This is a genomic window from Nocardioides sp. T2.26MG-1, from assembly GCF_950101795.1.
In the GTDB taxonomy this organism is placed as follows: Bacteria; Actinomycetota; Actinomycetes; order Propionibacteriales; family Nocardioidaceae; genus Nocardioides.
In genome coordinates this window covers 276,821-330,511 of the sequence record NZ_CATNLZ010000033.1, presented here as the reverse complement: position 1 = coordinate 330,511, position 53,691 = coordinate 276,821, and the positions used below count along the sequence as shown (strand labels likewise).

At 71.8% G+C, this 53,691-nt stretch carries 63 protein-coding genes (2 of these 63 only partly in view); 37 read left to right on the top strand and 26 right to left on the bottom strand.

Going from position 1 to position 53,691, the window contains the following annotated elements; translation table 11 throughout:
• The 12 genes from secY to rplQ all read left to right on the top strand — a co-directional run.
• Positions 1-972: the 3' portion of a preprotein translocase subunit SecY gene (gene secY, locus QQZ14_RS19750; RefSeq protein WP_284536123.1), read on the top strand. It extends 342 nt beyond the left edge of the window; 972 of the gene's 1,314 nt are visible here — the last part of the coding sequence; its start codon lies off the left edge, out of view; the stop codon is at positions 970-972.
• 60 nt (positions 973-1,032) lie between these two features.
• On the top strand, positions 1,033-1,608 hold the full coding sequence (locus QQZ14_RS19745; RefSeq protein WP_284536122.1) for an adenylate kinase: 576 nt from the start codon (positions 1,033-1,035) through the stop codon (positions 1,606-1,608).
• 128 nt (positions 1,609-1,736) lie between these two features.
• Positions 1,737-2,549, top strand: a complete 813-nt coding sequence (map, locus tag QQZ14_RS19740; RefSeq protein ID WP_446740510.1) for a type I methionyl aminopeptidase — start codon at positions 1,737-1,739, stop codon at positions 2,547-2,549.
• Positions 2,550-2,775: 226 nt separating this feature from the next.
• A complete protein-coding gene (locus tag QQZ14_RS19735) occupies positions 2,776-3,831 on the top strand; it encodes a TerC family protein (protein ID WP_284536120.1) in 1,056 nt (351 codons plus the stop codon).
• A 52-nt stretch (positions 3,832-3,883) separates the two neighbouring features.
• A complete protein-coding gene (locus tag QQZ14_RS19730; RefSeq protein WP_284536119.1) occupies positions 3,884-4,930 on the top strand; it encodes an LLM class flavin-dependent oxidoreductase in 1,047 nt (348 codons plus the stop codon).
• A gap of 361 nt (positions 4,931-5,291) precedes the next feature.
• Positions 5,292-5,513, top strand: coding sequence for a translation initiation factor IF-1 (gene infA / locus QQZ14_RS19725; RefSeq protein ID WP_011757309.1), 222 nt, complete (start codon positions 5,292-5,294; stop codon positions 5,511-5,513).
• A 27-nt stretch (positions 5,514-5,540) separates the two neighbouring features.
• Positions 5,541-5,654, top strand: coding sequence for a 50S ribosomal protein L36 (gene rpmJ, locus QQZ14_RS19720; RefSeq protein ID WP_011757308.1), 114 nt, complete (start codon positions 5,541-5,543; stop codon positions 5,652-5,654).
• A gap of 268 nt (positions 5,655-5,922) precedes the next feature.
• Positions 5,923-6,297 (top strand): 30S ribosomal protein S13, encoded by a 375-nt coding sequence (rpsM, locus tag QQZ14_RS19715; RefSeq protein ID WP_284536118.1) that lies wholly within the window; start codon positions 5,923-5,925, stop codon positions 6,295-6,297.
• Positions 6,298-6,384: 87 nt separating this feature from the next.
• The gene (gene rpsK, locus QQZ14_RS19710) at positions 6,385-6,792 is read left to right on the top strand and encodes a 30S ribosomal protein S11 (protein ID WP_028644819.1); all 408 of its coding nucleotides are present in this window, start codon (positions 6,385-6,387) and stop codon (positions 6,790-6,792) included.
• A gap of 28 nt (positions 6,793-6,820) precedes the next feature.
• Entirely contained in the window at positions 6,821-7,429 is a 609-nt protein-coding gene (rpsD, locus tag QQZ14_RS19705) for a 30S ribosomal protein S4 (RefSeq protein ID WP_284536117.1), read from the top strand.
• 154 nt (positions 7,430-7,583) lie between these two features.
• Positions 7,584-8,600 carry a DNA-directed RNA polymerase subunit alpha gene (locus QQZ14_RS19700; RefSeq protein ID WP_284536116.1) on the top strand — a complete coding sequence of 339 codons (1,017 nt, stop codon included), beginning with the start codon at positions 7,584-7,586 and terminating at the stop codon, positions 8,598-8,600.
• A 92-nt stretch (positions 8,601-8,692) separates the two neighbouring features.
• A complete protein-coding gene (rplQ, locus tag QQZ14_RS19695) occupies positions 8,693-9,283 on the top strand; it encodes a 50S ribosomal protein L17 (protein WP_284536115.1) in 591 nt (196 codons plus the stop codon).
• Between the two features lie 101 nt (positions 9,284-9,384).
• Here the strand turns inward: rplQ and QQZ14_RS19690 are convergent, their stop codons facing one another.
• Positions 9,385-9,750, bottom strand: a complete 366-nt coding sequence (locus tag QQZ14_RS19690; RefSeq protein WP_284536114.1) for a GntR family transcriptional regulator — start codon at positions 9,748-9,750, stop codon at positions 9,385-9,387.
• Positions 9,751-9,772: 22 nt separating this feature from the next.
• On the opposite strand from QQZ14_RS19690, the gene QQZ14_RS19685 reads away from it, so the two are divergent.
• Both QQZ14_RS19685 and QQZ14_RS19680 read left to right on the top strand, forming a co-directional pair.
• Positions 9,773-10,678, top strand: coding sequence for a PfkB family carbohydrate kinase (locus QQZ14_RS19685; protein WP_284536113.1), 906 nt, complete (start codon positions 9,773-9,775; stop codon positions 10,676-10,678).
• 67 nt (positions 10,679-10,745) lie between these two features.
• Entirely contained in the window at positions 10,746-11,825 is a 1,080-nt protein-coding gene (locus QQZ14_RS19680; RefSeq protein ID WP_284536112.1) for a M36 family metallopeptidase, read from the top strand.
• On the opposite strand, the gene QQZ14_RS19675 is transcribed toward QQZ14_RS19680, so the two are convergent.
• Positions 11,822-13,486, bottom strand: a complete 1,665-nt coding sequence (locus QQZ14_RS19675; RefSeq protein WP_284536111.1) for an FAD-dependent oxidoreductase — start codon at positions 13,484-13,486, stop codon at positions 11,822-11,824. The genes QQZ14_RS19680 and QQZ14_RS19675 overlap by 4 nt on opposite strands.
• Positions 13,487-13,526: 40 nt before the next feature.
• Here QQZ14_RS19675 and truA point away from each other — a divergent pair, with 40 nt between their 5' ends.
• The 4 genes from truA to QQZ14_RS19655 are packed head-to-tail and all read left to right on the top strand — an operon-like array spanning position 13,527 to position 16,050.
• Complete coding sequence (gene truA, locus QQZ14_RS19670; RefSeq protein ID WP_284536110.1) at positions 13,527-14,336, top strand: tRNA pseudouridine(38-40) synthase TruA; 810 nt, start codon at positions 13,527-13,529, stop codon at positions 14,334-14,336.
• On the top strand, positions 14,336-14,938 hold the full coding sequence (locus QQZ14_RS19665) for a class I SAM-dependent methyltransferase (RefSeq protein ID WP_284536109.1): 603 nt from the start codon (positions 14,336-14,338) through the stop codon (positions 14,936-14,938). Before truA ends, QQZ14_RS19665 begins: the two co-directional genes overlap by 1 nt.
• Positions 14,939-14,957: 19 nt before the next feature.
• Complete coding sequence (locus QQZ14_RS19660; RefSeq protein WP_342395248.1) at positions 14,958-15,530, top strand: lecithin retinol acyltransferase family protein; 573 nt, start codon at positions 14,958-14,960, stop codon at positions 15,528-15,530.
• 25 nt (positions 15,531-15,555) lie between these two features.
• Positions 15,556-16,050 carry a GtrA family protein gene (locus tag QQZ14_RS19655; protein WP_284536107.1) on the top strand — a complete coding sequence of 165 codons (495 nt, stop codon included), beginning with the start codon at positions 15,556-15,558 and terminating at the stop codon, positions 16,048-16,050.
• Here the strand turns inward: QQZ14_RS19655 and QQZ14_RS19650 are convergent.
• Both QQZ14_RS19650 and QQZ14_RS19645 read right to left on the bottom strand, forming a co-directional pair.
• The gene (locus tag QQZ14_RS19650; RefSeq protein ID WP_284536106.1) at positions 16,010-17,149 is read right to left on the bottom strand and encodes an RNA polymerase sigma factor; all 1,140 of its coding nucleotides are present in this window, start codon (positions 17,147-17,149) and stop codon (positions 16,010-16,012) included. The two genes, QQZ14_RS19655 and QQZ14_RS19650, sit on opposite strands and share 41 nt — an antisense overlap.
• A gap of 17 nt (positions 17,150-17,166) precedes the next feature.
• The gene (locus tag QQZ14_RS19645) at positions 17,167-17,571 is read right to left on the bottom strand and encodes a YciI family protein (protein WP_284536105.1); all 405 of its coding nucleotides are present in this window, start codon (positions 17,569-17,571) and stop codon (positions 17,167-17,169) included.
• 164 nt (positions 17,572-17,735) lie between these two features.
• Here QQZ14_RS19645 and QQZ14_RS19640 point away from each other — a divergent pair, with 164 nt between their 5' ends.
• The 3 genes from QQZ14_RS19640 to QQZ14_RS19630 are packed head-to-tail and all read left to right on the top strand — an operon-like array spanning position 17,736 to position 19,983.
• Complete coding sequence (locus tag QQZ14_RS19640) at positions 17,736-18,029, top strand: hypothetical protein (RefSeq protein WP_284536104.1); 294 nt, start codon at positions 17,736-17,738, stop codon at positions 18,027-18,029.
• Positions 18,029-19,201: a hypothetical protein gene (locus QQZ14_RS19635; protein WP_284536103.1), complete on the top strand. Its 1,173-nt coding sequence runs from the start codon at positions 18,029-18,031 to the stop codon at positions 19,199-19,201. The genes QQZ14_RS19640 and QQZ14_RS19635 overlap by 1 nt, the downstream gene beginning before the upstream one ends.
• On the top strand, positions 19,198-19,983 hold the full coding sequence (locus QQZ14_RS19630; RefSeq protein WP_284536102.1) for a hypothetical protein: 786 nt from the start codon (positions 19,198-19,200) through the stop codon (positions 19,981-19,983). The genes QQZ14_RS19635 and QQZ14_RS19630 overlap by 4 nt, the downstream gene beginning before the upstream one ends.
• Before the next feature lie 52 nt (positions 19,984-20,035).
• On the opposite strand, the gene QQZ14_RS19625 is transcribed toward QQZ14_RS19630, so the two are convergent.
• The 6 genes from QQZ14_RS19625 to QQZ14_RS19600 are packed head-to-tail and all read right to left on the bottom strand — an operon-like array spanning position 20,036 to position 25,963.
• Complete coding sequence (locus QQZ14_RS19625; protein ID WP_284536101.1) at positions 20,036-20,968, bottom strand: alpha/beta hydrolase; 933 nt, start codon at positions 20,966-20,968, stop codon at positions 20,036-20,038.
• Between the two features lie 25 nt (positions 20,969-20,993).
• The gene (locus QQZ14_RS19620) at positions 20,994-22,145 is read right to left on the bottom strand and encodes an acyl-CoA dehydrogenase family protein (RefSeq protein ID WP_284536100.1); all 1,152 of its coding nucleotides are present in this window, start codon (positions 22,143-22,145) and stop codon (positions 20,994-20,996) included.
• 3 nt (positions 22,146-22,148) lie between these two features.
• A complete protein-coding gene (locus tag QQZ14_RS19615) occupies positions 22,149-23,372 on the bottom strand; it encodes an acyl-CoA dehydrogenase family protein (RefSeq protein ID WP_284536099.1) in 1,224 nt (407 codons plus the stop codon).
• Between the two features lies 1 nt (position 23,373).
• Complete coding sequence (locus QQZ14_RS19610; protein WP_284536098.1) at positions 23,374-24,414, bottom strand: phosphotransferase family protein; 1,041 nt, start codon at positions 24,412-24,414, stop codon at positions 23,374-23,376.
• Positions 24,411-25,211 carry an SDR family NAD(P)-dependent oxidoreductase gene (locus QQZ14_RS19605; RefSeq protein ID WP_284536097.1) on the bottom strand — a complete coding sequence of 267 codons (801 nt, stop codon included), beginning with the start codon at positions 25,209-25,211 and terminating at the stop codon, positions 24,411-24,413. The genes QQZ14_RS19610 and QQZ14_RS19605 overlap by 4 nt, the downstream gene beginning before the upstream one ends.
• Positions 25,211-25,963 (bottom strand): SDR family oxidoreductase, encoded by a 753-nt coding sequence (locus QQZ14_RS19600; protein ID WP_284536096.1) that lies wholly within the window; start codon positions 25,961-25,963, stop codon positions 25,211-25,213. Before QQZ14_RS19600 ends, QQZ14_RS19605 begins: the two co-directional genes overlap by 1 nt.
• A 59-nt stretch (positions 25,964-26,022) precedes the next feature.
• Between QQZ14_RS19600 and QQZ14_RS19595 the strand changes: the two genes are divergently transcribed.
• The gene (locus tag QQZ14_RS19595; RefSeq protein ID WP_446740505.1) at positions 26,023-26,619 is read left to right on the top strand and encodes a TetR/AcrR family transcriptional regulator; all 597 of its coding nucleotides are present in this window, start codon (positions 26,023-26,025) and stop codon (positions 26,617-26,619) included.
• A 293-nt stretch (positions 26,620-26,912) separates the two neighbouring features.
• On the opposite strand, the gene QQZ14_RS19590 is transcribed toward QQZ14_RS19595, so the two are convergent.
• On the bottom strand, positions 26,913-28,532 hold the full coding sequence (locus QQZ14_RS19590; RefSeq protein WP_284536094.1) for a dolichyl-phosphate-mannose--protein mannosyltransferase: 1,620 nt from the start codon (positions 28,530-28,532) through the stop codon (positions 26,913-26,915).
• A gap of 52 nt (positions 28,533-28,584) precedes the next feature.
• Between QQZ14_RS19590 and rsmI the strand changes: the two genes are divergently transcribed.
• The 7 genes from rsmI to QQZ14_RS19555 all read left to right on the top strand — a co-directional run bounded on the left by rsmI (position 28,585) and on the right by QQZ14_RS19555 (position 36,170).
• Positions 28,585-29,433, top strand: coding sequence for a 16S rRNA (cytidine(1402)-2'-O)-methyltransferase (gene rsmI / locus QQZ14_RS19585; RefSeq protein ID WP_446740509.1), 849 nt, complete (start codon positions 28,585-28,587; stop codon positions 29,431-29,433).
• On the top strand, positions 29,430-30,281 hold the full coding sequence (locus tag QQZ14_RS19580) for an alpha/beta fold hydrolase (protein ID WP_284536092.1): 852 nt from the start codon (positions 29,430-29,432) through the stop codon (positions 30,279-30,281). Before rsmI ends, QQZ14_RS19580 begins: the two co-directional genes overlap by 4 nt.
• Positions 30,278-31,102: a TatD family hydrolase gene (locus QQZ14_RS19575; RefSeq protein WP_284536091.1), complete on the top strand. Its 825-nt coding sequence runs from the start codon at positions 30,278-30,280 to the stop codon at positions 31,100-31,102. The genes QQZ14_RS19580 and QQZ14_RS19575 overlap by 4 nt, the downstream gene beginning before the upstream one ends.
• Positions 31,103-31,449: 347 nt before the next feature.
• Positions 31,450-32,541: a resuscitation-promoting factor gene (locus QQZ14_RS19570; RefSeq protein WP_284536090.1), complete on the top strand. Its 1,092-nt coding sequence runs from the start codon at positions 31,450-31,452 to the stop codon at positions 32,539-32,541.
• 35 nt (positions 32,542-32,576) lie between these two features.
• Positions 32,577-33,440, top strand: coding sequence for a 16S rRNA (adenine(1518)-N(6)/adenine(1519)-N(6))-dimethyltransferase RsmA (gene rsmA, locus QQZ14_RS19565; RefSeq protein ID WP_284536089.1), 864 nt, complete (start codon positions 32,577-32,579; stop codon positions 33,438-33,440).
• A gap of 2 nt (positions 33,441-33,442) precedes the next feature.
• Positions 33,443-34,336 carry a 4-(cytidine 5'-diphospho)-2-C-methyl-D-erythritol kinase gene (locus tag QQZ14_RS19560; RefSeq protein ID WP_284536088.1) on the top strand — a complete coding sequence of 298 codons (894 nt, stop codon included), beginning with the start codon at positions 33,443-33,445 and terminating at the stop codon, positions 34,334-34,336.
• Positions 34,329-36,170 (top strand): ABC-F family ATP-binding cassette domain-containing protein, encoded by a 1,842-nt coding sequence (locus QQZ14_RS19555; protein WP_284536087.1) that lies wholly within the window; start codon positions 34,329-34,331, stop codon positions 36,168-36,170. Before QQZ14_RS19560 ends, QQZ14_RS19555 begins: the two co-directional genes overlap by 8 nt.
• Positions 36,171-36,191: 21 nt before the next feature.
• On the opposite strand, the gene QQZ14_RS19550 is transcribed toward QQZ14_RS19555, so the two are convergent.
• Positions 36,192-36,680, bottom strand: a complete 489-nt coding sequence (locus QQZ14_RS19550) for a MarR family winged helix-turn-helix transcriptional regulator (protein WP_284536086.1) — start codon at positions 36,678-36,680, stop codon at positions 36,192-36,194.
• 91 nt (positions 36,681-36,771) lie between these two features.
• Between QQZ14_RS19550 and QQZ14_RS19545 the strand changes: the two genes are divergently transcribed.
• From QQZ14_RS19545 to QQZ14_RS19535, 3 genes are all read left to right on the top strand, one after another.
• Positions 36,772-37,554, top strand: a complete 783-nt coding sequence (locus QQZ14_RS19545) for a trans-aconitate 2-methyltransferase (protein ID WP_284536085.1) — start codon at positions 36,772-36,774, stop codon at positions 37,552-37,554.
• Positions 37,551-37,904, top strand: a complete 354-nt coding sequence (locus QQZ14_RS19540; protein ID WP_284536084.1) for a VOC family protein — start codon at positions 37,551-37,553, stop codon at positions 37,902-37,904. The genes QQZ14_RS19545 and QQZ14_RS19540 overlap by 4 nt, the downstream gene beginning before the upstream one ends.
• Positions 37,905-37,968: 64 nt before the next feature.
• On the top strand, positions 37,969-38,802 hold the full coding sequence (locus QQZ14_RS19535) for a PASTA domain-containing protein (RefSeq protein ID WP_284536083.1): 834 nt from the start codon (positions 37,969-37,971) through the stop codon (positions 38,800-38,802).
• A 39-nt stretch (positions 38,803-38,841) separates the two neighbouring features.
• Here the strand turns inward: QQZ14_RS19535 and QQZ14_RS19530 are convergent, their stop codons facing one another.
• From QQZ14_RS19530 to QQZ14_RS19520, 3 genes are read right to left on the bottom strand one after another with little or no spacing between them, the layout of a single operon-like run.
• Positions 38,842-39,708, bottom strand: a complete 867-nt coding sequence (locus tag QQZ14_RS19530; protein WP_284536082.1) for a patatin-like phospholipase family protein — start codon at positions 39,706-39,708, stop codon at positions 38,842-38,844.
• 9 nt (positions 39,709-39,717) lie between these two features.
• Positions 39,718-40,737 carry a phosphotransferase family protein gene (locus QQZ14_RS19525; protein WP_284536081.1) on the bottom strand — a complete coding sequence of 340 codons (1,020 nt, stop codon included), beginning with the start codon at positions 40,735-40,737 and terminating at the stop codon, positions 39,718-39,720.
• The gene (locus QQZ14_RS19520; RefSeq protein WP_284536080.1) at positions 40,734-41,828 is read right to left on the bottom strand and encodes a TIGR03857 family LLM class F420-dependent oxidoreductase; all 1,095 of its coding nucleotides are present in this window, start codon (positions 41,826-41,828) and stop codon (positions 40,734-40,736) included. The genes QQZ14_RS19525 and QQZ14_RS19520 overlap by 4 nt, the downstream gene beginning before the upstream one ends.
• Positions 41,829-42,074: 246 nt before the next feature.
• Between QQZ14_RS19520 and QQZ14_RS19515 the strand changes: the two genes are divergently transcribed.
• Positions 42,075-42,539 (top strand): hotdog fold domain-containing protein, encoded by a 465-nt coding sequence (locus tag QQZ14_RS19515; RefSeq protein WP_284536079.1) that lies wholly within the window; start codon positions 42,075-42,077, stop codon positions 42,537-42,539.
• On the opposite strand, the gene QQZ14_RS19510 is transcribed toward QQZ14_RS19515, so the two are convergent.
• Entirely contained in the window at positions 42,523-44,007 is a 1,485-nt protein-coding gene (locus tag QQZ14_RS19510) for a CehA/McbA family metallohydrolase (protein WP_284536078.1), read from the bottom strand. The genes QQZ14_RS19515 and QQZ14_RS19510 overlap by 17 nt on opposite strands.
• 17 nt (positions 44,008-44,024) lie before the next feature.
• A complete protein-coding gene (locus tag QQZ14_RS19505; protein ID WP_284536077.1) occupies positions 44,025-44,372 on the bottom strand; it encodes a hypothetical protein in 348 nt (115 codons plus the stop codon).
• Between the two features lie 126 nt (positions 44,373-44,498).
• On the opposite strand from QQZ14_RS19505, the gene QQZ14_RS19500 reads away from it, so the two are divergent.
• Positions 44,499-46,073, top strand: a complete 1,575-nt coding sequence (locus tag QQZ14_RS19500) for an alkaline phosphatase PhoX (RefSeq protein ID WP_284536076.1) — start codon at positions 44,499-44,501, stop codon at positions 46,071-46,073.
• Positions 46,074-46,144: 71 nt separating this feature from the next.
• Here QQZ14_RS19500 and QQZ14_RS19495 read toward each other — a convergent pair whose 3' ends face one another.
• The 4 genes from QQZ14_RS19495 to QQZ14_RS19480 are packed head-to-tail and all read right to left on the bottom strand — an operon-like array spanning position 46,145 to position 49,447.
• On the bottom strand, positions 46,145-46,999 hold the full coding sequence (locus QQZ14_RS19495; protein ID WP_284536075.1) for an amino acid ABC transporter permease: 855 nt from the start codon (positions 46,997-46,999) through the stop codon (positions 46,145-46,147).
• On the bottom strand, positions 46,996-47,682 hold the full coding sequence (locus QQZ14_RS19490) for an amino acid ABC transporter permease (RefSeq protein WP_284536074.1): 687 nt from the start codon (positions 47,680-47,682) through the stop codon (positions 46,996-46,998). Before QQZ14_RS19490 ends, QQZ14_RS19495 begins: the two co-directional genes overlap by 4 nt.
• Positions 47,683-47,728: 46 nt before the next feature.
• A complete protein-coding gene (locus QQZ14_RS19485) occupies positions 47,729-48,631 on the bottom strand; it encodes a glutamate ABC transporter substrate-binding protein (protein ID WP_284536073.1) in 903 nt (300 codons plus the stop codon).
• 42 nt (positions 48,632-48,673) lie between these two features.
• The gene (locus tag QQZ14_RS19480) at positions 48,674-49,447 is read right to left on the bottom strand and encodes an amino acid ABC transporter ATP-binding protein (RefSeq protein WP_284536072.1); all 774 of its coding nucleotides are present in this window, start codon (positions 49,445-49,447) and stop codon (positions 48,674-48,676) included.
• A gap of 113 nt (positions 49,448-49,560) precedes the next feature.
• Here QQZ14_RS19480 and miaB point away from each other — a divergent pair, with 113 nt between their 5' ends.
• On the top strand, positions 49,561-51,030 hold the full coding sequence (gene miaB / locus QQZ14_RS19475) for a tRNA (N6-isopentenyl adenosine(37)-C2)-methylthiotransferase MiaB (protein WP_284536071.1): 1,470 nt from the start codon (positions 49,561-49,563) through the stop codon (positions 51,028-51,030).
• Between the two features lie 111 nt (positions 51,031-51,141).
• Here the strand turns inward: miaB and QQZ14_RS19470 are convergent, their stop codons facing one another.
• Genes QQZ14_RS19470 through QQZ14_RS19450 form a run of 5 tightly spaced genes read right to left on the bottom strand, consistent with a single transcriptional unit; the run spans position 51,142 to position 52,502 of the window.
• A complete protein-coding gene (locus tag QQZ14_RS19470; protein ID WP_284536069.1) occupies positions 51,142-51,420 on the bottom strand; it encodes a hypothetical protein in 279 nt (92 codons plus the stop codon).
• Positions 51,417-51,680, bottom strand: coding sequence for a hypothetical protein (locus QQZ14_RS19465; RefSeq protein WP_284536068.1), 264 nt, complete (start codon positions 51,678-51,680; stop codon positions 51,417-51,419). Before QQZ14_RS19465 ends, QQZ14_RS19470 begins: the two co-directional genes overlap by 4 nt.
• A gap of 18 nt (positions 51,681-51,698) precedes the next feature.
• On the bottom strand, positions 51,699-52,169 hold the full coding sequence (locus QQZ14_RS19460; protein WP_284536067.1) for an NUDIX hydrolase: 471 nt from the start codon (positions 52,167-52,169) through the stop codon (positions 51,699-51,701).
• Positions 52,166-52,345 (bottom strand): hypothetical protein, encoded by a 180-nt coding sequence (locus tag QQZ14_RS19455; protein WP_284536066.1) that lies wholly within the window; start codon positions 52,343-52,345, stop codon positions 52,166-52,168. Before QQZ14_RS19455 ends, QQZ14_RS19460 begins: the two co-directional genes overlap by 4 nt.
• Before the next feature lies 1 nt (position 52,346).
• Positions 52,347-52,502 (bottom strand): hypothetical protein, encoded by a 156-nt coding sequence (locus QQZ14_RS19450; RefSeq protein ID WP_284536065.1) that lies wholly within the window; start codon positions 52,500-52,502, stop codon positions 52,347-52,349.
• Between the two features lie 18 nt (positions 52,503-52,520).
• Here QQZ14_RS19450 and miaA point away from each other — a divergent pair, with 18 nt between their 5' ends.
• Positions 52,521-53,480: a tRNA (adenosine(37)-N6)-dimethylallyltransferase MiaA gene (gene miaA / locus QQZ14_RS19445; protein WP_284536064.1), complete on the top strand. Its 960-nt coding sequence runs from the start codon at positions 52,521-52,523 to the stop codon at positions 53,478-53,480.
• 80 nt (positions 53,481-53,560) lie between these two features.
• Positions 53,561-53,691, top strand: the 5' portion of a protein-coding gene (locus QQZ14_RS19440) for a helix-turn-helix domain-containing protein (protein ID WP_284536063.1). The gene runs 775 nt beyond the window's last position; 131 of the gene's 906 nt are visible here — the first part of the coding sequence; the start codon lies at positions 53,561-53,563; the stop codon falls past the right edge of the window.

The window sequence follows — 53,691 nt, the reverse complement described above, 5'->3', positions numbered from 1 at the left end:
ATCACGCAGTACACCCGCTACCTGACGCTGGGCCTCGCGGTCCTCCAGGCCACGGGCATCGTGGCGCTCGCCCGGTCGGGCAACCTGCTGCAGGGCTGCGACCCCGACACCTACCCGCTGCTGCACGACAACGGCACCGGGACGTTCCTGGTCATGGTCGTGACGATGACCGCCGGCACCGCCGTGATCATGTGGCTCGGCGAGCTGATCACCGAGCACGGCATCGGCAACGGCATGTCGCTGCTGATCTTCACCCAGGTCGTGTCGGGCTTCCCGTCATCCCTGTGGGGAGTGCAGCAGTCCAAGGGCTGGTGGACCTTCGGCATCGTGGTGATCATCGGGTTCGTGGTGATCGCGGCGGTCATCTTCGTCGAGCAGGCCCAGCGCCGGATCCCGGTGCAGTACGCCCGCCGGATGGTCGGCCGCAAGATGTTCGGCGGCAGCTCGACCTACATCCCGTTGAAGGTCAACCAGGCCGGCGTCATCCCGGTCATCTTCGCCTCCTCGCTGCTCTACCTGCCGGCCATGCTGGTGTCCTTCAACCCGAACGCGGACTCCGCGTGGGCGCAGTTCATCAACGACTACCTCGTCCGGGGCAACCACCCGCTCTACATGATCTCGTTCTTCCTCCTGATCGTGTTCTTCACCTACTTCTACGTCTCGATCACCTTCAACCCCCAAGAGGTGGCCGACAACATGAAGAAGTACGGCGGCTTCATCCCCGGGATCCGGGCGGGCAAGCCGACCGAGGACTACCTGTCCTACGTCCTGTCCCGCATCACGCTGCCGGGTGCTCTCTACCTGGGGCTGATCGCCCTGATCCCGCTGATCGCCTTCGCCGTCATCGGTGCCAACCAGAACTTCCCGTTCGGCGGCACCAGCATCCTGATCATGGTCGGCGTCGCGCTGGACACGGTGAAGCAGATCGAGAGCCAGCTCCAGCAGCGCAACTACGAAGGATTCCTGCGCTGATATGCGATTGATCACTAACGAGGGCGGCGCCTCGACGCGCTCTGCGACAATGCCGCTGACATGCGCCTGATCATCATGGGCCCCCCCGGGGCCGGCAAGGGAACCCAAGCGAAGTTCATCGCCGAGCACTTCAAGATCCCCGCGATCTCGACCGGCGACATCTTCCGTGCGAACGTCTCCGAGGGCACCCCACTCGGCATCGAGGCGAAGCGCTACATGGACGCAGGCGACTACGTCCCCGACGAGGTCACGAACCGGATGGTCCGCAACCGGATCGACGAGCCGGACGCCGCCAACGGCTTCCTGCTCGACGGCTACCCGCGGACCGTCTCGCAGGTCGAGGAGCTCGACGGGATGATCCGGTTCACCGGCCACCGGCTCGACGCCGTCGTCTGCCTCACCGTCGACCAGGACGAGATCGTGGGCCGGCTGCTCCAGCGGGCCCAGGTCGAGGGCCGTGCCGACGACACCGAGGACGTGATCCGGCGCCGGCAGGAGGTCTACCTCGAGCAGACCGAGCCGCTGATCGCGATCTACCAGGAGCGCGGGATCGTGCACGAGATCGACGGCAGCGGCGAGGTCGACGAGGTCACGGCTCGCATCTTTGACGCCCTCGACGTCATCCCCGAATCCTGAGCGGCACCCATGACGCACGTCGGCTGCGTTGTCGTCGGTCGACGACCGCTGCGCTTTGAAGGTCGCCTTCCCTCCTCCGCCTTGCCGACGCACGCCCTGGGCACCGCTCAGCGAGGCTCGTGATGGGGTTGCTCGACCGCGGCATCGAGATCAAGACGCCTGCCCAGATCGACGGCATGCGCAAGGCCGGCCTCGTCGTCGGACGCACCCTGGAGCTGCTCCGCGGCAGCGTGCGAGCGGGGATCTCGACCGGCGAGCTGGACGCGATCGCGGAGGACAGCATCCGCTCCTCGGGTGCGGTGCCGTCCTTCAAGGGCTACCACGGCTTCCCGGCGAGCATCTGCGCCTCGGTCAACGACGAGGTCGTGCACGGCATCCCCGGTGGCCGGGTGATCGTCGAGGGTGACGTCGTCTCGATCGACTGCGGGGCCATCGTCGACGGCTGGCACGGTGATGCCGCGATCACCGTCGCCGTCGGCGCCGTGCCCGACGAGGTGACCCGGTTGATGCGGGTCACCGAGGAGGCGATGTGGCGAGGGATCGCGGCCGCGCGCCTCGGCGGGCGGGTCACGGACATCTCCCATGCCGTCGAGACCCACGTCCGGAGCCAGGGCGGCTACGGCATCCTCGAGGACTACACCGGCCACGGCATCGGCTCCCAGATGCACCAGCCGCCGAACGTTCCCAACTACGGCCGACCCGGCAAGGGCCCCCGCCTGGTGGAGGGGCTCGCGCTGGCGGTCGAGCCGATGATCACGCTCGGCACCAAGGAGACCTCGCTGCTCGAGGACGACTGGACCGTGGTCACCGACGACGGCAGCTGGGCGGCCCACTTCGAGCACACCTTCACGATCACCCCGCAGGGCACCTGGGTCCTCACGGCCCTGGACGGCGGCGAGGCGGAGCTCACCGCGCTCGGCGTCCCGTTCGGCGGCCGCTGACCCTCGCGCCGGCCCCGTTTCGCGCGTCCCGGGCGGCGCGTGACAGGATGCTCCTGCCAGGAGGGGAGTATTCCCGTCACGGTGGCGTCGTCAGTACGGCCCGGGCCCGCGCCCGGACCCGGTGCCATCGGCTCGTGACCCGAGCGGAAGAGACCTCCGGAGACACGACCATGCCCGCGTGCGACGTACGTTGGCACCCTGGGCCACTCCGGAGGAGAACCACTCGATGACCGCTTTCACCGGCGACTCCGTCGCCTCACCGCTCGTCTGGGTGATCACCATCGCCGTCACGGTCGGCGTCCTGTTCGTGGACCTCGTGGTGATCGCGCGGCGGCCGCACGAGCCGACGATGCCCGAGGTGAGCCGCCACCTGGTCTTCTTCATCGGGCTCGCCGTGCTCTTCGGCCTGGCCCTCTGGTTCTTCGCCGAGCCGCACGAGCTCTCCCCGCACCCCGGACCCGAGTTCTTCGCCGGCTGGCTGACCGAGTACTCGCTCTCGATCGACAACCTGTTCATCTTCATCATCATCATGGCGAACTTCTCGGTGCCTCGGCAGTACCAGCAGACCGCGCTGATGATCGGCATCGTGCTCGCGCTGGTGATGCGCGCGATCTTCATCGTGGTGGGTGCCGCGGCGATCAACGAGTTCAGCTGGGTGTTCTACGTCTTCGGTGCCTTCCTGCTCTGGACCGCGGTCAAGCTCGCGAAGCAGGGCTCCACCGACGACGACCAGGAGGAGTTCGAGGAGAACCGCCTGGTCCGGTTCGCGGAGAACCACCTGCCGGCCACCAGCGAGTGGAACGGCACCAAGCTCTTCACCAAGGAGAACGGCAAGCGGCTGATCACCCCGATGTTCCTCGTGGTGCTCACCCTCGGCACGACCGACCTGCTCTTCGCCCTGGACTCGATCCCCGCGATCTACGGTCTCACCCGCGACCCCTACCTGGTCTTCACTGCGAACGTCTTCGCGCTGATGGGCCTGCGGCAGCTGTACTTCCTCATCGGTGGGCTGCTGCAGCGGCTCATCTACCTGTCCTACGGGCTGGCGGTCCTGCTCGGCTTCATCGGCGTCAAGCTCGTGCTGCACGCGATGCACGAGAACGAGCTGCCGTTCATCAATGGCGGCGAGCACGTCGAGTGGGCACCCGACATCCCGATCTGGCTCTCGCTCGTGGTGATCGTCGGGACCCTCGCGGTCACCGCGGTCGTCAGCCTGGCGGTCTCGTCCCGGATGACCAAGGCCGAGATCGAGGCGCGGACGATCTCGCTCGGCGACGACTGACCGCGCCGGGTCCGGGCGGAATGGATCCGACGCCGGCCCGGTTGGCACTGGGGTGAGCGAACGTCGTACCGCCCTGTCCGTCCTCGACCTCGTGCCGGTGCGCAGTGACCAGACCACGGGTGACGCTCTGGCCGCCACCCTCTCGCTGGCCCGGGTCGCGGACGAGCTCGGGTACCGCCGCTACTGGCTGGCCGAGCACCACAACATGCCCGCGGTGGCGGCGACCAACCCGCCGGTCCTGATCGGGCTGGTCGCGGGCGCGACCTCGCGGATGCGGGTCGGGTCCGGCGGGGTGATGCTGCCCAACCACGCGCCGCTGGTCGTGGCCGAGCAGTTCGCGCTGCTCGAGGCGGCCTTCCCGGGCCGGATCGACCTCGGCATCGGCCGGGCGCCGGGCAGCGACCCGGTCACCAGCTATGCCCTGCGGCACGGCGCCGGGGGAGTGAGCGACGAGGCGGTCACCCGCTTCCCCGAGTACGTCGAGAACGTCCTGGCGATGATGGAGCCCGACGGTGTCGGTCTGGGCATCCAGGGCCGCACCTACCCGCTGAAGGCGACGCCCGCCGCCCGCTCGGTCCCCACGATCTGGCTGCTCGGCTCCTCGGACTACTCCGCCCGGCTGGCCGCGGAGAAGGGCATGCCCTACGTGTTCGCCCACCACTTCTCGGGCAACGGCACCGCGGAGGCGCTCGCGCTCTACCGCTCGGGCTTCCGGCCCTCGCCCGAGCTCGCGGAGCCGCGGACGTTCCTGACGGTCAATGCCGTGGTCGCCGACACCGCGGACGAGGCGCGGCGACTCGCGCTGCCCCAGCTGCTCGCGATGGTCGCGCTGCGCACCGGCGGGGACCTGGCCCCCCAGCTCTCGGTCGAGGAGGCCGAGAAGGTCGAGCTGCCCCCGGCCCACGTCGAGCTGGTCGAGTCGATGGCGCAGCGCTGGGTGGTCGACGCGCCCGACCGTGCGCGGGCGCGGATCGAGGACCTGGCGGCGACGTACGGCGTCGACGAGGTCATGGTGCACCCGGTCGCGGGGGCGTGGACCGGCACCGAGCCCGCCGCGAGCCCGGCCCGCGAGGAGACGCTGCGCCTGCTGGCCGGATGACGCGTCGTGCCGCCGTACGCGTAGACTCGGCACCGCACACGGCCGGGAACGGCTCGAAAGCCGCCTCTGCGGCCCGGTGCCGCCGCTTCGAGCGGCCGGATTCGTGTTTCGCGGCCAGGTCCGACTAAACTGGCGTGTCGGCCCAACGTGGGTCTGCTTCGTGGTGCCTCGCGGCTGCCCGGATCACAACCGAATCGCTCTGCTGAGCGCTTCGCCGTGTGCCCGGGATGAGGTCCACAGGCGGCTGCACGAGGTCCACTCCCGCCCCTGGCGGGGGAGGTTCGCGGGCCACCCGTCACCGGAAAGAACGCCGGTGCCGGTGCAGCAACGGTAGACACAGATCCAACAGATTGTGGAGGACATGCCGAAGAAAGAAGGCGTGATCGAGATCGAGGGCACCGTCGTGGAGGCCCTCCCGAACGCGATGTTCCGCGTGGAGCTGAGCAACGGCCACAAGGTTCTCGCCCACATCAGCGGCAAGATGCGACAGCACTACATCCGGATCCTCCCCGAGGACCGTGTGGTGGTGGAGCTCTCGCCGTACGACCTCACGCGAGGTCGGATCGTCTACCGCTACAAGTAGCAGCCGAGAATCCGAAAGGGCCTCCTAGTGAAGGTCAAGCCGAGCGTCAAGCCCATCTGTGACAAGTGCAAGGTGATCCGTCGCCACGGCCGCGTCATGGTGATCTGCGAGAACCCGCGCCACAAGCAGCGCCAAGGCTGAAGTCGTGCACGACGAAGTCGTGCGCGGCGTCTCAGCCGCAGATTGAGTAAGCCCTCCGACCGAGCTTGCGAGGTCGGAACGGGCGCATCGAAATCCCTCAACTGGATCGATACGCCCGCTACACAACTGAACACCACAACGTGATCGCTCAGCCCGTCGCATGACGGGTCAACCACCTCCGGACGACAGGCCGGAGCCTGAACCACGAGGCTCAGGACGCGTCACGACCAGAAACCTGTCGGAACAACCGAAGGGAAACAGCCACCACATGGCACGCCTCGTTGGTGTGGACCTCCCGCGCGACAAGCGCATCGAGATCGCACTCACCTACATCTACGGCATCGGCCGTACCCGCGCCCAGCAGGTCCTGCAGGCCACCGGGGTCAACCCCGACCTGCGCGTCCACCAGCTGGGCGACGAAGAGCTGGTCAAGCTCCGTGACGAGATCGAAGCCAACTTCAAGATCGAGGGTGACCTCCGTCGCGAGGTCCAGGCAGACATCCGCCGCAAGATCGAGATCGGCAGCTACCAGGGTCGCCGCCACCGCCAGGGCCTCCCGGTCCGCGGTCAGCGCACCAAGACCAACGCGCGCACCCGCAAGGGTCCCAAGCGCACGGTTGCCGGCAAGAAGAAGGCCAAGTGATCGAAGCCCTCGTGACCACCTGCGTGGTCCCGACCGGCTCGACCGCCGTCTCTCACTCACAGACCAGCTACTTCAGGAGATAACTGCATGCCTCCCAAGAGCCGCACTGCGGCCGGCGCCAAGAAGGTGCGCCGCAAGGAGAAGAAGAACGTCGCCGTGGGCGAGGCCCACATCAAGAGCACGTTCAACAACACGATCGTGACGATCACCGACCCGACCGGTGCGGTGATCTCGTGGGCCTCGGCCGGCACCGTCGGCTTCAAGGGCTCGCGCAAGTCGACCCCGTTCGCCGCACAGATGGCAGCCGAGGCTGCCGGTCGTCGGGCGATGGAGCACGGCATGAAGAAGATCGACGTCTTCGTGAAGGGCCCGGGCTCGGGCCGCGAGACGGCGATCCGTTCGCTGGGTGCGATCGGCCTCGAGGTCGGCACCATCCAGGACGTCACGCCCACGCCCCACAACGGCTGCCGCCCGCCCAAGCGCCGCCGCGTCTGATCGACCCGAGAACAGGAGACTTGTAGCTATGGCCCGTTACACCGGCCCCATGACCAAGAAGTCGCGCCGCCTCGGTGTCGACCTCGTCGGTGGCGACTCGGCGTACGAGCGTCGCCCCTACCCCCCCGGCCAGCACGGCCGCGGCCGCATCAAGGAGAGCGAGTACCTCCTCCAGCTTCGTGAGAAGCAGAAGGCTCGCTACACCTACGGCGTCCTCGAGAAGCAGTTCCACAACTACTACACCGAGGCCTCGCGTCGCTCCGGCAAGACCGGCGACAACCTGCTCCAGCTGCTGGAGTGCCGCCTCGACAACGTGGTGTACCGCGCCGGCTTCGCCCGGACCCGCCGCCACGCCCGTCAGCTGGTGACCCACGGTCACTTCAAGGTGAACGGCCGGAAGGTCGACATCCCGTCCTTCCAGGTCACCGCCCACGACGTCATCGACGTGCGTGAGAAGTCGCTGGAGATGACGCCGTTCATCGTCGCCCGCGAGACCCACGGCGAGCGCGTCGTCCCGGCGTGGCTCGAGGCGATCCCGACCCGGATGCGGATCCTGGTCCACCAGCTCCCCGTCCGGGCCCAGATCGACATCCCGGTCCAGGAGCAGCTCATCGTCGAGTACTACTCCAAGAAGTAGACAGAAGGGGGGCTTCGCCCCCCTTCGACCCCCTGCTGGGGGCTCCGCCCCCAGACCCCCGGGTCTGGGGCGGGGCCATCTAGTGGATCGCCTTCCGTCAACCCTGAAGTTCGGGCCTGTCATATAGCGGGTAGGTCCGGAAAGGAAAGAACAAGTGCTCATCGCACAGCGCCCCACCCTGTCGGAAGAGTCCGTCGACGAGTTCCGCTCGAGGTTCGTGATCGAGCCCCTGGAGCCCGGCTTCGGCTACACGCTGGGCAACTCGCTTCGCCGTACGCTCCTTAGCTCGATCCCCGGTGCCTCGGTCACGAGCATCAAGATCGACAACGTCCTCCACGAGTTCTCGACCATCGAGGGGGTCAAGGAGGACGTCACCGAGGTCATCCTCAACCTCAAGGGTCTCGTCGTCTCCTCCGAGCACGACGAGCCGGTCACCATGTACCTGCGCAAGTCGGGTGCCGGTGACGTGACCGCCGCCGACATCGCGCCCCCGGCCGGTGTCGAGGTGCACAACCCCGACCTCAAGATCGCCACGCTGTCCGACAAGGGCAAGCTGGAGATGGAGCTGGTCGTGGAGCGGGGCCGCGGCTACGTGTCCGCCGTCCAGAACAAGGGCGCGGACAACGAGATCGGCCGGATGCCGGTCGACTCGATCTACAGCCCCGTGCTGAAGGTGACCTACAAGGTCGAGGCCACCCGTGTCGAGCAGCGCACCGACTTCGACAAGCTCGTCATCGACGTCGAGACCAAGCCGTCGATCCGTCCCCGCGACGCGATCGCCTCGGCCGGCAAGACCCTGGTCGAGCTGTTCGGCCTGGCCCGCGAGCTGAACGTCGAGGCCGAGGGCATCGACATCGGCCCGTCGCCGGTCGACGAGCAGCTGGCTGCCGACCTCGCCCTCCCGGTCGAGGACCTGCAGCTGACCGTCCGCTCCTACAACTGCCTCAAGCGCGAGGGCATCCACACCGTGGGTGAGCTCATCAGCCGCTCGGAGCAGGACCTGCTCGACATCCGCAACTTCGGTGCGAAGTCGATCGACGAGGTCAAGGCCAAGCTGGTCGAGATGGGCCTGTCCCTCAAGGACAGCGCGCCCGGCTTCGACCCGCACGCCGCGCTCGCGGCGTACGGCGATGACGACGACGATGCCTTCGTCGAGGACGAGCAGTACTGATCTGCGCACCGCTGGCACGCAGATTGACCCATTCCTGAGAAAGCAACATCTACTCCGGTACCTGATACGGCCGGGGAGAATCGAGAGAAGCAATGCCCAAGCCCACCAAGGGTCCCCGCCTCGGCGGTAGCCCGGCGCACCAGCGCCTCATCCTCGCGAACCTGGCCACCCAGCTCTTCGAGCACGGCCGGATCACGACGACCGAGTCGCGGGCACGCGCGCTGCGTCCGCACGCGGAGAAGCTGATCACCAAGGCGAAGAAGGGCGACCTGCACAACCGTCGCGAGGTCCTCAAGACCATTCGCGACAAGTCGGTCGTGCACACCCTCTTCACCGAGATCGGCCCGACCTTCGCCGAGCGTCCGGGTGGCTACACCCGGATCACGAAGATCGGCCCCCGCAAGGGCGACAACGCCCCGATGGCCGTGATCGAGCTCGTGACCGAGGCCTACAAGCCGTCGGCCCCGAAGGCGAAGAAGAAGGCCGCCCCGGCCGCTGCTGCCCCGGCCCCGGCCGAGGAGGCTCCGGTCGAGGAGACGGTGTCGGAGGACGCGGGCGTCGAGGAGGCTCCCACCGAGCTGACCGACGAGGCGTCGCCCGAGACCAGCGTGGTCGCCGAGGAGCACCCCGTCGCTGACGAGGCTCCCGCCGAGGAGACCACCGAGGACGACGACAAGGCCTGAGCCTGATCGCCTGATCCACTGACAAGGCCCGCCACCCGTCGAGGGTGGCGGGCCTTCGTCATGTCCCGGCGGGTGGTTTCGAGGCTCGCTTCGCTCGCACCTCAACCACCGGACGACCAGTGGTGGTCGAGGAGGTGGACGGCCTCGGGGAGGGTGAGGCCGAGGCGGCGGGCGGTGGCGGCGTACGCCGCGGCGGCGTCGGCGGCCTCGGTGGAGCGACCGGCGGCGGTGGCCGCGACGAAGGTGCCGCGGCGGCCCTCGGTCGTGATCACCCCGTCGGCCTCGAGCTCGCGGTAGGCGCGGGCGACGGTGTTGACCGCGAGTCCCAGCTCTGCTGCGAGCGCCCGCACGGTCGGGAGCCGGGTGCCGGCCGGAAGGTCACCCGACGCGGCCCGGGTCGCGAGCTGCGTGCGCAGCTGCTCGTACGGCGCGGCCGGTGAGCCCGGGTCCAGCGGATGCACCTGCATCCCCGCATGGTAGAGACATCCCATGGACAGCGTGCTGGTGGTGGGGGAGTCCCTGGTCGACATCGTGCACGGCGCGGACGGGACCACCACGGAGTACGCCGGGGGCAGCGCCGCCAACGTGGCCGTGGCGCTGGCGCGGCTGGGCCGGCGGGTGCGGTTCGTGACCGCCTGGGCCGACGACGAGCGGGGGCGGGTGCTGGCCGGCCACGTGGCCGCCGCGGGGGTCGAGCTGGCCGGCGACCCGCACGTGCTGAACCGCACCGCGACCGCCGCCGCGACCATCGGCGCGGACGGCGCCGCGACGTACGAGTTCGACCTCGAGTGGAGAGTGCCGGCCGTCGACGACGAGCCGGCGCCGCTGGTCGTGCACACCTGCTCGCTGGGCGCCGTGCTCGAGCCGGGCGCCGACGACGTGCTCGCACTCGTCGAGCGGCTGCGGTCCGCGGCCACGATCAGCTACGACGTCAACGCCCGGCCGGCGATCACCGGCACCGGCCCGGACGTGGTCGCGCTCGTCGAGCGGCTGGTGGCCGCCTCCGACGTCGTCAAGGCGTCCGACGAGGACCTGTCCGCGCTCTACCCGGCGCTCCCCAACGAGGCCGCCGCCCGGGCGCTCCTGGCGCTGGGTCCGGCTGCGGTCGTGATCACCCGTGGCGGCGAGGGCGCGACCTGGGTGCACGAGGCGGGAGTGGTCGAGGCCGCGTCGCTGCCCGTCGAGGTGGCCGACACGATCGGCGCCGGCGACACCTTCGGAGCGGCCGTCATCGACGCGCTGTGGGAGCGCGGTCTGCTGGGCGCGGACCGGCGCGAGCAACTGCGCCACCTCGACGTCGAGGTGGTCGCCGAGGTGCTGGCGCACGCGGCGCGCGCCGCCGCCGTCACGGTCTCGCGACCGGGCGCGGACCCGCCGTACCGCCACGAGCTGTAGGTGAGGGGATATATTCCACCGCAATCGATCGGGGGCGATCACCCTTCCTGCAGATTGCGAGTCTCGGATGAACAACCGTCGTACCCCTCAGCGCATCGTCCTCGTCGGGATCGCCGCCGCCGCTCTCGCCGGCGTCGTGCTCGCGGCCCCCGCCACCGCCACCAAGCCCGGCAGCGGTACGTCGTCGGGCACCGGCAGCGTGTTCATGGTCAACCCGGTGCAGTCCTCGGGCGACCAGACCCTCACCGACCAGAAGGACTCGGCTGCCGCGGTGCCCGCCGCGGCGTACGCCACGGTCCCGCTCCGCAACCTGGACGGCTCCGGCTACCTGCGCGGCGCGTGGGTCAACGTCCGGTCCGCGACCGGTGCCGCTGCCTACAGCCCCACCAACACGTTCTCCTACCTGCGCGACGACGACCGCTTCGAGCAGGTGATGGCGTACTTCTGGGTCAACCAGGCCCAGGAGTACCTCCAGTCCCTGGGCTTCGGCAGCAGCCTGCCCCCGGTCAACGCCGAGAGCCAGGACGTGCGCATCGACCAGTACGGCCAGGACAACAGCTACTCCTGGGACAAGCACGACTACATCCGGCTCGGCAAGGGTGGCGTCGACGACGCCGAGGACGCCGAGGTCATCGTCCACGAGTACGGCCACGCGGTGCACGACGCCCAGGTGGCCGGCTTCGGCTCGAGCCTGGACGCCGGCTCCATCGGCGAGGCGTTCGGCGACTACCTCGCGGTCACCGTCGGCCTCGACGCGGCAGGTCAGTACGGCTGGCCGGTCGACGCGCCCGCACCGTGCGTCATGGACTGGGACGCGACGTCCTACACCTCGACGGTGCCGCACTGCCTGCGCCGCCTCGACACGAGCCTGGTGCTGGAGGACCGGCGCAACGAGGTGCACTACGACGGCATGATCTGGAGCGCGGCGCTCTGGGACGTCCGCCAGCGCTGGACCGCGCTCGGGCTGACCTCGCGCGACTGGGACCGCACGCTGGTGCTCAGCCAGTTCGACTACGCCCCGGACACCACGTTCAGCGCGGCAGCCGAGGCGACGTACCGGACCGCACTGGCCACCCACGGGCCCCAGGCAGCCGCCGCGGTGCGCGAGGCGTTCGCGGCCCGGCACATCACGTTCCAGGGGTCCTAGGTCGGCTCGGGCACCAGGAAGGCGTGCACGAGCGGGACGACCGACGCGCCCTCGCCGCTGGCGGAGGCGACCCGCTTCATCGACCCGGCGCGCACGTCTCCGGCGCAGAACACGCCCGGCACCGTGGTCGCGAGCTCGGCCGGCGGGAGGCCGTCGCGCCAGTGCTCGCGCGGCACGTCGCGGCCGGTGAGCACGAAGCCGCGGTCGTCGCGGGCCACGGAGTCGGGGATCCAGTCGCAGTGCGGCTCGGCGCCGAGCAGCAGGAACAGCCCGTACGCCGGCACCCGCTCGCGCACGCCGGTGCCGGTGTCCTCGAGGCAGAGCCAGTCGAGCCGGCCGTCTCCGCCGCCGTCGACGACCGCGGTGCAGGTGCGCACCGAGACCCGTGAGTTGTACTCGATCTCGTTGATCAGGTACGACGACATGGTCTCGGCCAGGGACGGCCGGCGCACCAGGATCGTGACCGAGCGGGCGAACCGCGCCAGGTGCATCGCGGCCTGGCCGGCGGAGTTGCCGCCCCCGACCACGAAGACGTCCTGGCCCTCCATCTCGCGGGCCGCGGTCATCGCTGCGCCGTAGTAGACGCCCATGCCCACCAACTCCTCGAGCGGGTCGACGCGCAGCTTGCGGTAGGCGACGCCGCTGGCGATCACCACCGAGCGGGCACGCACCTCCCCGCTGTCGGTGCACAGCACGTGGGGGTCGCCGTCGCGGCCGGGGCGCAGCTCATCGACCGACTGACCGGTGTAGAACCGGGCGCCGAACCGCAGCGCCTGGTTGCGCGCCCGCTGGGCCAGCCGCATGCCGGAGATGCCGCGCGGGAAGCCGAGGTAGTTGCGGATCATCGAGCTGGTGCCGGCCTGCCCGCCGATCGCCTCGGCCTCCAGGATCACCGTCGAGAGGCCCTCGGAGGCGGCGTACACCGCGGCCGCGAGGCCAGCCGGCCCGCCGCCGACGACCGCCATGTCGACGACGTGGTCGAGGTCGAGCTCGGTGGGGGCGCCGTACAGCGTGATCGCGACGTCGCGCACGGTCCGGGCGTGGACGACCGGCCGGTTCAGCGCGTAGACGAGGGGGTACGCCGGCTCGCCCTCCCACATGTCCAGCACGAAGCGGCCGCCGTCGGAGTCGGGGGGATAGACCCGGCTGGGCATGCCCATCCGGTCGAGGAAGTCGCGGATGCCCAGCGTGAGCGCGTCGCGCACCGGCGAGACGATCTTGACCGACACGACCTCGGGGTCGGGGACCGTCGAGCCCCAGTCGGAGAGCAGGTCGGTGATCGCGTTGTGGAACTCCTCGTCGCGGGTCCCGCGCGGCATCAGCAGGAACGCGTCGTACTTGCCCGCCGCCATGCCGGGGCGCAGGCCGGGGGCGTCGGTGAGGAACCGGTCCCAGTGCGCGGCGACGACCCGGCGGGCGGTCGGCACCTTCTCGCGCAGCTTGTGGAAGGCGTGCAGGACGGTCTCGGCGTCCGGCACGACCGACTCGGACGCGTACATCGCCACGGTGGCGCCGCCGGCGAGGACGTCGTGGGTCGTCTCGAGCGCCTCACGGCACGACCGGACCAGCCGCACGTCGTACTCGTGCTGGTACCGCGCGAAGCCGCTGAGCAGCTCGTCGGGGTGCTCAGCCCCGATCAGCACGATGGCAGGGATGCTCACCCGGAAAGCGTAGAGGGACAGGGCAATAGGATTGCTGGTCGTGCGGATCCGTCTCGACCTGGCCTACGACGGCAGCGACTTCCACGGCTGGGCCCTCCAGCCGGGACTGCGCACGGTGCAGGGCGAGCTGACCCAGGCCCTGGTGACCATCCTGCGGATCCCCTCGGTCGACGTCGTGTGCGCGGGCCGCACCGATGCCGGCGTGCACGCCCGCGGCCAGGTGGTGCACGCCGACCTGCCCGACGACCTGGCGGCCGGCGCGATCGAGAGCCTGGTACGCCGGCTCAACGGGCTGCTGTCCCACGACGTGCGGGTGCGGCGGGCGGTCGTCGCGCCGGACGGGTTCGACGCCCGCTTCGGCGCACTGTGGCGCCGCTACGCCTACCGGATCGCCGACACCCCCGACGCGGTCGACCCGCTCCACCGCTCGCACGTGCTCACCTGGCCCCGGCGGCTGGACGTCGAGGCGATGAACGCCGCCGCCGAGCTGCTGCTGGGCCAGCACGACTTCGCGTCGTTCTGCAAGCAGCGCGAGGGCGCCACGACGATCCGGACCCTCCTGGAGCTCGGCTGGGAGCGGGACGCGACCGGGGTGCTGGTCGGCACGGTGCGCGCCGACGCGTTCTGCCACAGCATGGTCCGGGCGCTGGTCGGCTGCCTGGTCAGCATCGGCGAGGGACGCCGTCCGCCCGCGTGGGCGGCGCAGATCATGACGGCCCGGGCCCGCGACTCGTCGGTGATGGTCCAGCACGCCCACGGGCTCACGCTCGAGGAGGTCGCCTACCCGGCCGACCAGGACCTCGCCGCGCGTGCGGTGCAGACGCGAGCGAAGCGGATGAGTGACGAGTGATGGGCGAGGACCACTACTTCAGCGCCGACCCGTCGGCGCCGTTCGAGCGCGAGGCGTTCACCTGCGAGGTCTGGGGCCACGAGCTCAGGCTGGTCAGCGGGTCGGGCGTGTTCAGCCGCGGCCACCTCGACCACGCGACCGCGGTGCTGTTCCGCGAGACCGAGCCGCCGACGCCCGGCCGGCTCCTCGACCTCGGCTGCGGGTACGGCGTGATCGGGCTGGCGATCGCCCGCGCGGTGCCGGAGGCCTCGGTCACCGCCGTCGACGTCAACGAGCGGGCGCTGCTGCTCGCCCGCGAGAACGCCGCCGCCCTGGGGCTGGCCGACCGGTTCACGGCCACCACCCCCGACCGAGTGCCGACGGATGCGACGTACGACGAGATCTGGTCGAACCCGCCGATCCGGATCGGCAAGCAGGCGCTGCACGAGCTGCTGCTGAGCTGGCTGCCCCGGCTGGCGCCCGGCGGACGTGCGGTGATGGTGGTCGGAAAGAACCTCGGCGCCGACTCGCTGCAGCGCTGGCTGGGCGAGCAGGGCTGGCCGACGGAGCGGCTGGCGAGCGCCAAGGGGTTCCGGGTGCTGGAGACGCGGCGGGCCGGCTGATCCGCAGGATCGTGCGGCGATGCGCGCTCCCCGACCCGCGGGACTAGACTCGGGCTGCGACGCGGATGTGAGTCCTGAGAGGTGGGCCGGACCGGTTATGGCTCGTGGTGACCACGTCTACGTGCATCGTGGGCGTCGCTACACCCACCACGGCATCGACTGTGGTGACGGCCTGGTGATCCACTTCGTCGGGCCCCGCGGCAGCGTCCGGCACGTCGCGCGGACCTCGATGGACGAGTTCGCCGCGGGGGCGGAGGTCCTGGTCCGCGCCTACGACCAGCGCCTCAGCCCCGACGAGGCCGTCGCCAACGCCGAGTCGCGGCTCGGGTCGTCGGGCTACCACCTGGTCCGGAACAACTGTGAGCACTTCGCCGCATGGTGCTGCACGGGTCGGGCCGCGAGCATGCAGGTGCGGCGGTGGCTGTGGGGATCGCAGGGCGCGCTCGCCACGCTCGTCGCCGCGGAGTCGGCCGGCGCGCACGTGGCTCTGCTCGGGACCGCCGGTGCCGGGGTCTACGCGATGGTGCGTCCGCTCCGCCGGCGCCGGCGGGCGGTCACCCGATGGGACGAGGCGGCGGGCGAGGCCGCCTGACCCTGCGGCGGGTAACCTCGCAGCAGTGCGCGCGTCCGGAGTCATCACGAGGTCACGACGGCTCCTCGGGGAGGTCGTGCGCTTCCTCGCGGTCGGCGGGCTGGCCACCCTGGTCTCACTCCTCGGCTTCAACGCCCTCGCGCACGGCCTCCTGATCCACCGGGCCCCGATGCGCGACCAGCCGGTCCTCGCCTACGTCGCCGCCAACGTCGTCGCGGGCCTGGTGGCCTACCTGGGCCTGAGGCTCTGGGCGTTCAGCCACCGCGACGTCAGCGGCCCCGGGGCGGGCGTGATGAGGTTCTTCGCGCTGGGCGCGGTGACGATGCTGATCCCCACGGCCTGCCTGGCCGTGAGCCGCTACGTCCTCGGTCTCTCCGGCATCTGGGCCGACAACGTCTCCGCCAACGTGGTCGGCCTCGCCCTGGGCACCGCGACCCGGTTCTGGGTCTTCCGGCGGTACGTGTTCGTGACCGAGCCGGTCAGCCTCGAGCACCACGCAGCCGGGCCGCCTGCCGGGTGAGGTGGTCGCGCTCGGCGGTGCTGGACGCCGCGGACGCTGCCCGCACGTAGAGGTCGTGCGCCGCACCGAGGTCCCCGGCGCGCTCGTGCAGCCAGGCCTCGACGGCGGTACGCCGCGGCACGTCCGCGGGCACCGGCTCCAGCTCGCGGAGACCGACCAGCGGGCCGTCGACCTGGCCGACCGCCACCACCCGGTTGAGCGCGACGACCGGGGAGTCGGTCAGGGCGAGCAGTTCGTCGTACCACTCGAGGATCTGCGGCCAGTCCGTCTCCTCGGCCGAGGGTGCGTCGCAGTGGAGGGCGGCGATCGCGGCCTGGGCTTGGTACTCGCCGAGCCGGTCGCGGGCCAACGCCGCCTGCAGGATATCGACGCCCTCCGCGATCAACGCGGTGTCCCAGCCGCTGCGGTCCTGGTCGGCGAGGGGCACCAGCCCGCCGTGCTCGTCCCACCGGGCGGCGCGACGCGCGTGGTGGAGCAGCATCAGCGCGAGCAGGCCGGCGACCTCCGGCTCGTCGCTCTCCCGCGCGAGCATCCGGGTCAGCCGGATCGCCTCGGCGGCCAGGTCGACATCGCCGGTGTAGCCCTCGTTGAACACCAGGTACAGCACGGTCAGGACCCGGCGCAGGTCGCCGGGGGCGCCCACGCCCGCCTCGGCGACCGTTCGCTTGGCCCGGCTGACCCGCTGCGCCATCGTGGCCTCCGGCACGAGGTACGCCGCCGCGATCTGCCGGGTCGTCAGCCCGCCCACCGCCCGGAGCGTCAGGGCCACCGCGGACGACGGGGTGAGCGCCGGGTGGCAGCACAGGAACAGCAACAGCAGCGTGTCGTCCTCATGCTCCGCCGGGCCGGGCGGCGGCTCCTCGCGGACCCGCTCCTCGCGGGCCCGGCGGGCCGACTCCGACCGCCCGGCGTCGACGACCTTGCGCCACGCGACCGTCACCAGCCACGCCTTCGGGTCGTCCGGTGGGGCGCCGGGCCACCGGCGTACCGCCTCGACCAAGGCCTCCTGCACGGCGTCCTCGGCCGTCGCGAAGTCTGCTCCGCGACGGACGAGGACGCCGAGGACCTGGGGCACCAGCTCCCGGACCAGCTCGTCCACCGATCTCGTCCCGGGTCTCACTCGGTGACGTTGGGCGGCATCTCGAGGAACGGGCGCACCTCGATCCACTCCCGGATCGGCTCGCCACCGGGTCCCGGCGCCGACGAGAGGTACGCCGCGGCCTCGTGCGCGCGCTCGAGCGAGTCGACGTCGATCACCACCCACCCGGCGATCAGCTCCTTGGTCTCGGCGAACGGGCCGTCGGTGACCGGGGGCCGGCCCTCGCCGTCGAAGCGCACGAACGTGCCCTCCGTGGAGACCGCCTGGGCGTCCACGAACTCGCCGCGCTCGCGCAGCTGGGCGATCACGCCGCCCATGAACGCCATGTGCGCGTCGATCTCGTCGGGCGTCCACTGGTCCATCGGGGGGCAGTCCAGGGGCTTCGGGCCGCGGTAGTGCTTGAGCAGCAGGTACTTCGCCATCGTGTTCTCTCCTTCGGGGTTCCGTTATAGCCGCCATGGTGGGGGCACGTCCCTGGGACGGAGCAGCGGAGGCGTTCTCGACATCGGCTGTGGACAGCCGGTTTTCGAGACGCGACGTCGTGGGGAGGATGACCACGCAGACGACTCACTCGGGGGAGGTTGCCGTGTTTCCTGAACCCACCACGGGCCTGGCCTGTGACTACGGCGCCCTGCGCAGCGCCGAGGTGGCGCTCGCCTCGGCGGCCGCCGACCTGGACGCTGTGGGAGCGCTGGTCCCGTCCGGTGACCAGGGCGAGGCCGACGGGCTCGTCGCGGTGCTCCTGGCCGTGCTCACCGAGACCGCGGCGCGGCTGGTGACCGAGGGCAAGGTGCTCGGCCTGGGCATCCGGGTGGCCTCTGCCGAGATCGAGACCGCCGACGCCGAGCAGGCGCTGCGGTTCGTGGAGGTCGGGCCCTGATGTCCGGCGCGATCGAGACCGACGTCCCGGGCGACCCGGCCGCGTTCCAAGCGCTGGCCGACTACCTCCGCAGCTGCCTCGCCGCCCGCGCGGAGGCGCTCGCGGACCGGACCGCCGATCAGCGCTCCGCGCTCGCGGGCTCCTGGCTCGGCACCGCCGCCGACGCCTTCGGCGACCGGGCGGCCACCCTCGTGACCGCCTCGGACGGCTATGCCCGGCTTGCTCGCGCAGCGGCGGAGGAGGTCGAGGCGCTCGGCGAGACCCTGAGGCTCGCGCAGCGGGGCATGGCGGAGGTGCGGGCGGCCGCGGGCGCGGGCGGCCTGCAGGTCGAGGGCACCGTGATCGTCTGGCCGGCCGAGGCTTGGGAGCTCGACCTCCTCGCCACCACCCGCCTTCGCGAGGCGTGGAACACCGCCCTCGCGGGGGCGGAGGCGCACCGGCGGACGTGGTACGCCGCCCTCGACAGCGCGGCGGGCTTCGCCCGGGAGCAGTCGGGCACCCTCGTCAGCCTGACCACCAGCCTGGTCACCACCGCTGCCGGGAAGGCGCTGCTCGTGACGGCGTCGCGGATCATGGCGGGGGAGGCGGACTTCCGCGCCTCGGAGGTCGCTCGGCTCGAGAGGCAGATGGCGGAACTCGCGGAGAGCGTCCGGCGCTTCGACCGGCCGGGTGACCGGGAGCTCTACGGGCGGCTCATGGACGAGAAGATCGAGAACCGGCACGCAGCGGCCGCCGCGCGGGTGGCGGCCGAGCGCCCCGAGCTCCCGCGGGAGGTCCGGGGTGGCCTCGGGGCGCTGTCGGTCCTGGCGGCCGGCTACGGCGTCTACGCCGACGTCCAGGCCGGGGAGTCGACCGAGCAGGCAGTCGTCTCGCAGGGCAGTGGCCTGCTCGGTGGGGTCGCCGGGGCCGCCGGCCTCGGCGCGGCTGTGGGCAGCGTTGCCCCGGGGCCGGGCACGGTCACGGGGGCAGTCGTCGTTGGAGGGGCCGCCTTCGTCGGTGGCGCCGCGGGGTCCCTCGTCGGCGACAAGTTCGTGGACTCCCTCTTCGGCCATGGCGACTCCGAAGACGACGATGGCGAGGCGAACAGGAAGCCCGACCCGGGCGTCGAGCTGCTCGACTACGCCGCCCAGGCGCTCTCGTCCCCGCGCGCCGCACACCGGGACGCCCCGTGATCGTCGACCCGCGGTTCGTGGGGCGGGACGCGCGCGACGCCGTCGGCGTCCAGCTGCTGGTCCTCGTCAGCGCCGTGGCGGGCCTCGCACTCGTCGTCGCCGGCGTCCGCATCGGTGGGTGGGGCGCGGTGCTGGGCGGCGGCCTCCTCCTGACCTCGGCTGCCCATCTCCGTCTCTCCATGTTCGGGCGACGGCGCCCCGGCAAGCGGCTACGGGAGACCTGGGGTCCCGACGGCGTCGAGCTCCGGGTCGGGCTCCGCCCCCACCGCCCACTGGGGCTGCTGTGCGCTGCGCTCTCGCTCGTGATGATGTTCGGGACGGCGCTGTTCCTCGTCGAGTCGTCCGCGGGCCGGGTCCTGCTGTGGGTGATCCTGCCGCTGCCGCTCCTGCTCGTCCCCGACTGTGTGCGGGGCCTGCTCGCCGGCGGACGCGAGGTCATCCTCACCCCGCGCGCGTTGACCTACCGGGGCTGGTCCTACGACATCGAGGTCCCCTGGGAGGACATCGCGTACGTCGGCGTCGACGGGCTGAACCCGTGGGTTCCCTCGATCCGGTTCGACCTGCGTCCGACGACGACCGCACGAGCGGTGCGGCACAAGATGGTGGCGTGGCTGGATCCCAAGCCGCAGCCCGACAACTTCCAGATCCCCGTCCTCGCCGTCGACGTGCCGAGGCAGCTGCAGACGCTCGCCGGTCTCCTCGCCGACATGGGGCCTTCGGATCGGTCGAGGTTCCTGGCCCGCGACGGCCTGACGAGCCTGACCTCCGCGCTCCGACGCTGAGGACCACCACGGTGATCGGCATGGGCACGGTCGGCAGCTGACCGCGCCCGAGTCAGCCGTGCAGCACCTGGTGGAACAGTGCGCAGGTCTCGTCGAGCGCCTGCTGGGCGGCGACGGAGTGGCGGCCCATGTCGACGAAGCCGTGCACGAGACCGGGGAACGTGCGCACCTCGACGGGCACGCCGGCCGCGGCGAGCGCCTCGGCGTACGCGAGCCCGTCGTCGCGGAGCGGGTCGTACTCCGCCACCACCACGACCGCCGGAGCGACCCCGTGCAGGTCGCCGAGCAGCGGTGAGAGCCGCGGGTCGCTGAGGTCGGTGCGGTCGCCGGTGTACTGCCGCTGGAACCACGCCATGGTCGCGAGGTCGAGGAACAGGCCCTCCGCGTTCTCCGCGTGCGAGGGGTAGGCGCCGGTCATGTCGGTGACCGGGTAGATCAGCAGCTGGCCGGCGAGCGGGCGGCCCTCGTCGCGGAACGCCTGCGCGACCACGGCCGACAGGTTGCCGCCGGCGCTGTCGCCCGCGACCGCGAGCCGGTCGTCGCCGCCGAGCCGGGCGAGGTGGTCGGCGACGTACTGCGTGGCCGCGACCGCGTCGTCGACCGGAGCGGGGAACGGGTGCTCGGGCGCCAGCCGGTAGTCGACGGAGACCACGACGGCCGAGCAGCCGTTGGCCAGGATGCGGGCGGTGACGTCGTGGGTGTCGAGGTCGCCGAGCACGAACCCGCCGCCGTGGAGCAGCACGATCGTCGGCAGCGGACCCTCGACCGCGGGCCGGTAGACCCGGGCGGGCAGGTCGTCCTCCGCGCCCGCGACCGTGGTGTCCTCGACCGACGCCACGTCGGGTACGGCGGCCGGGTCGCGCAGGTCGACGGCCAGCGTGCGGAAGCCGTGCCGGGCCTCCGCCGGCGTGCCCTCGGACATCGGCTTGGCCTCGACGGACGCGATGAACTCGAGCAGGGCGGCGATCTGGGGGTCGACGGTCACGGACTCTCCTGAGCTGGGTGCTGGGTCAGATGAAGGCGCTGACGCCGGTCTCGGCGCGGCCGATGAGCAGCTTCTGGATCTGGCTGGTGCCCTCGTAGAGCGTCATCACGCGGGCGTCGCGGAGGTACTTCTCGACCGGGTGCTCGTCGACGTACCCGGCGCCGCCGTACACCTGGATGGCGTTGTTGGCGGCGCGGACGGCGGCCTCGGAGGCGAACAGCTTGGCCTTCGAGGCGGCGGTGCCGAAGGGTTCACCGCGGTCGATCAGGTCGGCGCAGCGCCACACCAGCAGCCGGGCCGCGTCGGCGTCGACCGACAGGTCGGAGATCAGCTCCTGCACCAGCTGGAACGACGCGAGCGGCCGGCCGAACTGGGTGCGGTTGGTGGCGTAGTCGCGGGCCACCTCGAGGCAGCCCTGGACGATGCCGACGCAGCCGGCGGCGACGGAGACCCGGCCCTTGTCGAGGGTGGTCATCGCGATCGTGAAGCCCTGGCCCTCCTCGCCGAGCAGCGCGTCGGCGGGCACCCGCACCTCGGAGAGGAACAGCTCGGCGGTGGCCTGGCCGCGCAGGCCGAGCTTGCCCTTGATCTCGCGGGCCTCGAAGCCGGGGGTGTCGGTCGGCACCAGGAACGCGCTCACGCCCTTGGGTCCCGGGCCGCCGGTGCGCGCGAAGACCAGCGCCACCTGGGCCCAGGTGCCGTTGGTGATGAACAGCTTCTGCCCGGTGATGACCCAGTCGTCGCCGTCGCGGCGGGCGCGGGCGCTGAGGTTGCCGGCGTCGGAGCCGGTGTCGGGCTCGGTCAGGCCGAAGCAGCCGAGGATGGTGGCATCGGCGATGCCGGGCAGCCAGCGCTGCTTCTGCTCCTCGGTGCCGAAGCCGAGGATCGACTTGCCGACCAGCCCGTTGGAGACCGACACGATGCCGCGCAGGGCGGAGTCGGCGCGGCCGAGCTCCTCCATGCCGAGCACGTAGGTGACGTAGTCGCCGCCGAGCCCGCCGTACTCCTCGGGGATGGTGAGCCCGAAGAACCCGACCTCGGCCATCTTGGGGATGATCGCGGTGTCGACGGACTCGGCGCGGTCCCACGCGGTTCGGTGCGGGACCGCCTCGCGGTCGAGGAAGTCGCGAGCGAGGTCGCGGAAGGCCTGCTGCTCGTCGGAGAGGCTGAGGTCCATCGCTCAGTCCTTCCAGCGGGCGATCTCGGCCTTGGCCAGCGAGCTCTTGTGCACCTCGTCGGGTCCGTCGGCGAAGCGCAGCGTGCGCACCTGGGCGAACGCGTAGGCGAGCGGGAAGTCCTGGGAGAGGCCGCCACCGCCGTGCACCTGGATCGCCTTGTCGAGGATCCACTGGACGGTCTCGGGGGTCGCGATCTTGATCGCCTGGATCTCGGTGTGGGCGCCGCGGTTGCCGACGGTGTCCATCAGCCAGGCGGTCTTGAGCACCAGCAGCCGCAGCTGCTCGAGCCTGACCCGAGACTCGGCGATCCAGCCGCGGACCACGCCCTGGTCGGCGAGCGGTCGGCCGAACGCGACCCGCGCCGCGGCCCGCTGGCACATCAGCTCGATCGCGGACTCGGCGATGCCGATCGCCCGCATGCAGTGGTGGATGCGGCCCGGGCCGAGGCGGGCCTGCGCGATCGCGAACCCGGCACCCTCCTCGCCGATCAGGAAGCTGGCCGGCACGCGGACGTCGTGGAACTCCAGCTCGGCGTGGCCGCCGTGCTCGTGGTCGTCGTACCCGAAGACCTCCATGCCGCGCTTGACCACCACACCCGGGGTGTCCCGCGGGACGAGCACCATGCTCTGCTGGCGGTGCCGCGAGGCCGACGGGTCGGTCTTGCCCATCACGATGAAGATCTCCGCGTGCGGGTTCATCGCACCGGTGATCCACCACTTGCGGCCGTTGATGACGTACTCGTCGCCGTCGCGCTCGATGCGGGTCTCGATGTTGGTCGCATCGGAGCTGGCGACGTCCGGCTCGGTCATCGCGAACGCCGAGCGGATCTCACCCTTCAGCAGCGGCTGCAGCCAGCGCTCCTTCTGCTCGTCGTTGCCGAACAGCGAGAGCACCTCCATGTTGCCGGTGTCGGGCGCCGCGCAGTTGAGCGCCGCGGGCGCGAGGTGGCCGCAGCGGCCGGTGATCTCGGCGAGCGGCGCGTACTGGAGGTTGGTGAGGCCGGGACTGTCGGCGTGCTCGTGGGGGAGGAAGAGGTTCCACAGTCCGAGCTCGCGCGCCTCGGCCTGCAGCTCCTTGAGCACGGGGGCCTCCGACCACGCCCAGCGGTCCTCGAGCCGGCCGAGCTGCTCGTGGAAGACGGGTGCCGAGGGCACGATCCGCTCCGCCATGAAGGCGAGCAGCGCCTCGCGCAGCTCGGTGGTCCTCTCGTCGAGGGCGAAGTCCATGTCAGTCCCTTTCTGTTCCGTCGGATGCGAGTGCGTCGAGGCCGGCCTCGATCAGGGGGTCGAAGCCGGCGCCGATCCGGTCGAAGCCCTCACCGACGGTCTGGCCCTGGAGGTAGCGGTAGTTGATGCCCTCGAGGATCACGGCGAGCTTGAAGTACGCGAGACCCAGGTGGAACCCCATGTCTCCCAGGTCGCGGCCGCGCATCGCGGCGTACCGCGCGAGGTGCTCCTCGCCCGACGGGTAGCCCGGCGCGGTGCTCACGTCGGACACCAGCCCGGCCGCCGGCAGCTCGGCCAGCCGGTCGTAGACCAGCAGCAGGGCGAGGTCGGTGCGGACGTCCCCGAGGGTCGCCATCTCCCAGTCGACGACGGCCTTCACGTGGTCGTCGCTGCCGGTGAGCAGGTTGTCGAGGCGGTAGTCGCCGTGCACGATACCGACCCACTCGCCGTCGTCCTCGGGCACCCGCACGGCGAGCCGGCGGTGCAGTTCCTCGGCGTTCGGGCGGTCCGTCGTCTTGGAGCCCTCGAGCTGCTGGCCCCAGCGCCGGACCTGCCGCTCGAGGAACCCGGCCGGTCGACCGAACTCGGCGAGACCGACCTCCGCCGGGTCGACGGTGTGCAGCCGCGCGAGCACGTCGACCATCTCGCCGGCGATGGCCGCGGTGCGCTCCTCGCCGAGCTCGCGGAGCTCCCGCGCTGACCGGTAGGCGGTACCGAGCACTCGCTCCATCACGTAGAACGGCGCGCCGAGCACATCCGGGTCGGCGCAGTGGGCGTACGTCGTGGGCACCGGGACGTCGGTGTCGCGCAGGGCGGACATCGCGGTGTACTCACGGCCCATGTCGTGCGCGGTCGCCTGCACGTGCCCGAGCGGCGGGCGGCGCACGATCCACCACGACGTGCCGTCGGTGACCTCGTAGGTCAGGTTGGACTTGCCGCCCGTGATCAGCCGTCCGCTGAGCTCGCCGGCGATCTCGCCCGGCCGCTGCTCGTCGTACCAGCTGCGGAAGGCCGTCAGGTCCAGTCCGGGGATGTCGTTCAACCCAGTGCTCCTGCTTCGTCGAGCTTGTGCTGGAGGCGGCGCATGCCGGCCAGCCAGCCGTCGGTGTCGGTCGCGCGCGCGGCGTAGTAGCCGGCGACCTCGGGATGGGGGAGCACCAGGAAGCGGTCGTCCTCGAGCGAGGCGACCCATGCGTCCGCGACCTGCTCGGGCTCGAGCGCCTCGTCGCGGGACAGCAGCTCCTGCAGGGGGCCGGCGTCCTCGAGCATCTGGGTGCGCACGCCCTGCGGGCAGATCGCCTGCACGGTGACGCCACGGTGGCCGTAGGTCACCGAGAGCCACTCGGCGAACGCGACCGAGGCGTGCTTGGTGACGGAGTACGGCGCGCTGCCGATCATCGTCAGCAGCCCGGCCGCCGAGGCGGTGACGACGAAGCGGCCGCCGCCGGTCTCGAGCCAGCGGGGGACCAGCAGCCGTGCGGCGCGGACGTGCGCCATCACGTTGACGTCGAGGATGCGCTGCCAGTGCTCGTCGGAGGTCTGCAGGCTGTCCGTGCCCCCGCCGGCGCCGTCGATGCCGGCGTTGGCGAAGTAGACGTCGATCCGGCCGAGCGCGTCGGTGGCGGCGTCCACCAGGTGGGCCACCCCGTCGGCGGAGGAGGCGTCGCCCGGGACCGCCGTACCCCCGATCGCGTCGGCGACGTCCTGGGCGCTTGCGGGGTCGAGGTCGTTGACGACCACGCGGGCACCCTCGGCGGCGAGCTGCGTCGCGAGCGCGCGGCCGATGCCGCGACCGGCGCCGGTGACGACGACGCCCGAGCCCTGCAGCTGTTCGTGCATCACACCCCGCCGGTGAGGGTCAGGCCGCCGTCGAGCGTGAGCGTCTGGCCGGTCACCCACGAGGCCTCGTCGGAGAGCAGGAAGACGACCGCGCCGGCGACGTCCTCGGGCAGGCCGAGGCGCTTGAGCGGGTACGCCGCGGCGACCTCGTCCTCGCGACCCTCGTACAGCGGCCCGGCGAACTGGGTCTTGACCACCGCGGGGGCGACCGCGTTGATCCGGACGGACGGGCCGAGCTCGACCGCGAGCGACTCGGTGAGGCTGATCAGCATGGCCTTGGAGGCGCCGTACATCGCGATGCCGGGGGCGGGCTTGACGCCGGAGACCGACGAGATGTTCACGACCGCGCCGCCGTGCTCGCCCATCCAGGCGCGGTGTGCGGACTGCACCCAGGCCAGCGCGCCGAGCGCGTTGACCTCGACGATCTTGCGCGCGGCGCCGAGGTCGATCTCGACGAGGCTGGAGAGGACGGGGTTGATGCCGGCGTTGTTGACCAGCAGGTCGAGGCTGCCGAACGTCTCGATGGTGCGGCGTACGGCGTCCTCGCGGTGCTCGGGGTCGTCGGCCTTGCCGGCGACCGCAATCGCGTGCTCGGGGCCGCCGAGGATGCGGACGGCCTCCTCGAGCGCCTCGGGCTTGCGGGCGGTCAGGCAGACCCTGGCGCCCTCGTCGACCAGACGCTGGGCGATGCCCAGGCCGATGCCGCGGCTGGCTCCGGTGACGATCGCTACCTTGCCGGCGATTCCCTGCACGTGCGTCCTCCTGATCGAGTGTCTTGCCGATGACTAAGCGCTTGCTTACCATGGTGCGTGTGACTGCGTCCACCCCCGTTCCCGATGCCCGGACCCGGCTCGCGGCCGCGGCGGTGGACGCCTTCGCCGCCCGTGGCTTCCACGGCACGACCACCCGCGACATCTCCACGACCGCCGGCATGAGCCCCGCCGCGCTCTACGTCCACCACCGCTCCAAGGAGGAGCTGCTCTTCGAGCTGGCCCGCGTCGGGCACCTGCGGGTGCTCGACCTGGTGCGCGCCTCGGTCGCCGCGGTGCCGGCGTCTGCCGGGCCCGTCGAGCAGCTGGGGCGGCTGGTCGAGGACTTCGTCCGCGACCACGCCCAGGAGCACACCGGCGCGCGGGTGATCAACTACGAGCTCGCCGCCCTCTCGGCCGAGCACCTCGCCGAGATCCGGGCGATCCGGCACGACATCGACGTCGTCGTCCGCGACGTCCTCGACCGCGGCGTCGCCGCCGGGGTCTTCACCACCCCCGACCCCCGGATGACCGCGCTCGCCATCCTCTCCCTCGGCATCGACGTCGCCCGCTGGTACCGCGACGAGGGTCGCTGGACCCCCGACGAGGTCGCCACCCACTACCGGCTCCTGGCCCTCCGGATGGTCGGCGCGGCGTAGCTCGTCCACAGGTCGCGTTCGGCCCGTTTCGCATCGGGCGATCTCGGGGAATGATCGGGCTCGTGAACCGGTCTCGGGCGGCCCTCACCGCACTCTCGCTGGTCTCGGTGCTCGCGCTCGGCGCCTGCTGGTCGGCAGCTGAGCTGAGCGGAGAGTGCGGTGGCTGGGATGAGCCTGGTTGATCCCAGACACCGCACTGTGAGGCAGCCACCACGGTCCGCGGGCCGACGCACGACGGGCGGTGGTTTCGAGGCTCGTCGCTGGCGCTCCTCGCACCTCAACCACCGGTGCCCTCAGATCCAGCGGGTGAACCAGATCCGGTCGAGCCACTCGCCGTGGGTGAGGAGCTGGTCGGTGTAGATCGGCCAGAACCACGCGAAGTTCAGCAGCACCAGCACGAAGAACGTGCCCGAGACGACCACTCCGGCGGTCCGCCGGCGGGACCCGCCCGAGCCGATCAGCTTGCCGATGGCCATCGCGAGCGCCAGGACGAGGAACGGCAGGGTGACGATGGCGTAGAACGAGAAGATCGGCCGGTCGTCGTACTGCAGCCACGGCAGCCAGGTGGAGGCGGCGCCGACGACCACGACGCCGTAGCGCCAGTCGCGGGAGCCGGCCCACATCACGACCGCGAAGATCAGTGCGACGCAGCCGGCCCACCAGAGCGCGGGGGTGCCGAGCAGCAGCACCTGGCGCAGGCAGTCGCTGCCGGCGGGGGCGTGACAGCCCTGGGCGCCGGGCTGGATGTCGGTGTCGGCCGCGACGCCGACGGGCCGGTTGAGCAGCAGCCAGCCGGACGGCTTGGACGCGTAGGTGTGCGTGCTGTCGTTGAGGAACTGGGTGTGGAACGTGTAGACGTCCTGGTGGTAGTACCAGAGCGACCGCAGCGACTGGGTCACCTCGCCGAACCCCGACGCGTCGGGCTCGGTGCGGGTGGGCCAGTCGTGGCCGCCGTCGAAGTGCGTGTACTGCGTGGCGGAGAGGTGCTCCTCGTACTGGTTCGCGTGGATCAGCCAGCCGGTCCAGGTCGCGACGTACACGACGAATGCGACCAGCACGAGGTGCACGAACGCCGGTACGCCGTCGACGACCGCCGAGCGCAGCAGCGGCCAGCGCACGCCGAAGGAGCGACGGGCGCCCGCCGACCACAGCCACACGAGCACGCCGAACGCCGCGAGCGGGTAGACCGCCTCCCACTTCGAGCCCACGGCGAGCCCCCAGCAGACACCGCCGAGCAGCAGCCAGGGCCGGAACAGCAGCCCGCGCACGGGCCCCCAGGCACGGGAGTCGGCGACCGTCTCCGGCACGAGCCGGGCCATGCGGGCACGGTGCCAGTCGCGGTCGGCGACCACGCAGTGCACCCCGCACAGCAGGAAGAACGCCACGAAGATGTCGAGGAGGGCGAGCCTCGAGAGCACGAACTGCAGGCCGTCGAAGCACAGCAGCAGCCCGGCGACCACACCGAGCAGCGTCGACCCGGTGAGCCGGCGCGCGAGCCGCACCATGACCAGCACCATCAGCGACCCGATCACCGCGGACGCGACCCGCCAGCCGAACGGGTCCATCCCGAAGACCTTGATCCCGGCCGCGATCAGCCACTTTCCGACCTCCGGGTGGACGATCATCTCCGGGGAGTTCTTGAACACCCCGGTCAGCGTCTGGCCCTGCAGGATCAGCTCGTTGGCCTTCTCGGTGCCGTTGCGCTCGAAGCCGTAGTTGAGCAGCGCCCAGGCGTCCTTGGCGTAGTAGGTCTCGTCGAACTCGAAGACCCGCGGCGTGCCGAGCTTCCACAGTCGCAGGAACAGCGCGAGCAGCGCCACCGCGATGCTCGCGGTCCAGCCGACGAACGGGTCCTCGAGCCGGACCCGGCTCCTGGCGCGCTCCCAGGCGGAGGGGGAGGCGCCGGTCGTCACGGGCCCGAGGATACGGGCCTGCGATGATCGACCCGTGGATGACACCGGCGGCGTGCTCGTGCTCGCGGCGACGCCGATCGGACAGGTCGGCGACGCGCCGCCGCGGCTGGCCCACGAGCTGGCGACGGCCGACGTGGTCGCGGCCGAGGACACCCGCCGGCTCAAGCGCCTGACCACCGACCTCGGCGTGACGATCACGGGCCGCGTCGTGTCGTACTTCGAGGGCAACGAGTCGGCGCGCACGCCGATGCTCCTCGACAGCCTCCTCGCCGGCGAGCGGGTGCTGCTGGTCACCGACGCCGGGATGCCCAGCGTCTCCGACCCCGGCTACCGCCTCGTCGTCGCCGCGGTCGAGCACGACGTGCGGGTGACCGCCGTGCCCGGCCCGTCCGCGGTGCTCACCGCGCTCGCGGTGTCGGGACTGCCGGTGGACCGGTTCTGCTTCGAGGGCTTCCTGCCCCGCAAGGCCGGCGAGCGGAAGCGCCGGCTCGCGGACCTGGCCGACGAGCGCCGCACGATGGTGTTCTTCGAGGCGCCGCACCGCACCGAGGCGGCGCTGGCCGCGATGGCCCAGGCGCTCGGCGACGACCGCGCGGCCGCGGTCTGCCGCGAGCTGACCAAGACCCACGAGGAGGTACGGCGTGGTCCGCTGGCCGAGCTCGTGGCCTGGGCGGCCGAGGGCGTGCGCGGCGAGGTCACCATCGTCGTGGCGGGCGCCGGGCCGGCCGCCGCGATCGCCAACGACCCGGCCAGCCTGCGGGCCGCGGTCGCCGCGCTGGAGGCCGACGGCACCAGCCGCAAGGAGGCGATCGTCGAGGTCGCCCGCCGGGCCGGCGTACCGAAGCGCGAGGTGTACAACCTGGTTCACGGCGGGGGCCACGGGGCACAGGAGCGACCATGACCGGACGGATCACCCAGTACGAGCACGACGGGCTCACCTTCGACGTCCGCGACGAGGGCCCGCTCGACGGCGTGCCGGTCGTGCTGCTGCACGGCTTCCCCGAGCGCAGCACCACGTGGCGGTCGGTGGCGCCGATCCTCCACGAGGCGGGGATGCGCACCTATGCGCCCGACCAGCGCGGCTACTCGCCGGGTGCCCGTCCCGGGCGACGCCGTGACTACCGGATGGACAACCTCACCGGCGACGTCCTCGCGCTGGTCGACGAGATCGGCACGACCGTGCACCTGGTCGGCCACGACTGGGGTGCGGTCGTCGGGTGGATGGTCGCCGCGCAGCGCCCCGACCTGCTGCGCAGCTGGACCGCGATCTCGGTGCCGCACCCGATGGCCTACCTCAAGGCCGGGGTCACCTCCAGCCAGGGCCTGAAGTCCTGGTACATCGGCCTCTTCCAGGTGCCGCGCCTCGCCGAGCTCACCGCCCGCCGGCGCAACGGCTTCTTCGAGCGCAGCCTGCGCCACGCCGGCATGACCGCGGACGAGGTCGAGCGGTTCCGAGCCGAGATCGTCGAGGACGGCGCGCTGCCGCACGCGCTCGGCTGGTACCGCGCGATCGCACTCGGCGACCCCCGCCAGAGCCGGCGCCGGGTCGCGGTGCCGACCACGTTCGTGTGGAGCGACGGCGATGTCGCGGTCGCCCGCAAGGGCGCCGAGGAGACCGGTCGCTGGGTCGACGCGGCGTACGAGCTGGTCGTGCTCGAGGGAGTCAGCCACTGGATCCCCACGCATGCCCCCGACGAGTGCGCGGCCGCGATCCTCGCGCGCGTCCAGGTCGCCGAGGCGACCCGGTGACCGGGCGCCCCCCGGCCCCCGAGCCGCTGCCGCACCCGGTCGTCGACAACCACTGCCACCTCGACGTCGTGCGCGACGACGACGCCCTGCCCGTGGCGGAGGCGATCGCGGCCGCCGCCGCGGTCGGCGTGACCCGGATCGTCCAGATCGGCTGCGACCTGCCGTCGGCCCGGTGGGCGGTCGAGGCGGCCACGACGTACGACGCCCTGGTCGCCGGCGTCGCGCTGCACCCCAACGACGCCCCGCGGCTGCCCGACCTCGACGCCGCGATGGCCGAGATCGAGCGGCTGGCCGGGGCCCACGACAAGGTGCGGGCGGTGGGGGAGACCGGGCTGGACTTCTTCCGCACCGGCGAGGACGGGCGGGCCGTGCAGGTCGAGGCGTTCCGCCGGCACATCGACCTCGCCAAGCGGCTCGACAAGACCCTGGTGATCCACGACCGCGACGCCCACGACGCGGTCCTCGACGTGATCGACGAGGAGGGTGCGCCGGAGCGCTGGGTGATGCACTGCTTCTCCGGCGATGCGGAGTTCGCCCGGCGGTGCCTGGACCGTGGTGCCCACCTGTCGTTCGCCGGCACGGTGACGTTCAAGAACGCGCAGCCGCTGCGCGACGCGCTCGCGATCACCCCGCTCGACCGGGTGCTGGTCGAGACGGACGCGCCGTACCTGACGCCGACGCCGTACCGGGGCCGCACCAACGCCTCCTACCTCGTCCCGCTGACGATGCGGGCGATGGCGGAGGTCCGCGGCGCGGGCCTCGGCGAGCTGTGCGCGGCGGTCGAGACGAACACCGACGTCGCGTTCGGTGGCGCCTGGTAGCCGGACCGTCGGCGATTCGCCGTTCTCGCAGGTCAGAGGCGGTTTCGGGCCTCTCGTGGCGTCCCGAGTGGCCCAATTTGCCGTCGAGATCCTGCTCACGATCCACAGAATCCGGCCCTCTCGGTTTGCATTTCTGGCAGGTTGGCTGTTCGTCTGGACCACGAGAAGGCCGGGATCGGGACGCAACACCTGACCAGTGCGTGTGGGGAACACACGTCGGGACGCACTGGCCCCCGAGGCCCGGGACGTACGACGTTCGGAGAATCGTGCCCATCGATGAGCACAGCAATCAGCAGCAAGAGCCCAGCAAGAGCCTGCTGAGCCGAGCCAGCAGGAGCCGCCCCCTGATGGTCGCCCTCGCGGCGGTCGTCGTCCTCGCGGTCGCGGGGAGCACCTGGGGCTACAGCGCACTCAGCAAGACCGTGACCCTCTCGGTCGACGGCAAGTCCCAGGAGGTCACCGCCTTCGGCGGCACCGTCGGGGACGTGCTCGAGTCCGAGGGCATCGAGGTGTCCGCGCGCGACGTCGTCGCGCCGAGCCTCGACGAGGCCATCGACGACGGCAGCAAGATCTCGGTGCGCTACGCCCGTCCGTTCGAGCTGAACGTCGACGGCGACGCCCACACCTACTGGGTCACCTCGACGACGGTCGCCCAGGCGCTCGACGAGATCGGCCGGGTGTACGCCGGTGCCGAGCTGTCCGCCAGCCGAGGCGGTGCGATCGACCGCGGGGGTATGAGCCTCGCGGTAGTCACGCCGAAGACGCTGAAGGTCAAGCTCGGACAGCACAAGATGGTCACCCGGACGGTCACCGCGCTCACCGTCGAGGACGCCCTCGACGAGCTCGGGGTCAGCCTCGGCAAGCACGACGAGACCAAGCCCGCGCCGGAGCACGTGCTCCACGACGGCGACAAGCTCGTCTTCACCGACGTCCGCGTCGTCACCAAGCACGTGGACGGCGAGGCCGTCGACTTCGGCACCGTCGAGCAGCAGGACGGCTCGATGTACGAGGGCGAGACCGACGTGGTCCGCGCCGGCAAGCCGGGTCTGCGGGACGTGACCTACCGGATCGTCTTCCGCAACGGCGAGCTCGCCGTGCGCAAGGTGGTCAGCCAGGACGTGCTGCGCCAGCCCGTCGACGAGATCGTCAAGGTCGGCACCAAGGCGCGGCCCGTCGCGACCAACTTCGCGTCCGGCAACAGCGTGTGGGACCGGCTCGCCCAGTGCGAGTCCGGCGGCAACTGGGCGATCAACACCGGCAATGGCTACTACGGCGGCCTGCAGTTCAACCTCGGCACCTGGCAGTCGTACGGCGGCTCCGGTCTGCCGAGCAACGCCAGCCGGGAGACCCAGATCGCCATCGCCACCAAGGTGCGCAACGCATCCGGCGGCTACGGCGCCTGGCCGGGCTGCGCGCGCGCCCTCGGGCTGCCCACATAAGGGTGGTGCAACCAGCGCTGACTACGCTGGCGCACATGTCTGACACCTCCGCCGGTCCGAGGCTCCTCGGACCGGCGGACGTGCGTGCGCTGGCCGCCGAGCTCGATCTGCGACCCACCAAGCAGCGCGGCCAGAACTTCGTCATCGACGCCAACACCGTCCGCCGCATCGTCCGCGAGTCCGGCGTCACCGCCGCGGACGTCGTCGTCGAGGTCGGTCCCGGACTCGGCTCGCTGACGCTCGCGCTGCTCGAGGTCGCCGGTCGCGTGGTCGCGATCGAGGTCGACCCGGCGCTCGCCGGACGGCTCCCCGAGACCATCGCGACGTACGCCCCGGGCCAGGCCGACCGCTTCGAGGTGGTGCTCGCCGACGCGATGCGCATCGAGGCCGTGCCGGGACCGCCGCCGACCGCCCTGGTCGCGAACCTGCCCTACAACGTCTCGGTGCCCGTGCTGCTGCACCTGCTGATGCTGCTGCCCTCGCTCGAGCGCGGTCTGGTGATGGTGCAGGCCGAGGTCGCCGACCGGCTGGCGGCGCCTCCCGGCTCCAAGGTGTACGGCGTCCCCTCGGTGAAGGCCGCCTGGTTCGCGGACGTGCGCCGTGCGGGCGCGATCGGCCGCAACGTGTTCTGGCCGGCGCCCAACGTCGACTCCGGGCTGGTCGCCTGGACCCGGCGCGAGCCCCCCGAGACGACCGCGACCCGCGAGCAGGTGTTCGCGGTCGTCGACGCGGCGTTCGCCCACCGGCGCAAGGTGCTGCGCGGCGTGCTCCGCTCGCTCGCCCCGGCCGAGGACGTCGACGCGGCGCTCGAGCGCGCCGGCGTCGACCCGCTCGCCCGCGGGGAGTCGCTGCGCGTGGAGGACTTCGCCAGGATCGCGGAAGGGCTGCCGTGGAGGTGACCGTGCGCGCGCCCGCGAAGATCAACCTGCACCTCGGGGTCGGCGCCCCCCGCGAGGACGGCTATCACCCGCTGGTCACCGTCTACCAGGCCGTCGGGCTCTACGACGACCTCACCGCCCGCCAGGCCGCCGACTGGAGCCTCGGCGTCAACCTGCCCGACTGGATGGACGACGACGCCGTCCCGCTCGCCGGCGACAACATCGTCGACCGGGCCGCCGACCTGCTCGCCGCCCACCACGGGGTCGAGCGCACCGGCGAGGTCCACATCGCGAAGGCGATCCCGGTCGCCGGCGGCATGGCCGGCGGGTCCGCCGACGCCGCGGCCGCGCTGGTCGCGCTGGACCGGCTCTGGGGCCTGGGCACCACCGACGACGACCTGCTCGGCCTGGCCGCCCAGCTCGGCAGCGACGTGCCGTTCGCGCTGCTCGGCGGCACCGCGCTCGGGGTCGGGCGCGGCGAGCTCGTCACGCCCGTCGACGACCGCGGCACCTGGTGGTGGGTGGTCGTGCCGTCCGACACCGGGTTGCCGACCCCCGAGGTCTACCGCCACTTCGACAAGATGTTCTCCGACGCGCCGTCGCAGCCGGTGCCGGCCGACGCCCTGCTCGAGGCGATCGCCACCGGGGACACCTGGGCGCTCGCGGACGCGCTGCACAACGACCTCGAGGCGGCCGCGATCGACCTGCGGCCCGAGCTCGGCAGGCTGATCGAGCGCGGCGAGGAGGCCGGCGCCCTGCGCGGCCTCGTCTCCGGCTCCGGCCCGACGTGCGTGTTCCTCTGCGGCTCGGCCGACCACGCCCGCTCGCTGGCCGCCGACCTGTCGGGCGCCGGCCACCCGGTCGTGCTCGCCGCCAACGGCCCCGTCGCGGGCGCCCACCTGGTGTCGTATGCCTAGCCCCGCGGCCAACCTGGTCAACCTCGAGCGGGTCTCCAAGTCGTACGGCGTGCGCCCGCTGCTCACCGAGGTCTCGCTCGGCATCGGCGCCGGCGAGCGGATCGGCATCGTCGGCCGCAACGGCGACGGCAAGACCACGCTGCTCGAGGTGATGACCGGCATCGAGGAGCCCGACGCGGGCCGGGTCTCGCGGCAGCGCGGGCTGGAGATCGGCTACCTCCACCAGGGCGACGAGCTGTCGGACGAGCACACGGTGCGCGAGGCCGTGCTCGGCGGCCGCTCCGACCACGAGTGGGCCGCCGACTCCCGGATGCGCGAGGTCGTCGAGGTGCTGCTGGCCGGGGTCACCCTCGACCGGGCCGTGTCCGGGCTCTCGGGCGGGGAGCGGCGCCGCTGCTCGCTGGCCGAGCTGCTGCTCGGCGACCACGACCTGATCGTGCTCGACGAGCCCACCAACCACCTGGACGTCGAGGCGGTCGCGTGGCTGGCTCAGCACCTGGTCCGGCGTACCTCCGCGCTCGTCGTGGTCACCCACGACCGCTGGTTCCTCGACGCGGTCTGCCAGTACACCTGGGAGGTGCACGACGGGGTCGTCGATGCCTACGAGGGCGGGTACGCCGCGTTCGTGCTCGCCAAGGCGGAGCGGTCCCGGCAGGCGTCCGCCTCCGAGATGCGCCGCCAGAACCTCGCCCGCAAGGAGCTGGCCTGGCTGCGCCGCGGCCCGCCGGCGCGGACCTCGAAGCCGAAGTTCCGCATCGACGCCGCCAACGCGCTGATCGAGGACGTGCCGCCGCCGCGTGACCGGCTCGAGCTGCAGAAGTTCGCGACCCAGCGGCTCGGCAAGGACGTCATCGACCTCGAGGACGTCGACCTCCGGCGTGGGATTCCGGGGGAGGGTGAGCGGACCCTGCTCACCCGCGCCACCTGGCGGCTGGGCCCGGGCGACCGGGTCGGCATCGTCGGCGTCAACGGCGCGGGCAAGAGCTCGGTGCTCAACCTCGTCTCGGGCGCGCTCACGGCCAACGCCGGCAAGGTCAGGCGCGGCCGGACCGTCGCGCTGCGGCACCTGACCCAGCAGCTCGACGACCTCGACGAGGACGGCCGGGTGCTGCCGATGGTCGAGTCGTACCGCCGGGTCACCAAGACGACCGACGGTGGCGAGATCACCGCAAGCTCGATGCTGGAGAGGTTCGGGTTCACCGGCGACAAGCTGACGGCGCGGATCGGGGACCTCTCCGGTGGCGAGCGGCGCCGGTTCCAGCTGCTGCTCCTGCTGCTCGAGGAGCCCAACGTGCTGCTGCTCGACGAGCCCACCAACGACCTCGACATCGAGACCCTCAACGTCCTCGAGGACTTCCTCGACGGCTGGCCCGGCACCTTGATCGTGGTCTCGCACGACCGCTACTTCCTCGAGCGGGTCACCGACTCGGTGTGGGCGCTGCTCGGTGACGGGCAGATCTCGATGCTGCCCCGCGGCGTCGACGAGTACCTCGAGCGCCGCGCCGAGGCGCTGCACCTCGAGGGCCTCGCCTCGGCGGCCGAGTCGGCGCCGGAGTCCGGCGTACCGTCCTCGGGGTCGTCGGGGTCGTCGGGGTCGTCGGGGAAGGCGCGGCCCGGCAGTGCCGAGGAGCGCGCGGCGCGCAAGGCGGTGGCTCGGATCGACAAGCGGCTCGCGCGGATCGCCGAGCTCGAGACCGAGCTCAACGCGCAGGTCCTCGAGCACGCCCAGGACTACGAGCGGCTCGCCGAGCTCAGCGCCCAGCTGCACGCGCTGGCCGCGGAGAAGGACGAGCTCGAGCTCGAGTGGCTCGAGGCCGCCGAGGTGCTGGAGTAGCGCTCGGCCCGCTCCGGCCGCTCAGTCGGCGAACGGCGCCGACAGCGCGCGCAGCAGCCCGGCCAGCCGGGTGCGGTCGCGCTCGGGCAGCGCCGAGAGGAACGTCCGCTCGGCTGCCAGCAGCGCCTCGAACGCCTCGTCGACCGCGGCGCGGCCCTCGGGGGTCAGGCGCACCAGCACGCCGCGGCGGTCGTGCGGGTCGGGCAGCCGCTCCACCAGGCCACGGGCCGTGAGCCGGTCGACCCGGTTGGTCATCGTGCCGCTGGTCACGAGCGTCTCGCGCAGCAGGCGGCCGGGGGAGAGCTCGTACGGCGCGCCCGCGCGGCGCAGCGCGGCCAGCACGTCGAACTCCCACGGCTCCACGCGGGCCGCGGTGAACGCGTCCCGCCGGGCCCGGTCGAGCTGGCGCGAGAGCCGGCTGATCCGGCTGAAGACCTCGACCGGGCCGAGGTCGAGGTCGGGCCGCTCACGCGCCCAGGCCTCGACCAGAGCGTCGACCTCGTCCCGCATGGAACGAGCGTAGCGGATCCCGTCGAGAATCTTGACATCGAGAGATCCTCGTGGCCAAGATGTCTTGACATCGAGAGAATGGAGTCTCGGCATGGCACACACGTGGGACCCGGCTCGCTACCTCGCCTACGCCGACGAGCGAGGCCGACCGTTCGTCGACCTCCTCGCCCGGATCCCTGCCGCGGCGCCGGACACGGTCGTCGACCTCGGCTGCGGCCCCGGCAACCTCACCGCGCTGCTCGCCGAGCGCTGGCCGGACGCCGAGGTCCTCGGCGTCGACTCCAGCCCGGAGATGGTCGCGGCCGCGCGGGCGGCTGCGCCCGGTCTGTCCTTCGCGGTGGGGGACCTGCGCGACTGGGTCCCCGACCAGCCGGTGGACGTGCTGGTCTCCAACGCCATGCTCCAGTGGGTGCCCGACCACCTCTCGCTGCTCTCGCGCCTGGTCGCGTCCATCGCACCCGGTGGCTGGCTGGCCTTCCAGGTGCCGGGGAACAACGGCTCGCCGAGCCACACGATCCGCGACGAGCTGGCCGCGGAGGCGCCGTACGCCGAGCACGTCCGTGACGTCGCCGTCCCGAGCAGCCACGACCCGGCGACCTACCTGGACGCGCTCGCCGGCCTCGGCTGCACGGTCGACGCCTGGGAGACGACGTACCTCCACGTGCTCACCGGCGACGACCCGGTGCTCACCTGGGTCTCCGGCACCGGGGCTAGACCGACCCTGCAGGCGCTGCCCCACGACCTGCGGCCGTCGTTCGAGGCGGAGTTCCGGCGCCGGCTGGCGGCGGCGTACCCACCGCGGCCGTACGGCGTGGTGCTGCCGTTCCGCCGGGTGTTCGTCGTGGCCCAGGTAGGGACGCAGGTGCCCGCATGAGGCACCACCACGTGCAGGTCGCCTGCCCACGCGGAGGCGAGGACGAGGCTCGCCGCTTCTACCGCGACGGTCTCGGGATGACCGAGGTCGACAAGCCCGCCGCGCTCGCCGGGCGGGGCGGTTGCTGGTTCCGTGCCGGGACCGCCGAGATCCACGTCGGCGTCGAGGAGCCCTTCGCGCCGGCCCGCAAGGCACATCCGGCGCTGGTCGTCGACGACCTCGAGGCGGTGGCGGGACGCCTGGTCGCGCTCGGCTTCGACGTCGACTGGTCGGAGCGCCACACGTTCCCGGGCTTCGAGCGCTTCCACACCGCCGACGCGCACGGCAACCGGGTCGAGCTGCTCGCCTGAGGCGGCCCGGTCAACCGCGGGGGCCGGCCGCGCGTGTCACAGGTAGGACGCGAGGAGGTGCCCGATGAGCACGCGCCGGCGGTGGTGGATGGCCCTGATGGTGGTCCCGCTGGTGGTGGCCGCCTGCGGGTCGCCGAGCGACCGGGACGGCGGCGCCGCTCGTGACGCCCCGCCGAACCCGACGACGCCCCCGACGAGCACGACAGCCGACGTCGAGTCGATGCCGGACCTCGTCGGGCTGAGCTCGGCCGACGCCGGCCGACGCCTGGGGGAGCTCGGGCTCGGCTCCGAGTGGCGCACCGTGATGGTGCGCTGCGAGGACCGCCCGGGCACGGTCGTCCGCCAGTCGCCCGCGCCCGGCGCCGCGTTCACCGGCGACACCCAGGTGCGACTGGGCATCGGGGCCCTTGACCTCGAGGGGTTCCGCGGACCGTGCGAGCCTGCCGACGGAGACCTCGGGCCGGTGACGGGTCCGGATGCGGCGCTCGCGCGCGAGTTCTACCGGTTCGCCGCCGACCCCTCGCTCGGCGCGCCCTTCGTCGACGGGGACGTGTGGACCGGCATCGAGGACGGGCTGGCCGCGACCACGGTGAGTGCGGCGCAGCGGGCCGACCTCGACGCCTGGCTCCTGACTGGCGAGTACGCCGAGCAGGGCGGGCCGTTCTCGGCCCTCGACGTCCTGGCGGGCAGCGGCGGTTACTACGAGCTGCACCAGGGCATCGTCGGCACCTGCCCGGCCGGCGACGACGACCCGCCGCCCGACCTGGCCGGCCTGCGGGCGATCAGCCTGACCGTCCCGGAGGACTCGATCGACTCCTGCCTGCAGTGGTGGGGCGTGACCCTGTTCCTCGAGGGCGACCAGATCCAGGGCGTCGCGCTGCGGATCGGCTCACCCTAAGCCGTCAGAACTCCCGACTCGACCGTCAGGACTCCCGACTCAACCGTCAGAACTCCCGACTCGACGGGGCTGGCCCCAGATCTCGCGAGCCAGGGGGGCGACGGCGGCGGCCTGGGCCCGACCGGCACGGGCCGACGCGGCGCGCCGGGCGGGGTCGAGGACGTTCTTGCCGATCGCCGCGACCGAGGCGGCGTCCGGCGACACGACGAGGTGCGGGACCGACCCGAGCAGTTGGCCGGCGGTGCGCATCGGACCGACCGCACGGTCGACCGGGGTGAAGGCGAGGACCCGGTCGCAGTCGGCGGCCAGGTCGGCGTTCGACCCCGACCGGGCGCCGCCGTCGACGTAGCGCCGCCCGTCGACCGGCACCGGCGGGTAGACGCCGGGGACGGCGCAGCTGGCGGCGACCGCCTCGACCAGCGAGATGCCGTCGCTGCCGTCGAAGACCCGGAGCGCGCCGGTTTCGACGTCCACGGCCGTCACCTGCAGCCGGCCGCCCGGCCCCCACTCCTGGATCGGCAGCCGCTCGCGGATCGCGTCGAAGCGGGCCTCGACACTCGGCAGCCTCCCGGCCGCGGCGCGGCGGGCCGACCACTGGCCGACGTACCGGCCGAAAGCCTCGAGGTCGCCGCGGGCACGGACCAGCGTGCGGGCGAACCCGAGCAGCACGACCGGGCTGATCCGGACCAGCGGCGCCGGCTTCGGGGTGGAGACCTGGTGGTCGTAGAGGTCGCTCAGCGAGATCCCGGTCGTGATCTGGGCGCCGACCACGGACCCCGCGGAGGTGCCGACCACCACGTCCGCGTCTGTGACGTCGACGCCGAGGTCCTGGAGCCCGAGCAGCAGCCCGGTCTCCCAGGCGATCCCGGTGACCCCGCCACCGCCCAGCACCAACCCTCGTCGCATGGGCGGACCCTACTGGGCGAGCTCGAGGCTGCCGAGGTCGCGGATCGCCGCGCAGGAGCGCGCGATCATGGCCGCGAACATCCGGTCGCCGCGCTCGGTGCGGGTGCCGTAGGCGCAGCCGAAGACCGAGACCAGCGGGCCCTGGAGCATCGCGAACACGTAGTCGTCCCAGCACTGCTCGGCGGGATAGTCGGCGACGCCGTGGGCGACGAGCGCGTCGTGGTACGCCGCGACCAGGTCGTGCTCGTGCGCCCGCCGGTCGGTGGGGTCCAGGCTGGTGCCGAGGAAGTACGACACGTCCCGCGCCGGGAGCCCGAGGCTGAGCGTCTGCCAGTCGACCGCGGCCACCCCGGAGCCCGAGGGCGGGAACATCAGGTTGTCGAGCCGGTAGTCGCCGTGCACCAGGCCGAAGCGCTCGGGCCGGCCGAGCAGCCACCCCTCGAGCACCGACTCGCAGGCGCGCAGGGTGGCGGCGTCCTCGGGACTGATCAGGTCGCCGAGACCGTCGAGGAACAGCTCGGTCGTCGGGCCGTACATCTGCAGCAGCAGGGCGACCTCGTCGGGCCCGTTGCGACCGAGCGTGTCCACCGCGACCAGCGCCGGGTCGCACCAGCGCGGCCCGTGCAGGCCGGCCAGGTTGACCACCGCGTCCCGCGCCTGCTCGACGGTGCAGCCGGCGATCTGGTCGCCCTGCTCGGCCGGGGCGAGGTCCTCCATCACCAGCACGAAGTCGCCGGAGTCGTCCGCGGCCCACGCGTGGTGGCAGTGGGGCACCCGGATCGCGACCGTGGGCGCGACCTCCTGGTAGAACCGCACCTCGCCGCGATAGGCCCCGGCCATCATGTCGCGGGTGCCCGGATCCGGGGGTGGCAGCTTGACCAGCACGCTGGTGGGTACGTCGGGGCCCTCGAGCCGGACCCGGTAGCAGGTGCCGATCTGCCCGGTGCCGACCGGCTCGACCTCGACCGCGGTGACCTCGGTGCCGAGCATCTCGGTGAGGCGACCAGGCGTCAGGTCCTCGGCGTTCACGCCGCGCGTCCCGGGTTGGCGGGCAGCCCGGCCAGGCGCTCGGTGGGCCGGATCTGGCGCCAGGCCTCGAGCACCGGCGCGAGCTCGGCGGGTGTCGCGCCGTGCAGGATCACGCTGTCGGCGCCGGCGTCGAGCTGGTCCTGGATGCGTGCGGCGCAGGTCGCCGCGGTGCCGGTCGCGGACGCGGCCAGCCACTCGGCCGGGAGCACGTCGTCGCGCAGGTGGGTGAGCTCGTCGACGGTGCCGACCGCGTCGAAGGCGCCGGGGTAGCCCTGCACGAGGTCGTCGGCGCGGAACCGCTCGAGCGCGGCCAGGTCCCAGCCGTTCGCACGGACCAGCACCTCGCCGTACCCCTGCAGGTACGTCGCCAGGCGTCCGACCAGCTTGCGCAGCCGGGCCTCCTCGCCGAGGGACTCCTCGACGGTGGCGAGCACCGCCCAGACTCGCACCGACGCCGGGTCGCGCCCCGCCTGCTCCGCCGCCCGTCGGATGGTGGCGACCGACCTGGCCAGCGTCTCGTCGCTGAGGAAAGTGTGGAGGACGACGCCGTCGGCGACGCGGCCGGCGAGCTCGAGCGTGCGGCCCCCGATCGCCATCATCAGCACGGGGATGTCCTCGTCGAAGCCGCTGTCCTGGGAGAGGTAGGGGTAGCTGCCGGCCGGCCCCTCGTGGCCGGCGACCGCCTGCCCGTGCCACAGCGACCGGTAGATCCCGATCGCGTCCTCCATCTGGGCGCCGGTGACCCGGGGGACCCCCATCACGTCGAAGAGCAGGTCGAAGCCGCGACCGAGACCGAAGGCGTAGCGGCCGCCGGTGAGCCGGTGCATGGTCGTCGCGAACGTCGCGGTGACCAGCGGGTGGCGGGTGTTGTGGTTGGTGGCCGCGGTGGCGATCCCGATGGTCTCGCTCACCGCGCCGGCGGCCCCCGCGAGCACGGCGGCGTCCTTGACGTTGAACCGCTCGGACAGGAACACCGACCCGAGGCCGAGCCGCTCGGCCAGGCGGACCTCGTCGAGCAGGTTGCGCGGGGAGGAGGTGTGGCCGGCGAGGCCGTAGCACCCGAGCTCGGGGTAGAACGTGTTCTCGTCCATGGTGGCGGACGGTAGCAGCAGAGTTGACGCATGTCAGGCGTCCGGGCCGACGTACGTGGCGCCGACGACGCCGGCCACGAGGGCGAGCGCGCCGACCAGCAGTGAGCGAGCGATCCGTCCGAGCATCGCGTGGTCCTTGTCCCGAGCTCCCGAGGGTGCCGACCACGCTAGATGCCGATTCTGCCCGCCGCGAACGGTCATCCAGGCCTCGCCGAACCTGGTTACCGACCGGTAATGTCAGCCCGCATGAGCCAGGTCCTCACCATGTGGCGGAAGACGAGCGCGGTCCCCGTCGTGGGCAGCCGGGTGTTCTCGGTGCTGTTCGCGCAGAAGGCGCCGTACTTCGCCTCGATCCGCCCACGCTTCCTGACCATCGAGCCCAACCGCGCCGAGCTGCTGATCCCCAAGCGGCGCCGGGTGCACAACCACCTCGGCACCGTGCACGCGATCGCGCTGTGCAACGGGCTCGAGGCCGCGATGGGCGCGCTCGCCGAGGCGACGATCCCCGCCGACAGGCGGTGGATCCCCAAGGGGATGGAGGTCAGCTACACCGCCAAGGCCACCAGCGACATCGTCTGCATCGCCGAGACCGACCCCGAGCAGTGGACCGGGACCGACCCGGATCTCCCCGTCCGCGTGCGAGGCGTCCGCGCCGACGGCACCGTGGTGATCGAGGGCGTGATCCGGCTCTGGGTCACCCCGCGGGCGTGAGGAAGATCGGGTTGGTCAACGCGACCATCTTGTCGGCTCGGCGCACCTCCGCCCGGACGAACGAGGTGCCTCCGGGGACGGCTGCATCCAGCACGATCACCCCGTCGGGGTCCGCGGCCGAGGCACCGTAGGTGGCGGCGCCCGGGCCGAGCAGTCTCGCCGTGCATCCCGCGACCCCGGTCGCCTTCAGGTGTACGGCGACCGTCTGGCCGATGTCGCTGGGGACGCGGTCGCCGCACTCGCCGGTGACGTCGCCGAGGGCCGCGGTGAAGTCCAGGCCGACCGCGAAGGACTCGGCGATCCAGGAGTGCCCGGCGCGGTAGCCCGCGATGATCGCCTCTGTCGAGAGTGCCTCGGCCCGCACCACCGTCTGCGCGAGGCCGATCTGCTGGGCCTGCTTGTGGGTGTCGGAGTTGCCGACGGCGGGCTTGAAGACCCCGGCCGTCAGCAGGGCGTGCCACTTGCGGAGCGTGGCGGCATCGAAGCCGTCCCAGGGGCCGTTCCACACCTCGACCGCGTCCATCTCGGCGAACTGCGGGTCGAAGTCCCACCGGATCGAGGGCACCGGGATGTCCGGGTGCGCGGCGATCGAGAGCCCACCGAGGTCGCGCACCTGCTTCGTGAACCCGGCGAGCCGCCCGTCCTCGGGGCGGTAGCGCCAGTCGATCCAGGTGCCGGCCGGCAGCCCGGTCGCCAGCCAGTGCCCGGCTCGGGTGGTGACCTCCTCCCCGCAGATCACCAGGAAGTCCTCGGGGACGTACCGGCCGAACGTCAGCTGGGCGGTGCTGGTGTTGTGCTCCGCGGTGCCGATGAAGTCCAGGCCGGCGGATTGCGCGTACCTGATCACGTCCGGCCGGGTCTGCGACCCGTCGGAGTGCACGGTGTGCACGTGCAGGTCGCCGCGGTACCACCCCTGCCCGGTGCCGGGGACGGAGGTCGGCGCGGGCTCCGCCTCGAAGGCCGCACCCCGGGGGCCGAAGTGCAGGGTCACCGTGACCTCGTAGTCGACGCGGGACACGATCTGGTACGGCCCGAGCGCGATCCTCCAGCGGCCCGGCGTGATCGGCCCGGGCAGGTATCCAGGGGTGGCCCACGTGCGGCTGATCCGGAACGACGAGCGCGCCCCGCCGGACCAACCGCGGAACCCGGCCGCGTTGCCGACCCCGATGCCCGAGGAGTCGAAGATGCCGATGTCGACGACGTTCGAGCTGAACCCCACCCCCGAGTCGATCGGCGGCGGGTAGGAGTAGGAGACCTGGATCTGGCGCACGCCGCGCGGCACCCGGAACGGCAGGTAGCGCCAGTCCTCCCGGTCGGCGGGGGAGAAGCGGCCCTTGAACGTCTTGGTGACCGCCGAGCCCGCGGCTGCGGGCTCGAACGTCGCCAGCGCGGCGGTGGTGGCGACACCCGCGCCGGCCAGCAGCATCCCGCGGCGGTCGAGGTGGCGGTGGAGAGGTCGGTCGCTCATGATGCGGACAGGATGTCTCAGCGTGGGGCGCGGCGTACAGCGAATCCGGTGATCGTGGCGGCGAGCAGTACGCCGCCGGCGACGAGGACGGGCCAGGCCACGAGGTCGCCGTGCTCGCGGTAGCCGCGCAACGCGCGGTGAGACTGGTAGGAGCGGACGGAGCCGTTGCTCTCCCGGGACAGTGCCGAGGCCGAGCTCTGGAACGACAGCAGCGACGCGGCGGACATCATCGAGCCGATCGAGCCGGCCGACATCACCGAGCCGACGGAGCCGAACGAGGCGACCGACCCGATGCTGCCGACCGAGAGCACGGACCCGTCGGACCACAGCGACAGGATCGAGCCCCGGGAGCCGTAGGACCACATGTTCCGCAGCGTAGCCCTGGATTCACGCGCCGGATGCCCGCCGGTCACGGACGGGGTCGAGGCTCCGGATGTCCGGGTCGGGGGTCTCGGATCGGCACATCGTCTGCAACCTCGGAAGGTTCCAACGTGACACCTCAACACCTCGCCAAGGCCGGCCTCGCCGGCGCGCTCGTCGCCGGCGGCCTGGCCGCCCTCTCCCTGGCGCCCGCGCACGCACACGGCGGTGACTCCACCGTCACCGACGTCCCGAGCGCCAACCCGCGCTCGGGGATCCAGGGCAACGTCCTCACCCCGTCGGCGACGCAGACCTCGCTCGCCTGGGGAGCGCTGCCCCTCGTCAACCCCGACACCGCCAACGGCGTCACCCACTACGGCTACAACACCCAGGCCGGCGGCCCGCTCACCCAGGCGCCCGACGAGGCCTACAAGACCGAGCCGGACAAGAACGTCTACCTCACCTTCGGTGGCAAGCACTACCTCTACCAGGGCCACGAGGGCGGCCCGCGCGGCTACGTCACCCGGATCGACCTCGACGAGACCGACCCGGCCAAGCGCGTCACGCTGATCTCCGACACCGACGCCGACGGCAACGCGTACCCCACGATCGACGGCATCACCTGGGACCCGTTCACCCACCAGCTCCTGCTGACCGCGGAGGCCAAGGCCCCCAAGGGCGGGGTCTTCGGCGTCTCGCTCGACGCGAACGGCGACGCGGTCGACGGCCACGCGGTCCGCCTCGACGCGCTCGGGTCGGGCGGCTACGAGGGTGTCCAGAACGACCAGGACGGCAACGTCTGGCTCGTCGAGGACATCGGCGGCGCGTCGGCCAGCGGCGGCAAGGCGCCGAACAGCTACGTCTACCGCTTCGTGCCCACCGACAAGACCGACCTCACCGCCGGCGGCTCGCTCCAGGCGCTCCAGATCCTGCGCACGGACGGCAGCCCGGTGACCGCGGAGCAGCTCCAGTCCAACCCGTCGGACTCCTTCATCACCCAGCTGCACACCTACGGGACGACGTTCAAGACGAAGTGGGTGACCGTCCACACCGGTGCGCCCGTGGCGTTCGACGCGACCGCGGCCGCCAAGTCGGCGAGCGCCACGCCCCTGAAGCGGCCGGAGAACGGCGTGTTCCGTCCGGGCACCGGGTTCCGCGAGTTCTACTTCACCGAGACCGGTGACACCTCGACCAACAGCACCCTGCCGGGTGCGTACGGCGGGGTCTTCCGGGTCACCCAGTCCGGGCCGAGCGCCGGCACCGGCACGATCTCGATCGCGGCCGTCGGCGACGAGGCACACGCCGGCTTCGACAACATCGCGTTCCTCACCAAGGACGACCTGCTGGTCGTCGAGGACGCCGGTGACGGGCTCCACGAGCAGCGCAACGCGCTGGACTCCGGCTACCTCTACCACCTCGGCGACCGCCGGTCGCACGGCAAGGCCCAGGGCAAGGACCGGGCGCCCCGGCCCGTGCGGTGGCTCGCCGAGGGCCGCGACGCGTCGGCGACGTACGACGCCTCCGCCGGTCTGTCCTACAACGACGGCGACAACGAGATCACCGGGATCCACGTGTCCGACGGCGACCCGACGACCGCGGGCCTGCTCGGGGCCAAGGTGCCCAACCCGTTCGCTGCGTCCTGGCGGACGTTCTGGACCCAGCAGCACGGTGACAACGTCACGTGGGAGGTGCACTGGCGCCACTGAGCGCCAGCATCGGCTCCCCTCGGCCCGTCCGGACGCAGTCCGGGCGGGCCGAGGGCGTGGACCCGCGCCGGTCAGACGGCGCGGCCGCCGTCCATGTTGCCGACCCTGCTGGTGTCCACGGGGTTGCGCTCACCGACGTAGCGGCGCTGGAGCCAGGTCGCCAGGGCCGTGAGGAGCAGGTTGCAGGTGATGTAGAGTGCGGCCAGCACGATCGCGGTCGGGACCTGGTTGAAGAACTCCAGGTAGATCTGCTTGCCCACCGCGGTCAGACCGGGAGCGACGATGTAGTAGCCGAGGCTGGTGTCCTTGAGGGCCACCACGCACTGGCTGACGATCGACGGAAGCATGATGCGGACCGCCTGCGGGAGCTGGATGGTCGTCATGACCTGGCCCTTGCGCAGTCCCAACGCGTACGCGGCCTCGACCTGGCCGTGGGGGACGGCGTTGACGCCGGCACGGAAGACCTCGGCGAGCACCGCGCCGTTGTAGACCGTGAGGGCGACCACCACGCACCAGAACTTCGAGAGCGGGCCGTCGCCGACGCTGAGCAGGTAGAAGACGAAGACCATCAGCAGCAGCACCGGCACCGCGCGGAAGAACTCGACGACCAGCCACGCCGGCGACCGGATCCACCAGTGCTCGGACAGCTTCGCGGTGCCGAAGACCACGCCGAAGACCACCGCGAAGACGATCGCGAAGAAGGCCATCTCCAAGGTCTTCAGCAACCCGTCGAGCAGGATCACCCGGACGTAGTCGGGGGTGAGGAACACCTCCCACTGCGCGTACGCGAGCTGGCCGGCGGAGTTGAGCTTCCACAGGACCAGGACGGCGAGGCCGACGAGGGCCAGTGCGGTCACCCCGGCGTAGATGCGGTGCCGTCGGACGGTCCGCGGGCCCGGGGCGTCGTAGAGGACGGTGGCGCTCATGCGACCCGCCAGCGGCGCTCGAGCGCGTAGGAGGAGAACGTGAGGACCTCCACGAGCACGATGTAGCCGACCGCGAACAGCAGGAAGATCTGGATCCGCTGGTCGGCGTGGTCGTTGTTCATCGACTTCATCTGCGCGGTCGCCTCCGCGATCCCGAAGGCAGCCGCGACGGAGGTGTTCTTCAGCAGCGCCACCAGGACACTGGTCAACGGCGGCACCACGGCGCGCACCGCCTGCGGCAGCACCACCTCCTGCATCGTCTGGGTGAAGGTGAGGCCGATGGAGCGAGCCGCCTCGGCCTGGCCCAGCGGCACCGCGTTGATCCCGGACCGGACGGCCTCGCACACGAACGCCGAGGTGTAGAGCGTGAGCGCCACGCACGCCCGGAAGAAGTAGCCGGACACGTGGTGGCCACCGACGTCGACGTTCTCGATGAACGTGAAGCTGTAGCCGATCTTCGGCAGGGCCACGGCCACGAAGATGAACACGACCAGCAGCGGGGTGTTGCGGAAGACGCCGACGTAGGCCGCCGACGCCTTCCGCATCACCGCGACCGGGCCGACCCGCAGCGCGGCGAGGAAGGTCCCCCAGACGAGCGAGCCGAGGCCGGCGACTAGGAACAGGCCACAGGTCAGCCCGAACGCCTTGGCGTACTCACCGAAGTCGGAGAACACCGCCTCCATGGGGGTCCACCACCACCTTCGCTCGGGTCGGGGGCTCAGGCCCGGGTCAGTCCTGACAGGGGTCGAGCGTGGGCTGCTCGGGCGCGTCCACGCCCGACTTGCCGAGCGTGGCGTCGAACGCGTCCTCCCAGGTGCCGTCCTCGAAGGACTGGGTCAACGTGTCGTTGATCCACTCGCACATCTCCGGGTGGTCCTTGGAGTAGCCGACCCCGTAGCGCTCCTCGGAGAACGGGTCGCCGACCACCTTGAGCTCGTCGGGGTGCTGCGCGGCGTAGCCGAGCAGGATCGCGCCGTCGGTGGTCATCGCGTCGACCGTCCCGTCCAGGACCTGGTCGACGCACTCGGAGTAGGTGTCGAACCCGCGCGGTTTCGCGCCCTTGGCCTTGACGTTGTCCAGCGACGTGGAGCCGGTCACCGAGCAGACCTCCTGGCCCTTGATGTCGTCGACGCTCTCGATATCGCTGTCGGAGCGGACCAGGATCTGCTGGCCGGTCACGTAGTAGGGGCCGGCCTGCCCGACGACCTTGCGGCGCTCGTCCGTGATCGAGTACGACGCGATCACGAGGTCGACCTCCCCAGACTGGAGGAACGGCTCGCGGTTGTCCGAGATCGTCTCGGTCCACGTGATGTCGCCGGGCTCGATGCCGAGCGACGCGGCGAGGATCTTGCCCATCTCCGGGTCGAAGCCCTGGGGTTCGTCGTCCGCGGCGCCCTTGAACCCGATCCCCGGCTGGTCGAACTTCACACCGATCTTGATCGCACCCGCCTCGGCGAGCTCCTTCATCCGGGTGCCGTCGTCGAACTGGTCCGCCGCGTTCTCCGCGACGTCGACGTCGGCACCCTTGCCGCTGTCGTCGCCCGCGCTGCCGCAGGCTGCGAGCGTCGAGCCGAGCGCGCTGGCGAGCACGACGGCCGCAGCCGCCGCCTTGGTCCGTCTGATGAGTCGCATCCTTCTGCTCCCTTGCCGAGTGGTGGAGTTGGGCGATGACGGTCAGTGGCTGAGCACCTTGCTGAGGAAGTCCTGGGCGCGCTCCGAACGAGGGTTGGAGAAGAACTCGTCGGGAGAGCCCTCTTCGACGATCGCGCCGTCGGCCATGAAGATCACGCGGTCGGCGGCGGTCCGGGCGAACCCCATCTCGTGGGTAACCACGACCATGGTCATCCCGCCCCGGGCGAGGTCCACCATGACGTCGAGGACCTCCTTGATCATCTCCGGGTCCAGTGCGGAGGTCGGCTCGTCGAAGAGCATCAGCGCGGGGTCCATGGCCAGCGCGCGGGCGATCGCGACGCGCTGCTGCTGGCCCCCGGAGAGCTGGGCAGGATACTTCTGGGCCTGCTCGGCGACGCCGACCCGCTCCAGCAGAGCCCGCGCCCGCTCCTCCGCCTCGACGCGGCTCGTGCCGCGCACCTTGATCGGGCCGAGCGTGACGTTCTCGAGCACGGTCTTGTGGGCGAAGAGGTTGAAGCTCTGGAACACCATTCCCACGTCGGCCCGGAGCCGGGCCAGCGCCTTGCCCTCCTGTGGCAGCGGCTGGCCCTCCAGCACGATCGAACCCCGGTCGATGGTCTCGAGGCGATTGATCGTGCGACACAGCGTGGACTTCCCGGACCCCGAGGGCCCGATCACGACCACGACCTCGCCGCGGCGCACCGACAGGTCGATGCCGCGCAGCACGTGCAGGTCGCCGAACCACTTGTCGACGCTCTCCAATGCCACGATGACCTCGGTGCCGGTCCCCGAGGCCGAGCTCCCTGCCGCCGTCATGCCCGGAGACACTAGCCGCGATGGCCCGAACGGGCTACCGCACTCCTGGGGTCGGGCCGGGGTGGAGGCCGATTTTCCGGTCGGGTCGGCATCCGCCGTACCCTCGTCGGGTCATGTCGCGTACCTACGAGGTCCGCACCTACGGGTGCCAGATGAACGTCCACGACTCCGAGCGCCTCACCGGGCTGCTGGAGGACGCGGGCTATGTCGCCGCGCCGTCGGGCCAGCAGGCCGACGTGGTGGTGTTCAACACCTGCGCGGTGCGGGAGAACGCCGACAACAAGCTCTACGGCAACCTCGGCCACCTGGCGCCGGTCAAGGCCGCGACTCCCGGCATGCAGATCGCGGTCGGCGGCTGCCTGGCTCAGAAGGATCGCGACACGATCACGACGCGCGCACCGTGGGTCGACGTCGTGTTCGGCACCCACAACATCGGGTCTCTCCCGGCGCTGCTCGAGCGGGCGCGCGTCCAGGAGGAGGCGCAGGTCGAGATCCTCGAGTCGCTCGAGGTGTTCCCCTCCACGCTGCCGACCCGGCGCGAGTCGGCGTACGCCGCCTGGGTCTCGGTGTCGGTCGGCTGCAACAACACCTGCACGTTCTGCATCGTCCCGAGTCTGCGCGGCAAGGAGAAGGACCGCCGGCCCGGCGAGATCCTCGCCGAGGTCGAGGCGCTGGTCGCCGAGGGCGTCTCGGAGATCACGCTGCTGGGCCAGAACGTCAACGCGTACGGCGTGGAGTTCGGCGACCGGCAGGCGTTCTCCAAGCTGCTCCGGGCGTGCGGCGACATCGAGGGGCTGGAGCGGGTGCGCTTCACCAGCCCGCACCCGGCCGAGTTCACCGACGACGTCATCGAGGCGATGGCCGAGACGCCGAACGTGATGCCGTCGCTGCACATGCCGCTGCAGTCGGGCTCGGACAAGGTGCTGCGCGACATGCGGCGGTCCTACCGATCCACGAAGTACCTCGGCATCATCGAGCGGGTCCGCGCGGCCATGCCCGACGCCGCGATCACCACCGACATCATCGTGGGCTTCCCCGGCGAGACCGAGGAGGACTTCCTCGAGACGCTGCGCGTCGTGCGGGAGGCGCGATTCTCCGCCGCGTTCACGTTCCAGTACTCCAAGCGCCCCGGCACCCCGGCCGCCACGCTGCCCGACCAGATCTCGCCGGCCGTGGTCAAGGACCGCTACGAGCGGCTGGTCGAGGTGGTCGACGAGATCGCGTGGCAGGAGAACAAGCGGCTGGTCGGCCGGCGCATCGAGCTCATGGTCGCCGAGGGCGAGGGCCGCAAGGACGCCGCCACCCACCGACTCTCCGGGCGTGGCCGGGACAACCGGCTGGTGCACTTCACCCCGCCCGAGGGCGTCGAGGTCCGGCCCGGAGACATGGTGACCGTGGAGGTCACCTACGCCGCGCCGCACCACCTGGTGGCCGACGGCGCCCTGGTCGACGTCCGGCGTACCCGCTCCGGCGACGCCTGGGCGGCCCGCCACGCTCCTCCGGCCGCGCCGGCCGGCGTCACGCTCGGCATGCCGACGCTCGGCGTCCCCGCGCCTCTGCCGGACGCCCCCGCCTGCCGCTGACCGAACGGTGGTTGAGGAGGTTGCGCTAGCAACCGTCTCGAAACCACCGTTCGTCACCCGAGCGGTGGTTTCGAGACAGGCGCTGCGCGCCTTCCTCAACCACCGCAGTGGTCAGACCTCGTCGTCCTCGCGGGGGTCGCGCTCGGAGTAGCCGGCCTTCGGCGGCAGGCCGACCGGGTTGTCCTCGGGGTTGCCCGGCGACTGCTCGGGCGGGGCGTCATCGTCGCCGTACGACTCGTGCGGCGCGACCTCGCGCAGCCCGTCGGTGGCCTCCTGGCCGGGGCCGGTGTGGCCGACCCGCTCGCTGCTGACCCCCATCTCGCCGGCGGCGCGGTCGGGGCCGCTGGAGCCGGGGGTGGAGGACTGGATCTCTTCGTTGGCGTCGCTCATGCGGGGGACTCCTTGTCCTCGTCGGCACCCTCGTGGTCGCCGCTCTCGCTGCGGGTGGCGGTGGTCGAGGTGTCCTCGGCGCCGCCGACCTCCTCGACCAGCGGGTCAGGGGCCTTGTCCTCGATGGCCGGGTTCTCCTCCGGCGTGAGGTCGGGGATCAGGATCGGGCCACTGTCGTCCTCGACGGCGTCGACCCCACCGGGGTTGGGCTCTCCGGGCTCCACCTTGGGAGTCGGCATCGGTCCGAGATCGGATGACATGGGTTCTCCCTCCCCTGTTCAGAATCCGAACGTCGTGTACGGCGTGGTCGTACCCGTTCGCAGGGAGTCCAATACCGCCAGCTCGTGCGGGACCATCGGGTCGGGCAGCGCGTCGAGGGGACACCAGCGCAGGTCGGCGGCCTTCTGCGGCTCGACGATCCGCGGCACCCCGGTCCAGGACCGGGCGGTGAAGAAGAAGTCGATGCGCTCGTCGATCGGCTCGCCGCCGCGGGTGCGCTGCATGGCGGTGACGAACGTGAGGTCGAGGTCGGTCACCCCGATCTCCTCGAGCGCCTCGCGGTGCGCGGCGTCGTACGCCGTCTCGCCCTTCTCGACGTGGCCGGCCGCGGCGGCCGCCCAGTGGTCGTCCATGAAGCCGGTGTTCTGGCGCAGCTGCAGCAGCACCTCGGGCCCCGAGACCCCGTCGCGGAGCAGGAAGACGTAGGCGGCGGGGACGACGACGAACCGGTCGATGACTCCGTCGATCACTCCTCGACAGCCTCGGCGTCGTCCTCGAGGTCGTGGGGGGTCACCAACGGCTCGCCGTGGCTCTCGTAGACCGTGCCGGTGTCCTCCGACACGGCCTCCCGCTCGGAGGCTTCGTACTCCTCCGCGTCGGGGGACTCCTCGGGCTCGAGGTCCTCGGTCAGGTCGAACTCGCTCATCTCACTCACCTCCCGAGCCGTCGGACGGCTCATCGAGCGATGTCTCCGCATTCTCCTCCTGCAGGTCGCCGGAGGGTACGTCGTCCGCCGGTCCGGGGAGCTCGCTGTCGTGCTCGCCGGGCGGCCGGGCCGCGGGGTAGCGCTGGGGATCGCTCATGCTTGCCACACTAGCCACATGCCGCCGACCGCAAACCCCGCGCCGATCGTGGCCGTGGTGGGGGCGACAGCATCCGGCAAGACCGGTCTCTCGCTCGACCTGGCGGAGCGGCTCGGCGGCGAGATCGTCAACACCGACGCCATGCAGGTCTACCGCGGCATGGACGTCGGTACGGCGAAGCTGCCGCCCGCCGAGCGGCGCGGCATCCCGCACCACCTGCTGGACACGCTGACCGTGCGCGACCCCGCCACGGTGGCGGAGTTCCAGGGCTGGGCGCGGGTCGCGGTGGCCGAGATCCGGGGCCGCGGCCGCACCCCCGTGCTGGTCGGCGGCTCGGCGCTCTACACGCGGGCGGTCCTCGACCGCTTCGAGTTCCCCGGCACCGACGACGCGGTCCGGCAGCGGCTGGAGGAGGAGCTCGCGGAGGTCGGCCCGGCCGCGCTGCACGAGCGGCTGCGGTCGGTCGACCCCGAGGCGGCCGAGCGGATCCTGGTCGAGAACGGCCGCCGCATCGTCCGCGCCCTCGAGGTCGTCGAGATCACCGGGCGCCCGTTCACCGCCTCCCTGCCGACGCTGGAGTACGCCGACCCGCGGACCGTGCAGATCGGCGTGGACATCGACCGGCCCACGCTCGACGAGCGGATCGAGCGACGCGTGGACGAGATGTTCGACGCGGGGTTCGTCGCCGAGGTCGAGCGGCTCCTCGCCGAGGGGCTGGCCGAGGGCCGCACCGCGGGCCGCGCGATCGGCTACCGCGAGGTCGCGGCGTACCTCGCCGGCGAGCTGAGCCTCGCCGAGGCGCGCGAGCGGACCGTGATCGCCACCCGGCGCTTCGCCCGGCGGCAGGACTCGTGGTTCCGCAAGGACCCGCGGGTCGTCTGGATCCGGTACGACGACCCCGAGCTGGTCGACCGGGCGGTGGCGGTGGTTTCGAGGCTCGCTTCGCTCGCACCTCGATCACCGGCCTTCGGTGGTTGAGGTGCGAGTCTTGCGCCTCGATCACCGGCTGAGCAAGATCGATCGGGCGCGCGGGCGGGAGTCGCCGCCAGACTGAGGTCATGGCGGGACGGGACCGGCTCCGCGAGCTGCTGGACGCGGTGCTCGACGAGCAGCACTCGACGCTGGCCGAGATGGCGGGCGGGGCGTTCGCGTCGCCGTACCACTTCAACCGCCAGCTCTCGGCGGGCAC

Coding starts and splice junctions, on each gene's coding strand:
- QQZ14_RS19680 (WP_284536112.1), top strand. CDS start 10,746: ATGAACAACCGTCGTACCCCTCAGCGCATCGTCCTCGTCGGGATCGCC.
- QQZ14_RS19745 (WP_284536122.1), top strand. CDS start 1,033: ATGCGCCTGATCATCATGGGCCCCCCCGGGGCCGGCAAGGGAACCCAA.
- QQZ14_RS19665 (WP_284536109.1), top strand. CDS start 14,336: ATGGGCGAGGACCACTACTTCAGCGCCGACCCGTCGGCGCCGTTCGAG.
- QQZ14_RS19490 (WP_284536074.1), bottom strand. CDS start 47,682: ATGGAGGCGGTGTTCTCCGACTTCGGTGAGTACGCCAAGGCGTTCGGG.
- infA (WP_011757309.1), top strand. CDS start 5,292: ATGCCGAAGAAAGAAGGCGTGATCGAGATCGAGGGCACCGTCGTGGAG.
- rpsM (WP_284536118.1), top strand. CDS start 5,923: ATGGCACGCCTCGTTGGTGTGGACCTCCCGCGCGACAAGCGCATCGAG.
- QQZ14_RS19510 (WP_284536078.1), bottom strand. CDS start 44,007: ATGAGCGACCGACCTCTCCACCGCCACCTCGACCGCCGCGGGATGCTG.
- QQZ14_RS19685 (WP_284536113.1), top strand. CDS start 9,773: ATGGACAGCGTGCTGGTGGTGGGGGAGTCCCTGGTCGACATCGTGCAC.
- QQZ14_RS19580 (WP_284536092.1), top strand. CDS start 29,430: ATGACCGGACGGATCACCCAGTACGAGCACGACGGGCTCACCTTCGAC.
- QQZ14_RS19450 (WP_284536065.1), bottom strand. CDS start 52,502: ATGAGCGATCCCCAGCGCTACCCCGCGGCCCGGCCGCCCGGCGAGCAC.
- QQZ14_RS19520 (WP_284536080.1), bottom strand. CDS start 41,828: ATGGACGAGAACACGTTCTACCCCGAGCTCGGGTGCTACGGCCTCGCC.
- QQZ14_RS19470 (WP_284536069.1), bottom strand. CDS start 51,420: ATGAGCGACGCCAACGAAGAGATCCAGTCCTCCACCCCCGGCTCCAGC.
- QQZ14_RS19545 (WP_284536085.1), top strand. CDS start 36,772: ATGGCACACACGTGGGACCCGGCTCGCTACCTCGCCTACGCCGACGAG.
- miaA (WP_284536064.1), top strand. CDS start 52,521: ATGCCGCCGACCGCAAACCCCGCGCCGATCGTGGCCGTGGTGGGGGCG.
- QQZ14_RS19660 (WP_342395248.1), top strand. CDS start 14,958: ATGCGCGCTCCCCGACCCGCGGGACTAGACTCGGGCTGCGACGCGGAT.
- rplQ (WP_284536115.1), top strand. CDS start 8,693: ATGCCCAAGCCCACCAAGGGTCCCCGCCTCGGCGGTAGCCCGGCGCAC.
- QQZ14_RS19735 (WP_284536120.1), top strand. CDS start 2,776: ATGACCGCTTTCACCGGCGACTCCGTCGCCTCACCGCTCGTCTGGGTG.
- QQZ14_RS19515 (WP_284536079.1), top strand. CDS start 42,075: ATGAGCCAGGTCCTCACCATGTGGCGGAAGACGAGCGCGGTCCCCGTC.
- QQZ14_RS19635 (WP_284536103.1), top strand. CDS start 18,029: ATGTCCGGCGCGATCGAGACCGACGTCCCGGGCGACCCGGCCGCGTTC.
- QQZ14_RS19535 (WP_284536083.1), top strand. CDS start 37,969: ATGAGCACGCGCCGGCGGTGGTGGATGGCCCTGATGGTGGTCCCGCTG.
- QQZ14_RS19615 (WP_284536099.1), bottom strand. CDS start 23,372: ATGGACTTCGCCCTCGACGAGAGGACCACCGAGCTGCGCGAGGCGCTG.
- rsmA (WP_284536089.1), top strand. CDS start 32,577: ATGTCTGACACCTCCGCCGGTCCGAGGCTCCTCGGACCGGCGGACGTG.
- rpsK (WP_028644819.1), top strand. CDS start 6,385: ATGCCTCCCAAGAGCCGCACTGCGGCCGGCGCCAAGAAGGTGCGCCGC.
- QQZ14_RS19495 (WP_284536075.1), bottom strand. CDS start 46,999: ATGAGCGCCACCGTCCTCTACGACGCCCCGGGCCCGCGGACCGTCCGA.
- QQZ14_RS19555 (WP_284536087.1), top strand. CDS start 34,329: ATGCCTAGCCCCGCGGCCAACCTGGTCAACCTCGAGCGGGTCTCCAAG.
- QQZ14_RS19550 (WP_284536086.1), bottom strand. CDS start 36,680: ATGCGGGACGAGGTCGACGCTCTGGTCGAGGCCTGGGCGCGTGAGCGG.
- QQZ14_RS19570 (WP_284536090.1), top strand. CDS start 31,450: ATGGTCGCCCTCGCGGCGGTCGTCGTCCTCGCGGTCGCGGGGAGCACC.
- QQZ14_RS19620 (WP_284536100.1), bottom strand. CDS start 22,145: ATGGACCTCAGCCTCTCCGACGAGCAGCAGGCCTTCCGCGACCTCGCT.
- QQZ14_RS19605 (WP_284536097.1), bottom strand. CDS start 25,211: ATGCACGAACAGCTGCAGGGCTCGGGCGTCGTCGTCACCGGCGCCGGT.
- QQZ14_RS19505 (WP_284536077.1), bottom strand. CDS start 44,372: ATGTGGTCCTACGGCTCCCGGGGCTCGATCCTGTCGCTGTGGTCCGAC.
- QQZ14_RS19530 (WP_284536082.1), bottom strand. CDS start 39,708: ATGCGACGAGGGTTGGTGCTGGGCGGTGGCGGGGTCACCGGGATCGCC.
- QQZ14_RS19455 (WP_284536066.1), bottom strand. CDS start 52,345: ATGAGCGAGTTCGACCTGACCGAGGACCTCGAGCCCGAGGAGTCCCCC.
- QQZ14_RS19485 (WP_284536073.1), bottom strand. CDS start 48,631: ATGCGACTCATCAGACGGACCAAGGCGGCGGCTGCGGCCGTCGTGCTC.
- QQZ14_RS19690 (WP_284536114.1), bottom strand. CDS start 9,750: ATGCAGGTGCATCCGCTGGACCCGGGCTCACCGGCCGCGCCGTACGAG.
- QQZ14_RS19480 (WP_284536072.1), bottom strand. CDS start 49,447: ATGACGGCGGCAGGGAGCTCGGCCTCGGGGACCGGCACCGAGGTCATC.
- QQZ14_RS19540 (WP_284536084.1), top strand. CDS start 37,551: ATGAGGCACCACCACGTGCAGGTCGCCTGCCCACGCGGAGGCGAGGAC.
- rpsD (WP_284536117.1), top strand. CDS start 6,821: ATGGCCCGTTACACCGGCCCCATGACCAAGAAGTCGCGCCGCCTCGGT.
- QQZ14_RS19645 (WP_284536105.1), bottom strand. CDS start 17,571: ATGGCGAAGTACCTGCTGCTCAAGCACTACCGCGGCCCGAAGCCCCTG.
- QQZ14_RS19465 (WP_284536068.1), bottom strand. CDS start 51,680: ATGTCATCCGATCTCGGACCGATGCCGACTCCCAAGGTGGAGCCCGGA.
- miaB (WP_284536071.1), top strand. CDS start 49,561: ATGTCGCGTACCTACGAGGTCCGCACCTACGGGTGCCAGATGAACGTC.